Source organism: Vibrio sp. ZOR0018 (genome assembly GCF_963865925.1).
Lineage (GTDB): Bacteria > Pseudomonadota > Gammaproteobacteria > Enterobacterales > Vibrionaceae > Vibrio > Vibrio anguillarum.
The window spans coordinates 84,600-142,270 of sequence record NZ_CAWMCN010000121.1; the positions used below are offsets into that span (position 1 = coordinate 84,600).

At 45.9% G+C, this 57,671-nt stretch carries 53 protein-coding genes (2 of these 53 cut by a window edge); 18 read left to right on the top strand and 35 right to left on the bottom strand.

The genetic code is table 11. The annotated features are described in order from the left end of the window. The 4 genes from AACR75_RS13750 to crp all read left to right on the top strand — a co-directional run. On the top strand, positions 1–289 hold the 3' end of the coding sequence (locus tag AACR75_RS13750; RefSeq protein ID WP_047690538.1) for a hydrolase. It extends 719 nt beyond the left edge of the window; only the last 289 of its 1,008 coding nucleotides appear in the window; the start codon falls outside the window, past its left edge; it ends in the stop codon at positions 287–289. A 59-nt stretch (positions 290–348) separates the two neighbouring features. Beyond that, the gene (locus AACR75_RS13755) at positions 349–555 is read left to right on the top strand and encodes a YheU family protein (protein WP_010318743.1); all 207 of its coding nucleotides are present in this window, start codon (positions 349–351) and stop codon (positions 553–555) included. A gap of 82 nt (positions 556–637) precedes the next feature. Further along, entirely contained in the window at positions 638–1,507 is an 870-nt protein-coding gene (locus AACR75_RS13760) for a phosphoribulokinase (RefSeq protein WP_010318742.1), read from the top strand. A 241-nt stretch (positions 1,508–1,748) separates the two neighbouring features. After that, the gene (gene crp / locus AACR75_RS13765; protein WP_010318741.1) at positions 1,749–2,381 is read left to right on the top strand and encodes a cAMP-activated global transcriptional regulator CRP; all 633 of its coding nucleotides are present in this window, start codon (positions 1,749–1,751) and stop codon (positions 2,379–2,381) included. Between the two features lie 103 nt (positions 2,382–2,484). Here the strand turns inward: crp and AACR75_RS13770 are convergent, their stop codons facing one another. The 8 genes from AACR75_RS13770 to AACR75_RS13805 form a co-directional block, all read right to left on the bottom strand. Next, positions 2,485–3,279, bottom strand: coding sequence for a DUF1338 domain-containing protein (locus AACR75_RS13770; RefSeq protein WP_047690539.1), 795 nt, complete (start codon positions 3,277–3,279; stop codon positions 2,485–2,487). Positions 3,280–3,347: 68 nt separating this feature from the next. Next, positions 3,348–4,805 (bottom strand): succinylglutamate-semialdehyde dehydrogenase, encoded by a 1,458-nt coding sequence (gene astD / locus AACR75_RS13775; protein ID WP_047690542.1) that lies wholly within the window; start codon positions 4,803–4,805, stop codon positions 3,348–3,350. 31 nt (positions 4,806–4,836) lie between these two features. Beyond that, a complete protein-coding gene (gene astA / locus AACR75_RS13780) occupies positions 4,837–5,856 on the bottom strand; it encodes an arginine N-succinyltransferase (RefSeq protein ID WP_026028416.1) in 1,020 nt (339 codons plus the stop codon). Positions 5,857–5,922: 66 nt separating this feature from the next. Beyond that, positions 5,923–7,134 carry an aspartate aminotransferase family protein gene (locus AACR75_RS13785; protein ID WP_026027324.1) on the bottom strand — a complete coding sequence of 404 codons (1,212 nt, stop codon included), beginning with the start codon at positions 7,132–7,134 and terminating at the stop codon, positions 5,923–5,925. Positions 7,135–7,512: 378 nt separating this feature from the next. Beyond that, positions 7,513–8,091 (bottom strand): aminodeoxychorismate/anthranilate synthase component II, encoded by a 579-nt coding sequence (locus tag AACR75_RS13790; RefSeq protein ID WP_010318736.1) that lies wholly within the window; start codon positions 8,089–8,091, stop codon positions 7,513–7,515. A 310-nt stretch (positions 8,092–8,401) separates the two neighbouring features. Then, a complete protein-coding gene (locus AACR75_RS13795; RefSeq protein ID WP_047690545.1) occupies positions 8,402–10,144 on the bottom strand; it encodes an L-tyrosine/L-tryptophan isonitrile synthase family protein in 1,743 nt (580 codons plus the stop codon). 76 nt (positions 10,145–10,220) lie between these two features. Further along, positions 10,221–11,657 (bottom strand): FAD-binding protein, encoded by a 1,437-nt coding sequence (locus AACR75_RS13800; RefSeq protein WP_047690548.1) that lies wholly within the window; start codon positions 11,655–11,657, stop codon positions 10,221–10,223. Continuing rightward, the gene (locus tag AACR75_RS13805; RefSeq protein WP_047690553.1) at positions 11,654–12,490 is read right to left on the bottom strand and encodes a TauD/TfdA dioxygenase family protein; all 837 of its coding nucleotides are present in this window, start codon (positions 12,488–12,490) and stop codon (positions 11,654–11,656) included. Before AACR75_RS13805 ends, AACR75_RS13800 begins: the two co-directional genes overlap by 4 nt. Before the next feature lie 335 nt (positions 12,491–12,825). Here AACR75_RS13805 and AACR75_RS13810 point away from each other — a divergent pair, with 335 nt between their 5' ends. Further along, positions 12,826–13,716: a LysR family transcriptional regulator gene (locus AACR75_RS13810; RefSeq protein ID WP_047690555.1), complete on the top strand. Its 891-nt coding sequence runs from the start codon at positions 12,826–12,828 to the stop codon at positions 13,714–13,716. A 45-nt stretch (positions 13,717–13,761) separates the two neighbouring features. Here AACR75_RS13810 and AACR75_RS13815 read toward each other — a convergent pair whose 3' ends face one another. From AACR75_RS13815 to pilM, 14 genes are all read right to left on the bottom strand, one after another. Continuing rightward, positions 13,762–16,377, bottom strand: coding sequence for an ExeM/NucH family extracellular endonuclease (locus AACR75_RS13815; RefSeq protein WP_047690558.1), 2,616 nt, complete (start codon positions 16,375–16,377; stop codon positions 13,762–13,764). 306 nt (positions 16,378–16,683) lie between these two features. Continuing rightward, entirely contained in the window at positions 16,684–17,448 is a 765-nt protein-coding gene (locus AACR75_RS13820; protein WP_156117120.1) for a substrate-binding periplasmic protein, read from the bottom strand. Between the two features lie 155 nt (positions 17,449–17,603). Next, positions 17,604–18,620 carry a tryptophan--tRNA ligase gene (trpS, locus tag AACR75_RS13825; protein WP_013855895.1) on the bottom strand — a complete coding sequence of 339 codons (1,017 nt, stop codon included), beginning with the start codon at positions 18,618–18,620 and terminating at the stop codon, positions 17,604–17,606. Between the two features lie 154 nt (positions 18,621–18,774). Further along, the gene (locus AACR75_RS13830) at positions 18,775–19,461 is read right to left on the bottom strand and encodes a phosphoglycolate phosphatase (protein WP_026027427.1); all 687 of its coding nucleotides are present in this window, start codon (positions 19,459–19,461) and stop codon (positions 18,775–18,777) included. Positions 19,462–19,556: 95 nt separating this feature from the next. Next, positions 19,557–20,231 (bottom strand): ribulose-phosphate 3-epimerase, encoded by a 675-nt coding sequence (gene rpe / locus AACR75_RS13835; protein ID WP_013855893.1) that lies wholly within the window; start codon positions 20,229–20,231, stop codon positions 19,557–19,559. Between the two features lie 112 nt (positions 20,232–20,343). Then, positions 20,344–21,174, bottom strand: coding sequence for a Dam family site-specific DNA-(adenine-N6)-methyltransferase (locus AACR75_RS13840; RefSeq protein ID WP_013855892.1), 831 nt, complete (start codon positions 21,172–21,174; stop codon positions 20,344–20,346). 69 nt (positions 21,175–21,243) lie between these two features. Further along, entirely contained in the window at positions 21,244–22,743 is a 1,500-nt protein-coding gene (locus AACR75_RS13845; RefSeq protein WP_047690564.1) for an SPOR domain-containing protein, read from the bottom strand. A gap of 48 nt (positions 22,744–22,791) precedes the next feature. Beyond that, on the bottom strand, positions 22,792–23,880 hold the full coding sequence (gene aroB / locus AACR75_RS13850; RefSeq protein WP_026027426.1) for a 3-dehydroquinate synthase: 1,089 nt from the start codon (positions 23,878–23,880) through the stop codon (positions 22,792–22,794). A 24-nt stretch (positions 23,881–23,904) separates the two neighbouring features. Beyond that, entirely contained in the window at positions 23,905–24,426 is a 522-nt protein-coding gene (aroK, locus tag AACR75_RS13855; protein ID WP_010317691.1) for a shikimate kinase AroK, read from the bottom strand. A gap of 186 nt (positions 24,427–24,612) precedes the next feature. After that, on the bottom strand, positions 24,613–26,328 hold the full coding sequence (locus AACR75_RS13860; protein ID WP_047690566.1) for a type IV pilus secretin PilQ: 1,716 nt from the start codon (positions 26,326–26,328) through the stop codon (positions 24,613–24,615). Positions 26,329–26,351: 23 nt separating this feature from the next. After that, positions 26,352–26,873, bottom strand: a complete 522-nt coding sequence (locus AACR75_RS13865; RefSeq protein ID WP_017047272.1) for a pilus assembly protein PilP — start codon at positions 26,871–26,873, stop codon at positions 26,352–26,354. Continuing rightward, the gene (locus AACR75_RS13870) at positions 26,860–27,453 is read right to left on the bottom strand and encodes a type 4a pilus biogenesis protein PilO (RefSeq protein ID WP_013855887.1); all 594 of its coding nucleotides are present in this window, start codon (positions 27,451–27,453) and stop codon (positions 26,860–26,862) included. The genes AACR75_RS13865 and AACR75_RS13870 overlap by 14 nt, the downstream gene beginning before the upstream one ends. Further along, positions 27,446–28,048 (bottom strand): PilN domain-containing protein, encoded by a 603-nt coding sequence (locus AACR75_RS13875; protein WP_047690569.1) that lies wholly within the window; start codon positions 28,046–28,048, stop codon positions 27,446–27,448. The genes AACR75_RS13870 and AACR75_RS13875 overlap by 8 nt, the downstream gene beginning before the upstream one ends. Continuing rightward, the gene (pilM, locus tag AACR75_RS13880; protein WP_047690571.1) at positions 28,038–29,048 is read right to left on the bottom strand and encodes a type IV pilus assembly protein PilM; all 1,011 of its coding nucleotides are present in this window, start codon (positions 29,046–29,048) and stop codon (positions 28,038–28,040) included. The genes AACR75_RS13875 and pilM overlap by 11 nt, the downstream gene beginning before the upstream one ends. Positions 29,049–29,197: 149 nt before the next feature. On the opposite strand from pilM, the gene AACR75_RS13885 reads away from it, so the two are divergent. Further along, a complete protein-coding gene (locus tag AACR75_RS13885; protein ID WP_047690573.1) occupies positions 29,198–31,696 on the top strand; it encodes a penicillin-binding protein 1A in 2,499 nt (832 codons plus the stop codon). 36 nt (positions 31,697–31,732) lie between these two features. Here the strand turns inward: AACR75_RS13885 and oxyR are convergent, their stop codons facing one another. Continuing rightward, a complete protein-coding gene (gene oxyR / locus AACR75_RS13890; protein ID WP_026027425.1) occupies positions 31,733–32,623 on the bottom strand; it encodes a DNA-binding transcriptional regulator OxyR in 891 nt (296 codons plus the stop codon). Between the two features lie 146 nt (positions 32,624–32,769). Here oxyR and AACR75_RS13895 point away from each other — a divergent pair, with 146 nt between their 5' ends. The 3 genes from AACR75_RS13895 to AACR75_RS13905 all read left to right on the top strand — a co-directional run bounded on the left by AACR75_RS13895 (position 32,770) and on the right by AACR75_RS13905 (position 35,466). After that, on the top strand, positions 32,770–33,498 hold the full coding sequence (locus AACR75_RS13895; RefSeq protein ID WP_047690576.1) for a redoxin family protein: 729 nt from the start codon (positions 32,770–32,772) through the stop codon (positions 33,496–33,498). A gap of 113 nt (positions 33,499–33,611) precedes the next feature. Further along, the gene (locus AACR75_RS13900; protein ID WP_047690660.1) at positions 33,612–35,081 is read left to right on the top strand and encodes a dihydrolipoyl dehydrogenase; all 1,470 of its coding nucleotides are present in this window, start codon (positions 33,612–33,614) and stop codon (positions 35,079–35,081) included. Positions 35,082–35,211: 130 nt separating this feature from the next. After that, positions 35,212–35,466, top strand: a complete 255-nt coding sequence (locus AACR75_RS13905; RefSeq protein WP_013855880.1) for a DUF3624 domain-containing protein — start codon at positions 35,212–35,214, stop codon at positions 35,464–35,466. Positions 35,467–35,659: 193 nt separating this feature from the next. Here AACR75_RS13905 and argH read toward each other — a convergent pair whose 3' ends face one another. The 4 genes from argH to argC all read right to left on the bottom strand — a co-directional run bounded on the left by argH (position 35,660) and on the right by argC (position 40,797). Then, positions 35,660–37,534, bottom strand: a complete 1,875-nt coding sequence (gene argH / locus AACR75_RS13910; protein WP_013855879.1) for an argininosuccinate lyase — start codon at positions 37,532–37,534, stop codon at positions 35,660–35,662. A gap of 129 nt (positions 37,535–37,663) precedes the next feature. Then, on the bottom strand, positions 37,664–38,887 hold the full coding sequence (locus AACR75_RS13915) for an argininosuccinate synthase (RefSeq protein WP_047690578.1): 1,224 nt from the start codon (positions 38,885–38,887) through the stop codon (positions 37,664–37,666). Between the two features lie 93 nt (positions 38,888–38,980). After that, the gene (argB, locus tag AACR75_RS13920; protein WP_017049212.1) at positions 38,981–39,772 is read right to left on the bottom strand and encodes an acetylglutamate kinase; all 792 of its coding nucleotides are present in this window, start codon (positions 39,770–39,772) and stop codon (positions 38,981–38,983) included. Positions 39,773–39,795: 23 nt separating this feature from the next. Next, complete coding sequence (gene argC, locus AACR75_RS13925; protein WP_017049213.1) at positions 39,796–40,797, bottom strand: N-acetyl-gamma-glutamyl-phosphate reductase; 1,002 nt, start codon at positions 40,795–40,797, stop codon at positions 39,796–39,798. A gap of 155 nt (positions 40,798–40,952) precedes the next feature. On the opposite strand from argC, the gene argE reads away from it, so the two are divergent. The 3 genes from argE (at position 40,953) to AACR75_RS13940 (ending at position 45,861) form a co-directional block, all read left to right on the top strand. Further along, a complete protein-coding gene (gene argE, locus AACR75_RS13930) occupies positions 40,953–42,089 on the top strand; it encodes an acetylornithine deacetylase (RefSeq protein ID WP_047690581.1) in 1,137 nt (378 codons plus the stop codon). 232 nt (positions 42,090–42,321) lie between these two features. Continuing rightward, the gene (ppc, locus tag AACR75_RS13935; RefSeq protein WP_026027891.1) at positions 42,322–44,955 is read left to right on the top strand and encodes a phosphoenolpyruvate carboxylase; all 2,634 of its coding nucleotides are present in this window, start codon (positions 42,322–42,324) and stop codon (positions 44,953–44,955) included. A 366-nt stretch (positions 44,956–45,321) separates the two neighbouring features. Beyond that, entirely contained in the window at positions 45,322–45,861 is a 540-nt protein-coding gene (locus AACR75_RS13940) for a PadR family transcriptional regulator (protein ID WP_038149150.1), read from the top strand. 62 nt (positions 45,862–45,923) lie between these two features. Here AACR75_RS13940 and cysE read toward each other — a convergent pair whose 3' ends face one another. From cysE to epmA, 5 genes are all read right to left on the bottom strand, one after another. Further along, positions 45,924–46,745 carry a serine O-acetyltransferase gene (cysE, locus tag AACR75_RS13945; protein ID WP_047690583.1) on the bottom strand — a complete coding sequence of 274 codons (822 nt, stop codon included), beginning with the start codon at positions 46,743–46,745 and terminating at the stop codon, positions 45,924–45,926. 86 nt (positions 46,746–46,831) lie between these two features. Further along, on the bottom strand, positions 46,832–47,890 hold the full coding sequence (gene gpsA, locus AACR75_RS13950; RefSeq protein ID WP_017043209.1) for an NAD(P)H-dependent glycerol-3-phosphate dehydrogenase: 1,059 nt from the start codon (positions 47,888–47,890) through the stop codon (positions 46,832–46,834). 181 nt (positions 47,891–48,071) lie between these two features. Then, positions 48,072–48,539 (bottom strand): protein-export chaperone SecB, encoded by a 468-nt coding sequence (gene secB / locus AACR75_RS13955; RefSeq protein WP_013855870.1) that lies wholly within the window; start codon positions 48,537–48,539, stop codon positions 48,072–48,074. Positions 48,540–48,706: 167 nt separating this feature from the next. After that, the gene (locus tag AACR75_RS13960) at positions 48,707–49,141 is read right to left on the bottom strand and encodes a rhodanese-like domain-containing protein (protein WP_047690586.1); all 435 of its coding nucleotides are present in this window, start codon (positions 49,139–49,141) and stop codon (positions 48,707–48,709) included. Positions 49,142–49,297: 156 nt separating this feature from the next. Beyond that, positions 49,298–50,272 (bottom strand): elongation factor P--(R)-beta-lysine ligase, encoded by a 975-nt coding sequence (gene epmA, locus AACR75_RS13965; RefSeq protein ID WP_047690588.1) that lies wholly within the window; start codon positions 50,270–50,272, stop codon positions 49,298–49,300. Between the two features lie 244 nt (positions 50,273–50,516). On the opposite strand from epmA, the gene frdA reads away from it, so the two are divergent. Genes frdA through frdD form a run of 4 tightly spaced genes read left to right on the top strand, consistent with a single transcriptional unit; the run spans position 50,517 to position 53,865 of the window. Further along, complete coding sequence (gene frdA / locus AACR75_RS13970; protein WP_013855868.1) at positions 50,517–52,331, top strand: fumarate reductase (quinol) flavoprotein subunit; 1,815 nt, start codon at positions 50,517–50,519, stop codon at positions 52,329–52,331. Continuing rightward, positions 52,331–53,089 carry a succinate dehydrogenase/fumarate reductase iron-sulfur subunit gene (locus tag AACR75_RS13975; protein ID WP_013855867.1) on the top strand — a complete coding sequence of 253 codons (759 nt, stop codon included), beginning with the start codon at positions 52,331–52,333 and terminating at the stop codon, positions 53,087–53,089. The genes frdA and AACR75_RS13975 overlap by 1 nt, the downstream gene beginning before the upstream one ends. Positions 53,090–53,091: 2 nt before the next feature. Continuing rightward, entirely contained in the window at positions 53,092–53,475 is a 384-nt protein-coding gene (gene frdC, locus AACR75_RS13980) for a fumarate reductase subunit FrdC (RefSeq protein WP_017043204.1), read from the top strand. A 12-nt stretch (positions 53,476–53,487) separates the two neighbouring features. Next, positions 53,488–53,865: a fumarate reductase subunit FrdD gene (frdD, locus tag AACR75_RS13985; RefSeq protein ID WP_010317640.1), complete on the top strand. Its 378-nt coding sequence runs from the start codon at positions 53,488–53,490 to the stop codon at positions 53,863–53,865. Positions 53,866–53,989: 124 nt separating this feature from the next. Here the strand turns inward: frdD and efp are convergent, their stop codons facing one another. After that, the gene (gene efp / locus AACR75_RS13990; protein ID WP_017043203.1) at positions 53,990–54,556 is read right to left on the bottom strand and encodes an elongation factor P; all 567 of its coding nucleotides are present in this window, start codon (positions 54,554–54,556) and stop codon (positions 53,990–53,992) included. A 33-nt stretch (positions 54,557–54,589) separates the two neighbouring features. Between efp and epmB the strand changes: the two genes are divergently transcribed. Beyond that, positions 54,590–55,612: an EF-P beta-lysylation protein EpmB gene (gene epmB / locus AACR75_RS13995; RefSeq protein ID WP_019282863.1), complete on the top strand. Its 1,023-nt coding sequence runs from the start codon at positions 54,590–54,592 to the stop codon at positions 55,610–55,612. A 71-nt stretch (positions 55,613–55,683) separates the two neighbouring features. Beyond that, positions 55,684–56,157, top strand: coding sequence for an MgtC/SapB family protein (locus tag AACR75_RS14000; RefSeq protein WP_013855863.1), 474 nt, complete (start codon positions 55,684–55,686; stop codon positions 56,155–56,157). 50 nt (positions 56,158–56,207) lie between these two features. Here the strand turns inward: AACR75_RS14000 and AACR75_RS14005 are convergent, their stop codons facing one another. Then, the gene (locus tag AACR75_RS14005) at positions 56,208–56,765 is read right to left on the bottom strand and encodes a VC2662 family protein (RefSeq protein WP_026027420.1); all 558 of its coding nucleotides are present in this window, start codon (positions 56,763–56,765) and stop codon (positions 56,208–56,210) included. Positions 56,766–56,955: 190 nt separating this feature from the next. Further along, positions 56,956–57,671, bottom strand: the final stretch of a protein-coding gene (groL, locus tag AACR75_RS14010) for a chaperonin GroEL (protein WP_013855861.1). The gene runs 919 nt beyond the window's last position; 716 of the gene's 1,635 nt are visible here — the last part of the coding sequence; the start codon falls outside the window, past its right edge — the gene reads right to left on this strand; it ends in the stop codon at positions 56,956–56,958.

The following is a 57,671-nucleotide window of genomic DNA, read 5'->3' on the forward strand; positions in this document are numbered from 1 at the left end:
AGATGCGCAGGATTACTACCAGCAGTGCTCAGGCCTTTCAAAGCTGACACAAATTCGCGTGCCGCTACAAATCATTCAAGCGCAAGATGACCCCTTTATGACGGATGCCGTGATCCCAAAATTTGCCTTACCAGAGAACATCCATTACCGCTTATTTACCCAAGGTGGCCATGTCGGTTTTCTCAGCGGTAGCGCGCTTAAGCCTAAATTTTGGCTCGAAGAAGCACTTCCAACTTATTACGAAAACCTGCGTCACGGCAGCCCTATTGACCATCAATGCAACGCATGATTAATCACATATCGCTTTAAATCGATACCCTTTTCTCCATGACAGTTTAAGAGGTCGTCATGCTTATTCCTTGGCAGCACATTGCGCCTGAAACACTGGATAATTTGATTGAAACGTTTGTATTACGCGAAGGTACTGATTACGGAGAGCAGGAAGTACCATTGCAGCAAAAAATCGAGCAAATAAAGAAACAGCTCGCAACAGGGGAAGCGATCATCGTCTATTCTGAGTTGCATGAAAGTGTGGATATTCAATTGCGTAAATAATTTCAGCTCAAAACAATCTACTCTTTTCGTGCTATATTGCAGCCATCGATAACAAGTACGTTACATACAGACAGGGTTTGTCATGTCAGCAAAACATCCAATTATCGCTGTCACCGGCTCGTCCGGTGCCGGTACAACTACAACCTCTGAAGCCTTTCGCAAAATGTTCAATATGATGAACATTAAACCAGCATGGGTTGAAGGGGATAGCTTCCATCGCTTTACACGGCCAGAAATGGATGTGGAAATTCGTAAAGCGCGCGAACAAGGGAAGCACATTAGCTACTTTGGCCCACAAGCCAATGATTTTCCTGCATTGGAAGAATTTTTCCGCCAATATGGGAAATTAGGCACAGGCCAAGTTCGTCGTTATCTACACTCTTTTGACGAAGCTGTGCCCTACAATCAAATGCCCGGCACCTTTACACCTTGGCAAGATTTACCGGAAAACTCGGATGTGATGTTTTACGAAGGTCTGCATGGCGGTGTAGTCGATGGCGATGTAAACGTCGCGCAGCATGTCGATTTTTTGATAGGCATGGTGCCAATCGTTAACCTTGAGTGGATACAAAAGTACGTGCGTGATACTCGTGATCGAGGCCATTCACGTGAAGCGGTGATGGATTCCATCGTCCGTTCGATGGATGATTACCTCAATTACATCACCCCCCAATTCTCACGAACTCACATCAACTTCCAACGGGTACCGACGGTTGATACTTCAAACCCACTTAACGCCAAGGGCATCCCTAGTTTGGATGAAAGCTTCGTCGTGATCCGCCTGCGCGGCATAAAGAATGTTGATTTCCCCTATTTGCTCGCCATGATTGATGGCTCTTTTATGTCGCGCCACAACACCATTGTGGTACCGGGTGGCAAGATGAGTTTTGCGATGGAATTGATCGTCAGACCGATCCTGCAGCAATTGATTGAAACAGGTAAAATTGGCTAAGTGATCGGACAAGTTGACGGTTACTTTTCATACCGTGATCATGTGCACAGTTTTGCGTAAAAAATCATGCCACTGACACGATTAAAATCAAGAAATCGTTTCTGAAAAAGGATACTATCCTTAACCGAAACACAAGTTAGCTTGCAGCATTTGGAAAGTGCTCTTATCCTAGTAAGCTTATTTTAGGCTTAGCTACAATATGGAAAGCGGCAAGCGTACCCTGCAGAGGAAGTGAGATATTATGGTTCTAGGTAAACCTCAAACCGATCCAACACTAGAGTGGTTTCTTTCACACTGTCATATTCATAAATACCCATCGAAAAGCACGTTGATTCATGCGGGCGAAAAAGCAGAGACGCTGTACTACATCGTCAAAGGCTCAGTAGCGGTATTGATTAAAGACGAAGAAGGTAAAGAGATGATCCTCTCTTACCTCAACCAAGGTGACTTTATCGGTGAACTTGGTCTATTCGAAGAAGACCAAGAGCGTACTGCTTGGGTTCGTGCAAAATCTCCTTGTGAAGTTGCGGAAATCTCTTTTAAGAAATTCCGTCAGCTTATCCAAGTGAACCCAGACATCTTAATGCGTCTGTCTGCACAAATTTCTCGACGTCTACAAGTCACCAGTCAAAAAGTGGGTGATTTAGCCTTCCTAGACGTGACGGGCCGTATTGCACAAACGCTACTTAACCTGGCGAAACAACCTGATGCAATGACGCACCCAGATGGCATGCAAATCAAAATCACCCGTCAAGAGATCGGCCAAATTGTAGGCTGTTCTCGTGAAACTGTGGGACGTATTTTGAAGATGCTCGAAGAGCAGAATTTAATTTCTGCCCACGGTAAAACTATCGTGGTGTACGGAACTCGTTAATTTCAATCAAAATGATTGAGATTGAATGCATAAAGCCACCTTGGGGAACTCAGGTGGCTTTTTCTTTGGTGATATTTCGATACGAAAGTAAAAAGATGAGAGGCTATTGCATGTCTGTACTTTCAAATATCTTATCTGCAGAGGCCGCCACAAAACCACTGTAGAGTTCACCGTTGACCATTGGATAGCGTTTGGCAAATTCATAGAATCCACCGGGAATCACCTCCACTCCTTCCGTAAATTGCACTGGTACTTTATCGGCCATGGTCGACGACTGCTCAAGCAGCACATCAGGCGTACCTTTCACTTCTCCACCATTTTCATTGATGGTAAAACCCGCTTGGCGTAGATGATCATTGACCGCTTTCACTTCATTAAACGCCTGCAGTTGATTAACACTAACAGTGAAATGGTTTGCGCCATAGCCATGCGCCGCCAACCAAGCGGCGTATTCACTTTCGTTGGCAAGCTGCAAATAATCGCTGTAGCTTAGTTGCCATAGACGACCGCCATATAAAAAGTCACTGCTGTTTAATTTATTGCTATCGACTTGATGTACCAGCTTCTCCACAATGGCTTGGAGTGCAGGTGAGCACTCTTCCACTTTCAGCTCGCTTATGAATACTTTAGGCTGAGTCGGATCAGGGTGTTCATAGTGCTTCGCTACCAGCTTCTTACTTTCAAACACATAATCACCACAGGCAACGTAGCCTAAGGCAAGAAAAGGCTTAGCCAGCGTTTCAATACCTAATGGCGCAACATTGAAGGTTCGCAACGCAATATGGTCATTAATCAACGCTTCCTCTTCTTGAAGCAAGTGATGGACTTTGTCGGCAGAAGGGCAAAGGCGCTGAATGTAGTCATTCCATAATGATTGAAATAAAACGGTTGGCGTCATAACGCCTCCTTGTCTGTGCTCGGTTTAAACCATGCTAGTAGGCATGGGGTTTTAGATAAAGTTTACTGCTATAGCTCAACCCCAGGGCTGAGCGTGGCAGGCAGTTCTGTCGAACGGCCTTCCATTGATGCCATTGGGTATGCGCAGTAATCGGCCGCGTAATAGGCGCTTGGTCTTAAATTTCCCGACGCTCCCGGCCCACCAAACGGTGCATCACCACTGGCTCCGGTTAATTGTCGATTACGATTAACAATGCCAGCGCGGATATGATCGACAAAGTAGTCCCATTCGGCATCATTGGTCGACACTAAGCCTGCCGATAAACCAAAGCGAGTCTCATTTGCCAGTTGTACCGCTTGCTCTAAGCTTTGGTAACGCACGACTTGTAACAATGGTCCGAAATACTCTTCATCAGGCAATTGGCTAACTGCGGTGACATCAATAATGCCCGGAGTGACAAACGCCGCCTGCAAAGGTGTCGCGGCCAGCAAGCTGACGCCACCCAAGGCGCGTAAATTGTCCTGAGCAGCAAGAATGAACTGCGCCGCCGCTTGTGATATTTGTGGCCCCATAAAAGGTGCTGGCTCAGCAAAGGGGTGATCAATACGCAATTTTTGAGTGGTACTGACCAGCTTTTCAAGCAATCGATCGCCTTCATTTCCCTCTGGAACATAAAGACGCCGCGCACAGGTACACCGCTGGCCTGCACTTAAAAATGCGGATTGAATAATGGTATACACTGCCGCATCAAGCTCGCCATACTGCTTAGAGATAACCATTGGGTTGTTGCCGCCCATTTCTAAAGCCAGCATTTTCCCCGGCTGCCCAGCAAACTGGCGATGGAGTAAATGACCTGTATTGGCGCTGCCAGTAAAAAGAAGGCCATCAATGCCTTTGGCCTGAGCAAGCGCAATACCCGTTTCCTTCGCGCCCTGCACTAGGTTAAGCACACCCGCAGGTAGGCCGGCTTCTTGCCACAACTTCATCACAAACTCACCCGTCCACGGAGTCTGCTCTGAAGGTTTAAACACAACCGTATTACCCGCTAAAAGTGCAGGCACAATATGACCATTCGGCAGGTGGGCAGGGAAATTATACGGACCAAAAACAGCAAGAACGCCCAATGGACGATGACGTAATACCAGTTGATTACCCGCCGCTTCGCGTGTGTTTTCACCAGTGCGATCATGATAAGCTCGAATGGATATAGCGATTTTACCCGCCACCGCTGCCGCTTCAGTACGCGTTTCCCAAAGTGGCTTTCCTGTCTCTTTGGCGATGATCTGCGCAAGCTCTTCACTGCGCTGTTTCACTTTTTCAGCGAAGGCTAAGACATATTGCTCACGCTCAACAAAAGGACGTTTTTTCCACTCTATAAATGCGACTCTTGCCGCCGTTACCGCAGCTTCTACTTGCGCGGGTGTGGCGCTATCGCCCTGCCAAATCGTCTCATTGTTATAGGGACTAAGCGAAAGCATTGCCTCGCCTTGTCCAGCTAACCATTCACCTGCAATCCACTGAGTCATCTGTTAATCCTTACCTTTCAATGTACCTATTTTACTGCGCCAAAATTCGAACAAAATCACCACTATCAACCAATAGAGCTTGCGCCACTTTAGGTGAGATGATCACCGTTTCCGTTTCGCGGTTATAAGCACCTTTTGCAGCAGTAGCACGAAAGTTTTCAAACGAGCTATTGCAGATAAGATAATCTTGCGAGCTTGAATGCTCGGCCACTTCCACTTTAGCTCGCACCGAGTGACGTACGGATTCGATATTGCGCAAATCGCACTCAACCGTTGGACCTGCATCAAAAATGTCTACATAGTTACGGCAGGTGAATCCTTCGCGCTCGAGTAGCGTTAACGCTGGACGGGTATTGTCATGCACTTGACCAATCACCGCCTGTGCCTCTTTACTCAATAAGTTGACGTAAATCGGCAGTTTGGGCATCAGATCAGCAATAAACCCTTTTTTACCAATGCCGGTTAAATAATCAGCCATAGTGAAATCAATCGAGAAAAAATGCTCTTGCAGCCATTGCCAAAAGGGCGAGTTGCCTTCGGCATCAGACACACCACGCATTTCAGCAAAGATGGTTTTAGAAAAACGATGTGGGTGTTCCGCCATCATCAGAAAACGGCATTTCGACATCAAACGCCCATTCAACCCTTGACGAAAATCTGGGCGTAAAAAAAGCGTACAAATTTCGCTGCATCCAGTGTAGTTATTGCCAAAAGTAAGCAACTTGACGGTATTGTTAACCTTCAGCTTAGGCGACGAATGCACTATCGTGCTGATGTGATAAGAATAGAACGGCACGTCATGGCCAATCGATGCTTCAACGCCAGTCGTCCCTGCTACCTCACCGGTTTCAGAATCAAAACCGACCATCAGGTAACCTTCATCTCCTGGCTCTGAGACGTCGGGTTTAGCGAAGCTGTATTCAGAATGAGTAATACGGTTGGTTAAGAGCTTTTCATTCACGGGTAGTGATGTAAACCCGTGACCGGATTCAATAGCGCATGTGTGTAGCGCATCGTAGTCCGACATTGCGATAGGGCGAACAACTAGCATCAATACTTCCCTCCAGATGCTTGAAGTGGCCCAAGGCATCCTACCTTGGGCTGCTAGGCTTTTTCACTACATGAGTGATGCAATAGCTTTATCTAATCTTGCTAAGCCTTCTTCTATTTCTTGTTTGGTGATCACTAATGAAGGCGTCATACGAACCACGTTCATACCCGCAACCAACACCAGTAAACCTTGCTTGCCCGCGGCTTGTAGGATATCGCGAGCGCGACCTTGCCACTGCTCATTTAATGCCGCGCCAAGCAGTAGACCTTTACCACGGATTTCACTAAAAATGTGGTACTTCTCATTAATGTTAGCCAATCCTTCACGAAAGAGCGCTTCACGCTCTTTCACGCCAGCCAAGGTTTCTGGCTGGCTAACCACATTAACTACCGCTTCTGCTACCGCGCAAGCCAGTGGGTTGCCACCATAAGTCGAACCGTGAGTGCCCACTTTAAAATGCGCGGCTAATTCGTTTGTGGTGAGCATAGCGCCAATAGGGAAGCCGCCACCGAGTGATTTCGCGGTACTTAAAATATCCGGCGTGACGCCCAATCCTTGATAAGCATAGAACTCACCAGTGCGGCCATTACCGGTTTGCACTTCATCAAAGATCAACAGGGCGTTGTGCTTATTGCACAATTCACGCACGGCTTGGACAAACTCAGCCGAAGGCGACACAATGCCACCCTCGCCTTGCAAGGGTTCCATCATTACCGCACAAGTGCGATCAGAGATGTGTGCTTGCAACGCTTCAATATCGTTATACGGTAGGTGGGTAACATCCGCAGGTTTAGGACCAAATCCATCGGAATAAGTCGCTTGCCCCCCGACCGTCACTGTAAAGAAAGTACGGCCGTGGAAGCCTTGGTTAAAGGCGATGATTTCTGATTTCTGTTCGCCATGGACATCTGCGGCCCAGCGACGCGCCAGTTTGAGCGCCGCTTCATTAGCTTCCGCGCCGGAGTTAGCAAAAAACACCTTTTCAGCAAAACTAACTTGCGTTAATTTTTTCGCCAAGCGTAAAGCAGGCTCATTAGTCATCACGTTACTGAGATGCCACAACTTATTGGCTTGCTTGGTAATCGCATCAACCATCGCCGGATGGCAATGGCCCAAACAACTCACCGCAATACCGCCAGCAAAGTCGATGTATTCATGACCTTGTTGATCCCACACTCGAGAGCCCTGCCCTTTAACTGGAATCATTTCCATCGGGTTATAACAAGGGACCATCACCTCATCAAACAGACTGCGATCTACACTATTTTCCACTGTCATTACACATTCCCTCTTGATACCGCATGCCAAGCAGACTGCGATCTTCCTATTAAACGCTTGAGTGGAAGATATTGTTTTGCTTTTTAGCTAATGCAGCATTGTATTTACAAATTATTAACCATTTCAATAGTGATTTATTCTTTTAGATCGGCAGAAGTACCGATAATCGTCACTACTTATGATTATTTATGCATTAAGTCACCTCTTTTATGAAGCACTTTTTTATAAATAATATAAATAAGCACAACAAGGCCTTGAGGCGACAAGCCATCCCTCATTCCAACAGGATGTATGGTGCATAATATTGCAAAGATAAAAAACAGCAGAAATGATGAGGAAAATGTTAAGAAAGGTGATCGCAGTCCGGTTGAGAATGGTTCAACGGCGCAAAAAATTTGCGAGCAGTTGATGGCCCTGTTCTGTTTTAATTGATTCAGGATGAAACTGCACGGCATCAATTGGCAGTGTTTTATGTTGGTAACCCATGATTTCGTCCATCGAACCATCGGCCTGTTGAGTCCAAGCGGTGAGCTCAAAACAGTCCGCAAGAGAATCAGCTTTGACCACCAACGAGTGGTAGCGAGTAACGGTTAACGGGTTATTGAGCCCCAGAAAGAGGCCACGGTTGGTGTGTTGGATCGGTGAGGTTTTACCATGCATCACCTTTTTGGCTCGCACCACTTGCCCGCCAAACACTTGCGCAATGGCTTGATGCCCAAGGCAGACTCCTAAGATAGGTAGTTTACCCGCAAAATGTTCAATCGCGGCCAGTGAAATTCCCGCCTCATTCGGCGTGCAAGGCCCAGGGGAAATCACCAGATGCGTTGGGCTGAGCGCTTCAATGCCAGCGATATCGATTTCATCATTACGCACCACCGTCACTTGAACTCCCAGCTCACAGAAGTATTGGTACAAGTTGTAGGTAAACGAATCGTAGTTATCGATGATAAGTAGCATGTGAATTAAAGCGCTCTGGGTAAAAGTCAGCGAGAGGCGCTATTGTGCAATACTGGTTTGGAAAGGCAAGAAGTTATCGATTCTGTGCTAAATACACTATTTGCACATTCGTTCATTATGTAACCAGTTCGGTTGTGATCATTATTTTACTTGCTCTCATTTGAAAGTAACACTTCTCATCGTATGGTCGAATAAGAGAGCGGAAACAACGATAAAATAAATCTATCCCATAGTTAATGATCGATAAAAATAAAGCCAAGTAATCCGCTTACTTGGCTCTTCATGCTTATTTCCTAAAAATGTCGTTTATTTAAGCAGGGCTTTCTTGTAAATGCTCACTACTTGGTTGTTTGTTATGAGGCTGCCAAGGGGAATTTACCGAATAAGGCTGACGCACCGCTAATTCTGTTTCGGATAACACGCCATAACGAAGTACGGTGTGGTTATTCACCAGTAATATATCGCCAAGTTGTAAATCAAACACATGCTGTACTTGTGAACGTTCAAGAATAGGAGTTAAAACATTGGCTACTTGATTGATATTGTCAATTTCAGTCGACGACGATATATGCTTCGCCAATGATGGGCTCCAGCGTAAATTCATTCCCCAATCCCCCGACATAATCACAGGATAAGCAGCCATATCATCGTACTGCACAATGGTATTTTTCAGCCAACCACTTGCTTGACCATTAAGACACAACGCAGCCAGTGAGGCATCCAGTAAGTTAACCTTCAGCGGAGCAGATGAACAGTAAATCGCCCATTCATCAGGAGTCATGTCAGTATAAGAATAGCGACGCGCTATGCTCGTTGACGGTGTTTTGAGCCCGTACCAACTGGGCTCTGCTAATGTACTACTCCGAACATATTCTTCCGGAAGCAGAGCATGATTTCCGGCAAACCACGAAGACCACAATGAAGCTTGAGGCAACGGGTTAAAGCCTTTTAAACAGACAGCAGAGAACGCCTTTACTAATTGGCTCACTTGAGCCTGCGGTAGTGCGGTCAGTGAGCATCCATGGTGTGACTCTAACGTCAGGCCAAACTGCTCTGTTTGTAGAGTGGCTTTTACCTCACGCATCAACTGTGCCTCGTTAGCGTCTTCGATATTGAAACGCAGTAAACACCACAGCGTTCCTTGATGCATTACGGGAATAATCACGCCTTCACGTTGTTTGTGATTGGCCTGCGTATCAATAATAAATTCTCCGCGGCAAGCATCAAATAAAACACAAGTATGCCAAGGTGTCTTAAACGATCGCTCATCAAAAAGAAACAGCGAATATTTTTTGCCTTGCATTGGGTGTTCATGAATGCTGAGACGGATAGCGTGGCTCAAATGAGTATTGAGGAAATTATCGAGTGCACGTCCTTGCACCATCATTCCCTTAGCCATAAGGGCTAGGCGCTCACGTCGCTTCTTATAACTCAGCGGAGCAAGCGCATATTTCTGATCCTGATGCATGAATTTTTTCAAGCCCAGATAGGTATGGTGCATTGCATTATCATGCTGTTTAAGACGTGCAAAATCACGCTCATATTCCGCATCACCAAAGCGCTGCTTTAATCCATTGAAATATTGATATTCATTTAAGTCATCAAACGCAGAGAAGTGCTCAAAGTTGATAATTTTGAGACAATCACTGGCGTTCATATTTTCCACCATATTCCGTAATTCATCAGAATAAGTGTAATGATGTTCTAAATCGACATTAATATAATCAGAAAATGTATGATAATCAGAAAAAATGTAAAACATCACTCCTGGAGAATAGACAGATTGAATATCACGAATGGCATTAACAAATTTTTGTAAAACTCGATATTCACCCAAGTCAGGCTTATAACCTAATACCTTATCTAGGTTATTCGTTTTACATGGAAAGGCGGGTAGTAATAATGTAATGACTTTGTTTTCAATGACACACTGAGCTATCTGCGTTTTTAACTTCTGATACCCAGTAAAAGTGGCGTCTGTTTGTGCTAATAATTGGTCTAATAAAATAAAAGCAATATTATCCACACATTGCTGCTGTTGATGATCAAGCATAGTGTTTCCTTATTAAAGGCGAAGACCATTGACGGAATGATGCAGAACCCTCGGCCTTCACTCTCGGTTAAAAAGTTTATAGGCCGGCTAACAGTTCAGCCGCGTGCGCAAGCGACACGAAAGCCGCAATATAACCATCAGGGCGGATCAGTAAAGCCTGCCCCTGGTAGAATGAACTCTCACTCCAATACTGCCCAGGCTTCGCCTGATCGTACAGATGAAGGCAACGCACAAACGGAGGAATTTCGGATGGTAAGTCCGCATCGCCAGTCAACAGAAGCGTAAAGGAGCGGTAATCTAGCCATTGGTAAAAGCGGCAACTCTGCTGATCACGATGCATCTCAAAGTCATACACTCGAGAACCTTTTAAGCCACCATTGCCATACCCAATGCCCATACCTGTGATGTTACCAGCTCGCTGTTCAACGATTTGTACATAGTCCTCCGCATGGGTTCCTCGTTCTGAGTATTTAGTCGCTCGCACCAATGCACCAGAGCTTTCAATCACGCTGCGAGCCACTGGTTGGCGCTCAGCTTGATAACTGTCCAGCAGCGTAGTTGATGCCTGACCACGCAACACCATATTGAGCTTCCAGATCAAATTGAACGCGTCAGCAACTCCGGTATTGAGCCCTTGGCCGCCATTGACCGAATGTATATGGCAGGCATCTCCTGCCAGAAATACCCGTTGCTGGTGGTCATACCGTTCTGCAACAGACTCCTTCACAGAGAAATAAGAAAACCACTCAACCTGCTTAAACGTCAGTGAATGCGGCGACATTGCTCGGTTAATGCGCTCGATAACCTCTTGCTGAGTAAACTCTTCGGTGTCCATACGGATATAAAAACGATCCAAATCACCTTCACGTGGAATCCAGGCAACATCTGACGTCTCAGCCTGAAATACGATGATTTCTGGCACTTTCGGAAAATCTGACTCAATAACACCATCAATCACCGCCCAGATAATTTCTGGTCTCTCTATTTCAAATGGAATCGAAAAATGCTGACGTACAAAAGAGCGCCCACCGTCTGCACCAATCACGTAACGTGAACGAACTCGCTCGCCACTGCTCAGTTCCGTCACGCAGCCTTGTTCATCAACAGTGATATCGACCACTGATAAACCACGGCGCACGGCCGCGTTCTGCGCTTTGACTGCGCTATCTAACGCTTTTTCAATATGTGCTTGTCCCAACATCAAAAAGTGAGGATAGAAGCAGCCTTGCAGCGCTGTCCACCAATGAGACTGGCGTGACAAAAATTGACCATCAGCCCATACCGAACTGGTATTACAGGGTTTGCCTTGCACGTAAAGTGGCTTAAATAAGTCAACTATATCAAGTAACTGCAGAGTTCTAGCATTAAGCGCATCGGCCCGTCCGACCACCAGTGGTCCATTAGATTTATCAATAATTTGTGAGTTCAGACCGCAGCGCTGCGCTAAATAGTGGCACATAAGGCCAACAGGGCCTGCTCCAACGATCATAATATCAGTGTGGTAATCACTCATCGGTAAGACTCCAAACTTGGGTTATCAAACGGTGGATCGCTTAGCACTTGAACTCGACGGATATGACGTGGGGTATGTGATAAAAAGCTTTCTCGACCATGCAGTAAGTTAAAGTTATCCGTAATGACCACATCATCATTTTGCCACTCGTGAGCATAAAAATGACGAGGGTCATACAGTGCGTCACGTAAGCTACGGTGGAACTCAGCTATTTGCTCACTATCAATACCACTAAAGGTCACATTTGGTGGGTTTAGCAGATCGCCACGTTCAGCGAAATGTGGTTCGGCGTAACGAATGACCTCGTGTGAGAGATAGGGATGTTGAGCAATAATGGGGGAAATAGTGTGACTGCAATAGAACTCCATCTCTCGCTGATAGTGCCCCGTGACTTTTCGCCACAATGATCGCTGCTGTTCGGTTGCGTTCTGTAGCGCCTTGGTTGTATGAGTGAAGGTCGTCCGGCCGCCTTGTGCTGGCAATGGCGCCTGAACACATTGAAATATCTGATATTCAGGCACTTGAGGACGGAACATGCCATCCCAATGCAGCGGCATATAGCTACTATCAAAAATATGGTCCTTTGGCTGATCTTTTTGAATTAAATCTAACACTTTGCCAAATGGCCAAATACTGATCTCTCCCCATTGCTCGCAATATTCCGCAAATTGCTCGGCCTGTTCAAAGGCTTTAAATCCACGTATCAATACCAACTGATGCTCAATAAATAGTTTATGCAGTAGTGCTATTGGTACTTCGCTAATGGGAATTTTTAATCCATTTGCTTCTATTTTTACTCCAAAAGGATGGAGCTTCGTGACCTGATAATTCATCACCCGTTCCTTTAAATTAATTTTTAATAAAACGTTAGAAATAAAACAACATTGCATCCATCATTTTCGAAAATTCGGTTGGATAATATTAAAAATATTTACACAATATTGATATTTATAAGATTGACATTGCTAATTTAATTATTAATCCCAGTTTATTTAGGAATAGATATCTCAATAGTGCCATCATTCAGAAGAAATTTATTATTTGCCCGTATTTAAAGGAAACCAAAATGGTTTATATCTCTCTAATTAGAGCTGTCATTATTTGATGAATGACAAAGGTTGACTAGATAACAAAACAAGAACGAAAGGTTACCAATAAGGGAACAATTATGTTGAGTGAGTTAAAACGTATTGCCATTTTTAATAAAGTGGTTGAATACGGTTCGTTTACCTCGGCTGGTGAATCGTTAGGCATAGCAAAATCGAAAGTGAGCGAGCAAGTTAGCTTACTAGAATCACATCTTAACGTACGTTTACTGCATCGCTCTACCCGTAAAGTTAGCCTAACGACTGAAGGGCACGCATTTTATCAACATACCAATGGCCTCTTACCGCTGGCAGAAGACGCGCTACGGGCCGTCCAGCATTTTTCTACCGATGTGGCAGGCGTGATTAGGATCGGTACAACCATTGATGTCGGCAGCTATATTTTAAGTCCGCTGATTTCAACATTTTCTGAGAGTTACCCCAATGTGCTGTTTGATATTCAACTCGAAGATGGTTTACAAGATCCAGTAGCCACACAATTAGATGTGCTGATCAGAATGGGTGAACTGACATCTTGCTCAATGGTTGGCCGCGAATTAATGCCTTTTAAAATGGGGATATACGCCAGTAAAAAATACTTAGCTAGTGCACCTTTATTAAGGAAACTACGAGATTTAGAGCAGCACCCATGGGTTGCGCTAACTTTATTGAATCTTCCTCAAGATAAAGTCACGCTAATCAATCCAAAGGGAGTGAGATGCGACATCAAAACCCGCCCTAAACATATCTGCAATGCGCCGCTTGGTGCGATGTCAATGGTACAACAAGGCATGGGGATCGGCTTGATTGCCAATTTTCTCGCTGACGAAATCAATGATCCTAACCTCGTCAGGCTTTTTCCAGATTATTATCTATCAGATAACACCATGAACATTCTTTACCCGAGCCGTCACCACCTTGCGCCACGAGTAAGGCTATTTATTGATTATTTAATTGAAAAAATCCGAGCTTGAGCAAAACAAAAACGCCCCGTCAGTTAACGGGGCGCACTTTAAGCCTTAACGACGACGTCGCCACATACCAAAGCCGAGTAATGAGAAGAGTGCTCCTAGGCCGAATGAACCGCCGTAGATGTTCAGTTCTAACACGGCAGGATCATGATCAGATGCGCGGAAATGATCTTGATATTTGGGCAAATCACCTTTGAATTCACTGTTGTAATCAAACAGTGTCGATTCACCACCGTTGATGTGCCAATCGGTCGCATCCACCACTTTGCCTTTCAAACTTTTGCTGACCAGCAAATGATCCAGTGCGCCAACTTCATCATTAAATGAGTAACTCCAGCTCTCTGGGTGTTTTATCGCCACAGCGTTAAGGTACCCATAATTGTGAGTAATCAACGCGCCATCATCACCAAACTGAGGAGTACCTGCAAGGTAAGTATTACGTGCCGCACGAATGGTTTTGCCATACTTCTCCGGGCTGTAGTCCGTCAATACGAGCATCGGGTCTTCCATACCGTAAGAGTTCATATCACCCAAAATGACTTTATGCCCTTTTATTTTTTGTAACGCTTCACCTAAAGCAACTGCAGCTGCGACACGGAATTGTTCACATGCACCTTGAAAATCAAGATCTTTGCCGCCTTGCCCACCTTGTTCAACTGGTGCGGCATCTTCCCAACATGCCGAGCCTTTGGATTTTAGATGGTTAACCGCGACGGTAATTTTCTCATTGCCACCTTTAACTTTGAAGGTCGGTGCAAGCGTGTCACGCTGGTAATTTTTACCATCTTCAATCACTTTGCCTTTGTCATCCAACACTTCTGGTGCTTGCTGGCTTGGCATTGGAATTACACGATTCTCTGTCAACTTCACTACTTTTTCACGATAAATCACTCCTGTGGTGATCACATCCGTGCCAATAGAATCAAGTTCATCGGTCACGCCATCATTATTTGAGTCAATCGCGACAAAACGGTAATGCTTTTTCTTATCCGAGATCTGGCTGTTGATCTGATTGACCAATTGCGCAATCGCCGACCCTGCACCGAAACCGTTATTCTCAATTTCCATCAAACCGACAATATCGGCATCCAAACGTACAATCGCATTGACGATCTTCGCTTGCTGCAGTTCAAATTCTGCAAGGTTATTAGCACCACGATTATCACCATGCTGATTTGCATCACCGCCAAACGGCGAGTTGAAATAGTTAAGCACGTTGAATGTGGCAATGCGCAGATCACCTTCATCGATATCCGGTTTCTCGCTGCGAGGATCATTGCGCACGAAATTCTCTTGATTGAGCGAATTGGTCACAATCAGACGATATTCGTTGTAACCGTATGAGAGCACACCTTCTAAACCTATGATGCTGTCATCAATGCGGATGTAATCTTCCGTCGAACCATTTTGATCAATATCACTGCGACCAAACTCTGGGTAGTACGGAATTTGGCCATCGGCGGCTTTCGCATCTGATTCAATAAACAAGCGGCGCTGCGCGTTTTCGATGCTCTGCTGTTTGGCTTGCTCAGAGCCCGCAGCGAATAGCTGGTTCGGCTGCATGTTAATACGACCTTGCGCTAACACCATGTTATTGCGACGAGAAGCATAGTCATAACCAAAGGTGCGCGTCACACGCATATCCAGCTCTGGTGTGGTTTTTACCAACATGCCTTCATAACGCTCTAATGTGTGCTCAAAGTTCTCATCGGTGGGCAAAATCTCTATCGCGGTCGCTTGTGGAGCCTCTTGCTCACCTTGTTTTAGCCATTGGTTGTTTTCGACTTTAAGCTGTGTGAGGTTGTAATACTCCTGTACTTTACCTTTCACACAAACCACATCTCCCGGTTTTAAACTTGAGCTTGATTGATCGGTAAAAACAAACAAACCTTCAGAGGTATTTAAGTTGTAATCATCTTCCAACGCTTGCAGATAAAAACCCTTAGTTAACCCTGTGGTAACGGCACTCACGACACCTTTGACAAAATATTCTTGGTCGGTGATGTAAGGGTAGCCACTAATAAAAGGAGAGGTTTGCCCTTCGCCTTGGATCGCTTGAATAGAAGTAAAGGCGGGCTCAGATCCCTCTTGAGTACAGGTAAATTCAGCCGGTGGCTCAACGGCATCGAGTGCGCCTAACCCTTCAATATTATCCTTGCCTAACGCGCTCCACTGCGCAGCTTGATAAGCCGCTGAGGGCGTGAGGCTATCGCTATTACGCACTAAAGTGGTGTCCTTGCCCCAGTTAATGCCGCCCATCACTCCCAACACATCATGTACGCTACCATCACTGTTTAGCAGCGCCACCGGATCATCACCGTTAAAATTAATCACCGAGCCATCATTTTCATCACTCACCGCTTGGATAGCACTATTGGCGCTGGCATGAGAAATCACTAACACATCGTTCGCGGCAATTACTCGCCCAGTCAGGGGCAACTGTGTATCCCAGTTCCCACTGCCATTGCTTGATTTCGCTAAAATGAAATTGTCTAAACTGACGGATGCATTGCTAGTGTTAGCAATTTCGATGGCCTTATTGAAGCTGCTGCCTTCTACATACTGAGAAATAATAATCTCAGCTTGAGCTGATACAGCCAATGTGGAGCTTATCGCCGCAGCGAGTAATGTTCGGCCAAAGGGTTTAATTCGTGTCGATTCCATTGTTCACCTCTTTCCCTGCTCTGTAACCGAAGTGGTAAGCAAGGTGTTGTAAATCACGTTTATAAAGGGGATTGGTTCCATTTGCGCGTACAGTGTTGTGTTTTTAAATGAAAGATAAAAACATTCACCATTCATATCGAGATCAACATCGCATAGCTAGAGCAAATACTTGAACTAAGCGCAAACTTTCAACAAAGAAGGTAAAGGGGGTTTTCGACAGTGGTATTGCAGTAAGGTGAAAAGTCTTATTTTTCTAAAAAGAAAAGCAAACAAGGTGCTCCGTACACGACAAACACCTTAGTTCGATCATTGTGGCTGGCTAAAAGAGAGGTAACGATCAAAGACCGCCTGCGCGCGACCAGTTTGCTGCGCCTCGAGAAAATAGTCATTAAGCTGATTTAACAGCGGCATCGAATTTTCTAAGCTACGGCGAACTTGCACGTGGTACGGCTTGTTTCTAGCGAGAAAATGATGAACGATTGGCCGATCAATTTTATATAAACCCAACTGAATTCCACCATAAATGGGTTCAATTTCACTCACAAACCAATCACACCGCTCTTTTTGCAGCATATTCAGCGCTTGCTGTACGGAATTTAAATAGAGAGAGGGTTCTCTAGACAGTGCAAAATTCTCATAATTAAAGCCATTAACTCCGCATAATACGCCATCAACGGATGGGTCTTTTAAATCTTCATGGTTGTCTGGCAGCGTAAAATAACCGAGTTGAATCGTATAAAGCGGGACCGAAAAATAGCTGTACTCAGCCCTTTCTGCACGATAACTTGCATCCCATGTCAAATCGCAGCGACCGCGCTCTTGCGTCAGTTCATGTTGGACTCGCGCCCAAGGCATAAAATAAAACTGGTAATCGATGTTGTGAGATTTTAATGCGTCCAACACCAGAGTTGTGGCTGAGCCAGTCAAGGAATCGGCTTTTTCTTGATACGAGCTTCCCTGCCAATAGGTGAACGGGGGCCAAACATTCACATCACCAACACAAATACGAACTGGCTCTGCGGCGGCGGCACTACAGATGAACATCAATCCTAATAACAGCAGTCGTCTCATGTTCAAAACTCATCATCATGGTTATGATTTAAAGTGTAGACCTAAGCCTACAATACAAAGAGAAAGATCAAATTTTATTAAGCAGAAGTAAAAAATAAAGCTAGGAAAACCTAGCTTTATTTAATGCGAAAGGAGTTAGATTGTCGCAGGAAAAACTAAGGACGCTCGACAAACCCTACCGCTTTAAATGCTTTTTTCAAAGTGATCGCAGCGCGGGCCGAGGCTTTTTCTGCACCCGCTTTCATTACTGAATCAAGATACGCGCGATCTTCTCGAATGCGCGCGTATTCAGCTTGAACAGGCTCCAGCATGGCAACCAGCGCTTCGCCAACATCTTTCTTGAAAGGGCCGTACATCTCAACACCTTGATATTGCGCTTCAATCTCAGCAAAGCTTTTGCCTGTCGCCGCAGAGTACAAACTCATCAAGTTGGAGATGCCCGCTTTGTTTTCGGTATCAAAAGCGATGCGTGGTGGCGTTTCAGTATCTGTCTGAGCCTTATTAACCTTCTTGATAATCGACTTTGGATCTTCCAGCAAAGTGATGACATTCTTACGGTTATCATCTGACTTAGACATCTTTTTCGTCGCATCTTGCAGGCTCATTACTCGCGCGTTCACTTGAGGAATGTAAGGCTCTGGAATGGTGAAGATCGGCTTTTCAGGACTATAGATGTTGTTAAAACGAGTCGCGATATCTCGCGCAAGTTCTAAGTGCTGCTTTTGGTCACTGCCCACGGGTACTTGGTGCGCGCCATAAAGTAGAATATCGGCCGCCATCAACACAGGATAACCGAATAAGCCCGCATTCACATCGTTCGCATAACGTGCTGATTTGTCTTTGAACTGAGTCATGCGGCTCAATTCACCCATCTGCGTGTAGCAGTTGAGAAGCCAACCCAATTGAGCATGCTCTGGTACGTGTGACTGAACAAATAGCGTGCTCTTTTTAGGGTCAACACCAACTGCAAGACAGATTGACAATGCATCTAACGTGGCTTCATGCAGTGCTTTCGGATCTTGACGAACCGTGATCGCATGCAGGTCAACCACGCAGTATTGACAATCATAGTCATCTTGCATCTGTTGCCATTGACGTAGAGCACCCAAATAGTTACCGATACTTAGTTCACCTGACGGTTGAACACCACTCAATACAATGGGTTTGCTCATAGGGATGATTTCCTTGCTACTTAAAATGAGATAAGACTGAAAATGTCTGTGAAAAAAACCGCGCTCATTCGCTAAGTGATACTTGATTTAGCGATAACGCGGTTTATGCAGTGTACTCATTGACGAGTATTTTACTAGCGCATTGTGTGAACTTTTATGCTGAAACTCGCAACACATCAAGCAATTGGTCGATACAGTCCGCCACGTAATCAGGGTTGGAAGCTGAAATGGGCTCACCGTGATTGTAGCCATAAGTCAAACCAAATGAATAACAACCCGCATTTTTAGCCGCTAAAATATCGTTTTTCGAATCCCCAACCATCAACATTTCCTTGGCCGTTAGTTGATGTTTATCCAATAGCCAGTTAAGCGCCATTGGATCAGGTTTTTTGATCGGGAAGGTATCACCACCAATCACATCACTAAAAAAGTGCTCAATACCATGTTGTACCAATACGTCAGGTACAAACTTAGACGGTTTATTGGTCACCAAAGCTAATGTGAATCCAGCACTGTGTAGCTGCGCTAAGGTTTCTTTCACTTGGGGATATAAATGGCTCAGTTTATGGCCCGTTTGGGCATAAAATTCATCAAAACGCTCACGAGCGGTGGCTTTGATCTCATCGCTAAGATCAGGGTTGATGGTTAAACTTTGGCTAAGTGAGCGAGCGATCAGCACATCTGCACCATTGCCGACGTAATCACGCACTTGCATTTCTGATACTGATGAATAGCCTAACGATTGTACCGCTTGGTCGGCGGCTACGGCTAAATCTGGCACGCTGTCGAGCAAGGTACCATCGAGATCAAAGGCGATTAATTTAATTGAGCTTAAAGACATCTTAACTTCCGAATAATAGACAAGGGGCACAAAGCCCCTTGTTGCGTTATAAGTATGTTGCGTAGTGATTATTGAGGTGTAGTCAGTATTATGACTTAGCGCGCCACTTTGGCTAATTCTGCGCGCATCTCATCAATCACCGTTTGGTAATTAGGTTGACCAAAAATAGCCGAGCCTGCGACAAACATATCTGCGCCCGCTTGCGCAATTTCACGAATGTTATCGACTTTGACCCCACCATCAATCTCAAGGCGGATATGACGACCCGATTGCTCAATCAATTGACGCACCGCGCGCAGTTTATCCAACGTATGCGGAATAAAAGATTGACCACCAAAACCAGGGTTAACCGACATCAGTAAAATGAGGTCCACTTTATCCATAATAAATTCGAGATGCGCAAGTGGCGTAGCTGGGTTGAGCACTACACCCGCTTGGCATCCGTGCTCTTTGATCAATTGCAATGTGCGATCAACGTGATCAGAAGCTTCCACATGAAAAGTGATCATCGAAGCCCCTGCTTTGGCAAAATCAGGAATGATGCGATCAACCGGTTTAACCATCAGGTGGACATCAATCGGTGCCGTAACACCATAGTCACGCAGCGCCTTACAAATCGGAGCACCAAAGGTCAAGTTGGGAACGTAGTGGTTATCCATTACATCAAAATGGACAACGTCTGCCCCAGCGGCAAGCACTTTCTCAACATCTTCGCCAAGACGAGCAAAATCTGCTGAGAGTATAGATGGGGCAATTAGGAAATCTTTCATACCTGACCTCTTAGGCTAGTGGGCGCAAATGCGTGATGAGCAAAATTCGCCCGCAATTCTACCTAAGCTGGCCAAGATATCCTAGCGCGACACCCGATTTAACTGCGAAATGTTAACCTTCGCATTCCGCTGTATTGAACAGTGCCAACAACTCATCTACTTTGTTGCGCCCTGCTCCATTACGGCTAATGGTGCGCTTAACCTTGACCACGTTAAGTTCTGCACCATGATATAAACGGCGCGTTAACTTAGTGTCATGATTGGAAATCAGTACCGGTATTCCACGATCATTGGCGGCTTTTTCGGCGACATCGGCCAATGAGGCTTGATCATCCAATGAAAAGCCATTACCAGAATAAGAAGTAAAATTGGCGGTAGTAGAGAGTGGCGCGTATGGCGGATCGCAATAGACAACACAGCCCTTGCGAGCACGACGAAACGTCTCTTCGTATCCTTCGCAAATAAAGGTCGCTTTCTTGGCTTTCTCGGCAAAAAACTCCAATTCTGCTTGCGGGAAATAAGGCTTTTTGTAAGAACCAAAAGGCACATTGAAACCGCCTTTTTTGTTGTAGCGACATAAACCATTAAAACCAAAACGGTTCATGTATAAAAACGCCAACGAACGATACAGTACATCATCGGTTTTATTGAACTCTTTGCGAATATCGAGATACGCTTCTTTACGGTTGTTATCGGCCGTGAACCAACGCTTAGATTCGGTGATGTACAGTTCAGGTTGATCTTTGATCAGGTTGTACAAGTTGATGAGATCAGGATTGATATCGGCCAACAAATACTGTTCAAAATCAGTATTGAGGAACACAGAGCCAGCACCAACAAAGGGTTCAACCAGTTTACGCGCTGGCGGCAGGTGACGTTGAATCTCTTCGACTAGGCCATACTTACCACCAGCCCATTTAAGAAAGGCACGCTGCTTCTTCATTTACTGCTCTATCTTTCAACCACGAAATAAGGCTGCGGAATGTAACATATTTTTGCGTCAAGCTCAGCGTTATTTCGCACGATCAATCTCTCGCTGTACTTGGCTGAGTGATTTGGCCCAAGGGCCTTGCAATTGCAACGCTTTCGGTAAGGTTTCAACGGCATCACGCGCAAACTGGATGGTTGGGTAATTACCATAGGTGATGATGTACCACTCCACATCATTGCGTGCTGTCGGATAAATACGCACCTTTTCTTGCAGCGCGTAGGTGTTAAGAAAGTTTTGCGCTTCAGCAAGCGAACTGACCGCCGCTAATTGCAAAGTATAACTGCGTGGCGAGAAGGCTTTGAGTTCTTCTCTCGCAAAGGAGAAGGTGATTTTCGTTGGCGCAGCAGCAGTGGCAGTCTCACTTACGGGCACAGTTTGCGCCGTGCGGTTTTGTGCATCAGCAAGTGCATTATTAATCACTGACGTATCGGCTTTGGTCGAATTGCCTTCCAAAAGCGCATCCACAACATCAGACTCAATCACCACTCGTTGCTGATCGCTGTCAATTATGCCCACGCTCTCTGAATTCTCCATCACATCGGGTGGTAACGAACTGGAATCATCTTCAGCATCTAAATAACTCGGGTCACTTTTCGCAAGCTCCTTCCCATTATTGGTGGCGTCAGTTGCTGAATCATCGTTAAGCGTATTGACTGTTGGTGCAGCAGCATCCCCTAGCGTCGGAATCACCGTCTGCTCGAGTGTGCCTGTAATTTGCGACGCTTGCTCATCGGGTGAGGGCTGGGTAAATAGCCACCAGTAACCACCACCGATGATGAGCAGAAGCAGTAAAACCAAAGCAGCGATCTGCACAGGAGAACCGATAATCGAACGGATGATGATCCTTTTTTCCATTTTCTGCTCTCCTAATGCCATGATTTCCCCAGGCACGCGTTTCACCTTTTTGTAAGCGTTGCGTACGCGGCGCTCCATCTCATCGGGTACATAACGCATGACCAGATTTTCAAAAAAGCGATCCGCTTCTTCATTGCTTAGGGCTTCAATCTCAAGCTCTACGGGTTTATGCTCTTGTCCGTAGCTTAAACGAGTCAGCAAAGCATCAAGGCTATTGGCTTGTGCAAATAATACGACATTGATGGTCCACAATGGATTGGCTTGTGCTTCTAACACCAGCATCCATAGCTCAGACACTAAGGTTTCGGAGAGTAGATGAGCGTCATCGACAACAATCACCACATCACAACCGCCACCATCCAGCAGGCGAACTAAGCTGTCAGAAAGTGTATCGTGAGGATTAAATAACGGGCCTGAAACGATTTGGGTAAGAATGGTCGCCCGACGCTGCTGGTCATCTTGATTGGGATGACACAGCAACAGCGATTGGTTTTTATCTTCGGCCCACGCTTCTAAATAACGCTGTGCTAACCAAGATTTACCAAAACCTAATCCACCACCAACGGTAATGACATTTGAGCCAAAATTGGTCAATAATTGCAAACGCTCAAGTAGCTCGACTTGCGAATCTAATTCCAATATACGTAATTCATTCGCCAAACTCATTAGGCCGTCCTACTGACAGACAACTGTCAAATTAGTATCAATGAAGATTTACAGGGTGCGGCAGAAGTCAATCGCTTGTTCAATGACCGCTTCGGGTACACCTTTCACTACTTGTGATGTACCAATACTGGTTGGTAGCACCAAACGTAGTTCGCCTGAAAGCACTTTTTTATCACGCATCATGTGTTGCATAAAGTCAGAAAACGACATGCTTTCGGGCGTATGAATCGGTAAATTTGCTCTTTTGAGTATAGAAACAATCCGCTCGACTTGCTGATCGTTAATTAAACCTTGTAACTGCGCCGTTTTAGCGGCCATCACAGTTCCGGCAGAAACCGCTTCACCGTGTAGCCAATTACCATACCCGAGCTGCGCTTCAATCGCATGACCAAATGTATGACCTAGGTTCAACAACGCGCGAATTCCCGACTCTTTTTCATCTTGAGCGACCACATCGGCTTTAATTTGACAGCAGCGAGCGATGGCATAACTTAGCGCTTGCTCATCTAAGGCATAGAGTTTATCGAGATTCTCTTCCAACCAGACAAAGAAATCATGATCGTAAATGATGCCATATTTGATCACTTCCGCCATACCAGCGGCAAATTCTCGCGCAGGTAAAGTCGCCAAACATTCAGTATCAATAATGACGGCTTTCGGCTGATAAAATGCACCAATCATGTTTTTACCTAAAGCATGATTGACTGCGGTTTTACCGCCAACGGAGGAGTCCACTTGCGAAAGCAGCGTGGTCGGTATTTGGATAAAATCGACTCCGCGCTGATAACAGGCTGCGGCGAATCCAACTAAATCACCAATCACGCCACCACCTAAAGCGATGATCACCACATCACGGCTGTAATTACCTTCCAGCAGGTAACTCATCACCGTGTTAAATGTATCTAAAGTTTTGTACTGCTCGCCATCTGGCAGTTCAAGCAAGGAGACGTTACAAGCATGCGGTGCAAGAAGGGCGAAGATTTTATCCGCGTACAAAGGCGCGACCGTCACATTACTGATGACGACGACTTTTTGTTTGGCCGATAAGAAAGAAAGGAGGGCCGGATCATTAAATAATCCGGCGCCAATTGAGATTGGGTAGCTACGCTCATCTAAACTGACCGTAATCCGTTCCATGGTTTGCACTCCAAAATAAAGAACTTAGGAATGTTCTTCTAGCATTTTTACGATCTCGTTGGCTACCACTTTTGCACCTTGATCGTCAGTACGAACCGTAAAATCAGCGATCTCAGCGTAAAGATCGTTACGTTCATCAGCCAAGCATTCTAAGACTTCACGTGGATTGTCTGTTTGAAGCAATGGCCGTTTTTTGTCACGGTTCGTGCGTGCAAGTTGTTTTTCAATCGTCGTTTCAAGGTAGACCACAATACCACGAGCAGATAAACGATTACGGTTTTCTTTACTCTTAACAGAACCACCGCCTGTTGCGAGTACAATACCTTGTTTCTCGGTTAGGTCATTAATTACAGCTTCCTCACGTTTACGGAAGCCCTCTTCACCTTCGACGTCAAATACCCATGCGATATCTGCGCCTGTACGCTCTTCAATGACTGTATCTGAGTCTAAAAACTCCATATGCAGTTGTTGAGCAAGATGTCTACCAATTGTACTTTTGCCGGCGCCCATTGGGCCAACAAGGAAAATATTGCGTTTCTCAGCCATGTTTAGCAGTAATTTACAACGTTAATTCAATGACATCGCCACAAGATTAGCCAGTATAATACTGACCGTTAAGACGCTCGTGGCACCTATTCCTCACAGATGATTCGTGATAAGACCCGAAATTATCTAGATATGGTGCCACTAATGCAACTTTATTTTTTAACCAATCGCAATATCAGCCGTAAGTTATTGAATGACGACTTTCGGTGTCACGAAAATCAGCAGCTCACTTTTGCCTACTTGTTCATAGGAACGGCGGAACAATGCACCAAGTAATGGCAAATCACCAAGTAATGGCACCTTATCCACCGTATTGTTGACGCTATGTTGGAATATTCCACCAAGGACCACGGTTTCTCCATTATTGACCAATACTTGAGTGCCAATACGCTGAGTATTAATTGCAACCGCTTCTCCCGTCCCTGTTTTTACAATATCCCCAGGCCGGTCTTGAGTGACACTGAGATCTAACACTAAGCGATTATCCGGCGTTATCTGCGGCGTCACTTTTAAACTCAGCACCGCTTTTTTGAAGGCGACTGTCGTTGCGCCGCTGGAAGAAGACTCCAGATAAGGGATCTCCGTACCCTGCTCGATGTAAGCGGGTTTCTTGTTGGTCGTGATCAAACGAGGGCTGGAAATGATCTCCGCTTTCGACTCACGTTGCAGCGCTGAAAGCTCTAAATCCAACAACATATCCGACCCCAACTTAGCCACTTGGAAGGCTATACTTGAGGCGTTAGCGGAGGTCGCCGCTAAGTTTACGTTAAGGAAGTCATCAACGGGCAATGTGCTTTCCCCCAACTTGCCCACTTGGAATAAATTACTTTCAATACTTCCGCCTGCGGTGTTGTTGCCATTGGTCGAAGTAAAGCCCCAGCGTACGCCAAGTTCATCCAAATTACCTTCGTTGACCGTAACAATGCGCGCTTCAATCTGTACCTGTTTGACCGGGATATCGAGCGATTCAACAATTTGGCGTATCACCACAATATTCTCAGCCAATTCACGGATCAGCAGTGAGTTGGTTCGCTCGTCGATACTGATGGAACCTCGCTCAGACAACATGCTGACCGCCCCTTCACCGCCAATCATCTGCGCAATATCAGACGCCTTAGCAAAATTAATTTTGATGATTTCAGAACGTAGATCGCCCAACTCTTCAGCCAAACGTGCCTTTTCAAGCTGCTGCTTTTCACGTAAATCCAACTCTTCTTTAGGTGCAACTAAAATCACATTGCCGTCAACACGCTTATCTAATCCCTTGACTTGCAAAATGATATCGAGCACTTGCTGCCAAGGCACGCCATCAAGCCGTAGCGTCAGGTTACCAGTGACCGAATCTGAGACGACTAGGTTAAACACGTTATAATCTGCGATAAGCTGCAAAACATTTCGCACAGGAATATCTTGAAAGTTAATCGAGATAAGCTTGCCCTCTTTCTCAAGAATGCTCTTCGGCTTAGGTTTTTCTTGTTCTTTCAGTTTGCCAATCACCACCTCAAGGTATTTCCCTTTCAAGCTGTAATCATACTTAAACTCGCCATGAATGGTCGCCAGTAACTGTGTACTTGGCTCTTTGCGCAATACCTCGATACTCTCAACAACGGTTGCAAAATCTTTGACGTCCAAGACATACAGTTTCTCATTGGAGACATCCGTCTTAAGCAGTTCAATTTGTAAACCGTCAGCCACTTTCTGCACATTAACTACTGTCGAAGGTGATGCGAGTTCAACAATCAATACAGCGTCTTTGTTTTTATTGACTCGAAAATCAATGCCTTTAAGCTCGTTGGTCTGCGTCGTTTCTGCCGCCACACTTAGCCCTGCCACACTCAATAATAAGCCAAATAAGAGGCTCCGAAATACCATAGTCATTTGTGTCTGTAGTCCTTTAATCATAGTGATTTCTCTAAATTCAAATTCTATTTCAGAGCCAATTTGACGTTACGTTGATTCCAACAACCTAAGCCGTCTGGCAAGGTTTCATTGATCAGCAGGTAATTGGAATCAACTCGAGTAACTTTGCCGTGATTCAAACCTAAATATTGTCCCGCTTTCACATTGACGACCTTGCCTTGGGGCGTTTGCACTAATGCCGATACCGCGCCCCCGCTACTCATCACGCCTTTTAATCGAAGTTGATTAAGCGGATAGCGCTCTAGCTGGCCATTTTTACTGCGAGCCGGAGGTTGCCAGCAATCTGCCTTCACTACAGGCTGATTTTGTACAATCGCTTCTTTAGGCAGCACAAAAGGTTCGCGGGATTCATGTTGCGCATAATGAGCAACTTCAAATTGAATAATGGGTTTTAATTTGGAGACTTCTTTGCGTGCTTGCCCCTCGACCTGCTCCACATAAACCTTCAATGAATCTTGATTCGCCTTACAACCAACCAATACACTGGTACTAAACAGCACCATCAGCAGCAGATTATTGTTTTTCATCGTCCACCTCTTGCTTGAATTGGTAGGTATAAGCGCGCACCCTAAAATGTAACGTGCTGCTTTCCTGGCTAACCCGTTGCCAATCAACATCATCGAAATTAATAATGCGGGGCAATTTCGCGATCGCCTCTGAGAAATCACCAATGTCGTGGTAATTACCAGTTAATTCGATATTGAGCGGCAAACGATACAGAAACTCTTTATTCTGTTTTTCTCCCCAATCAATACGAGTAAAGGTTAACGCGTTATCTAGCCCTAGTTCATTGACCGATGCGAGCATGCTTGCGAGCTCTTTTTGCACGGGTAATTGGCGTAATAAAAAATCATAACGTTCAGTTAATTCATCCAGTTGAGCTTGCAACTGGGGTAAGGTGGCGGCTTTGCTAGCCTTAATCCGTAAGGTCGATTTCAGCACCTCTTCTTGCTGTTTTAAGTTCTGCAATTGCTCATTTTGAGGCATCAGGTAGAACCACGCGCCAACGCCTTGAATAATCAGCATCAACACCAAAATAACCAGCAGTTGAGGCAGCAACGGCCATTCAGCCATTTCATCCATATCAAGATCTTGAAAACTAGTCATGGACAGCTCCTGTAGGCCGAATCTTGGTTAGTGCAGCGCCCTGTGGTGTCGGCGAATGAAACATAAATGACACTTTAAACGTCTGAAACTCCTTACCAAATCGCTTATTACCGTGCACGATAGAGTGCATGTTGACATCGGAAAGTAAGGCTGATTTTTCAAAATTATCGAGCATGGTCGCAAGACGCGCAGTGCTGTCACTGATGCCCGTAATTTCAATTTCTTCACCATTCATTTTGATCTTATCGACGTAGACTCCTTCAGGCATAAGCTGTGGCATCAAGTTCATCAACTCGGTGGTTTTATTGCGTTGACTTTGCAATGACTCAACAACCGATAAGCGAGTTAATAGTGCCTTGTGTTCTTGTTCCGTCATTTTTAATGCATTGATCTGTTTATCAAGCTGCTGAATGTATTGATTCAAATAAGCCAAACGAGACTCTTGCTGCTGCGCTTGCCCAGAGAAATACAAACCGATACCCCATTGAATACCAACAGCGCTCATCACACCTAAGACGACCAAGCCCATAAAACGACGCTTATGCGCCGCTCTTTGTTCCTCTCGCCAAGGCAGTAAGTTAATACTATGCAACATGAGAAGACTCCAACCACTCGATACCACGCAGTGCAAGACCAGCTGCGGTGCTAAAACTCTGCCCAGACTGCTTACCTCGCTGGCGTTTCGCTAACTTATTGTTAAACAGAAGAAAGGGATCGAGAATCTCGCACTCAAGCTTGAGACGCCGCGAGATCTCTTGCGCCAACATCGGAGTATCTGCACCACCACCTGAGAGCCAAATGCCTGCTAAACTGCCCGCGCCATTGACGGAGGTGAAAAGCTGCAACTGACGTTGAAGTCGCTCGATCAACTCATGCACAAAGCGCTCGTTTTTATCGGCTAATTCCGCATTGGTGCCCGACATCGCGCTGTCTTGGGACAACCACTGACAACCGAGAGGGATCTCTTTATGAAAAGGGGCTTTATCAGTAAAATCAATACAGAGCGCCGTTTGGGTATGGCCCACATCCATGAGCATCCAATCGCTGCGATGTTGTGCCCTGCTCGCCAACTGCCAAATGTTTAACAAACTGTGTATTTGCACATCAACCGCGATCGGTAAAAAGCCCGCTTTTTGAGCCGCTAACGCACGGCTTTCCACGACGTCTTTACGAGTGGCGTAAACTTGATAACTTACGGTGCTACTGCGACTTACGCTTTTTTCCATCACTTTGACGAAATCGAGACTCAGTTCTTCTATCGGGAACGGTGACTGATGAGAAAATGCCTGATAAATAGCAAACTCTTTTTCACGCGCCTGCAGGTCACTATCTATCTGTAATACCTTACTTATTACCGCATTGTCCGGTACCGATATGGCGACTTTGCGACTAAATAGTGGTAAACCCTTTCTTAGTTCTTTGAGTTTCTTTACAATTTTCTGATAATCCAGCGTGTGGTTATCGGAGAATATGTCCTCAGTAATAAATAATTCTTTATAACCGACGAGTGCATATGAATCACCCGCTAGCTTTAACACCACCGCTTTAATACTATGGTGGCCAATATCTATACCCGTAACCATTGATTTACCCATACGGCTTAGCTCCAGTAACGCTGCTTAGGCTTAGCTCGATTTGCTTATTTTGAGGTTAAATAAGCCACAATTTATTTTTAGAGCTAAATTTTTAGCCTAGAGTACAAGGGTTTGCATAAGGGCAGCCTTAACTAAACAGGGATTATCCGGTGAAGTTCATAAAGCGATTGTTATTACTTTCATTGATTTGCATTATTCTTGGAGTCACTACGATATTTGGCTTCTATTTTTACGTGAAGCCAGACCTCCCCGATGTAGCGACTTTACGTGATGTACAATTGCAGACACCGATGCAGGTCTATAGTCAAGATGGCAAGCTCATCGCCCAATTTGGAGAAAAGCGCCGAGTTCCGCTGCGTATTGAAGAGATCCCGCCTGAACTTATCGAAGCGATTATCGCCACCGAAGATAGCCGCTTCTACGAACACTATGGTTTTGACCCAATTGGTATCACTCGTGCTGCGGTCGCTGTGATCGCCTCAGGTAGCGCTAAACAAGGTGCAAGTACCATTACTCAGCAGCTTGCTCGTAACTTCTACCTCTCTAATGAGAAGAAGATCATGCGAAAAATCAAAGAGATTTTTATCGCTATTCATATCGAACAATTGCTGACGAAAAAAGAAATCCTAGAGCTTTATCTCAATAAAATTTATCTCGGTTACCGATCGTATGGAATTGGAGCGGCAGCCCAAGTTTATTTTGGAAAAGAAGTCAAAGATTTAACGCTGAGTGAAATTGCCCTGATTGCAGGACTTCCCAAAGCACCTTCAACTATGAACCCTATCTATTCTCTAGATCGCGCGACTAACCGCCGTAACGTGGTGCTACAGAGAATGCTTGATGAGAAATACATAACCCCAGCGCAATATACGCAAGCCCGCTCTGAGCCCTTAATGTCGAAATACCACGGTGCTGAAATTGAACTTAATGCACCTTATGTGGCAGAAATCGCCCGTTCATGGATGGTGGAGCGCTATGGTGAAGAGTCGGCCTATACCTCTGGCATGATTGTCACCACAACGGTAGATTCCAAACAGCAGCAAGCCGCGAGTAAAGCTGCAATCAATAACCTACTCGCCTATGATGAGCGTCATGGCTATCGCGGTGCTGAAAAAGTAGTTTGGAAAGAAGGCCAAACGCCATTGAATGAACAGCAACTGGCCGAGCACTTAAATAATGAACCGACTTATGGAGATTTATTACCAGCCGTCGTTACCCACGTAAGCAGCCAATCGGCTACGGTTTGGGTTAAGAACCAAGGATTGCAGACCATTGAATGGCAAGGCATGAACTGGGCTCGCCGTTTCTTAACTGATTCTCGACAAGGACCGGTTCCGAGTACAGCGATGGAAATCATCGCCGCTGGTGAACAAATTTGGGTACGTAATCGTGCTGAATACAGTGATGACCATACCACCGACGAAGTACCACAGTGGTACTTAAGCCAAGTACCCAATGCCAACACTGCCTTTGTTGCCATGAACCCAGAAAATGGGGCGGTACTGGCGCTGGTTGGCGGCTTTAACTTTGTGCACAATAAATTTAACCGTGCGACTCAATCGGTGCGCCAGGTCGGCTCAAGTATTAAACCCTTTATCTACTCTGCCGCCATCGATAAAGGCATGACCTTAGCGACGCTCATTAATGATGCGCCGATTAACCAGTGGGACCAAAGCCAAGGTACAGCATGGCGTCCTAAAAACTCACCACCGACTTATATTGGCCCAACTCGTCTTCGCGTTGGCTTGGCTCAATCCAAAAACGTGATGGCGGTGAGAGTGCTACGCGCTGTTGGGCTGGATGAAACACGTGAGTATCTCACTCGCTTTGGTTTTGATATTGACCAAGTACCACGCTCAGAAACCATTGCCTTAGGTGCGGGAAGCTTAACGCCGGTTAAGATGGCGCAAGGCTATTCCGTGTTTGCCAATGGTGGCTATTATGTTGAACCCTATTACATCAGCAAAGTTGAAGATCCCTTTGGCAAACTTGAGTATCAAGCCACACCAAAAGTCGTTTGCCAACAGCAATGCACCCCAGACACAAATGAGTTCGATGAACAAGATGTTGCATCGCACTATGCTCCACAAGTAATTTCCGAACAAAACGCATTTCTTGTCCGAGAGATGATGTACAGCAATATTTGGGGTGGCGGAAATTGGCGTGAAGGAACAGGTTGGAATGGTACAGGCTGGCGTGCACAAAAGCTGGGGCGTCGTGATATTGGTGGTAAAACAGGAACGACCAATGACTCCAAAGATGCGTGGTACAACGGCTATGCACCGGGCATGGTCGCTATTGCTTGGGTCGGATTTGATGATCATAACCGCAACTTAGGTAGGACAACCGAAAACAGCAATGTAGATGACGATGGTGTATCCGGTGCGGAAGCGGGAGCAAAAACGGCACAACCCGCTTGGATTGATTTTATGCGTCAAGTACTGGTCGATGTGCCAGCGCAAGACAAACCCATTCCCGCCAATATTGTGCGGGTAAGAATCGATATCGATACCGGCTTGTTAACCAATAAGTTTGATTCAAGCTCGATGTTTGAATACTTCATTCAAGGCACAGAGCCAACCGAGTATGTCGCAGAGAGTGTCTCTGACAACATCTACTCTTCACCTACAGGTGAAGAGCTATTCTAAAGCTCAGTAAAAAGAGGCTAAATTTAGCCTCTTTTTTTATTTCTCATTTAGCTTTGTTTTGATTGCGTGAGCCAACTGCTCAAAACGCTGCCTCAATGGCGATCCCGGCCGATAAGCTAATACTAAGCGGCGTGAAGGCTGCGGGTTGACCGCTTTAAGGTAACAAACACCATCCTTCTCTTTGACATCTGGTAAAGAGAGTTCAGGTAACAGGGTAATTCCCCCACCCGCTGCGACCATATTACGCAGCGTCTCTAAGCTGGTCGCTTTAAAACGTTCGTCATCTTTTGCGCCTGCCGCAAAACAGAAACCTAAGGCTTGATCGCGTAAGCAATGACCGTCACCTAAAGCCAATACCGTTCGCCCTTTCAAATCCAACATACTTACTTCACTTTTTGCAGCCCATTCATGCCCACTAGGCACGGCAATACTCAATGCTTCGTCATACAGATCAATCTCTTTAAAGTGAGCCGTTTCCGCAACGGAGGCCAACACTAAACAATCGAGTTTTCCATCTTCTAACTGGCGCACAAGCTGTTGGGTTTGCGCTTCGTGTAAATAGAGCTCCAGTTCAGGAAATTGCTCTTTTAAAAAAGGCACAATACGCGGCAAAAGGTAGGGGCCTAAAGTGGGAATGAACCCAATATGGATAGGACCACTCATCGAGCCACCCTGGCCGCTAGCCATATCTCTGAAGGTTTTGATTTCACTTAAAATACGCTTGGCCTGATCGACCAATTGCAGGCCCGAATCGGTGAACAATACTCTGCGACTGCTGCGCTCTAATAATACCGTTCCCAGCTCATCCTCCAGTTTGCGGATCTGGCCACTGAGTGTTGGCTGGCTCACAAAACAAGCTTCTGCTGCTTTACGAAAATGTTTATGTTCAGCTAATGATACTAAGTACTCAAAATCACGAATGTTCATCTTCAATCTCAATAGAATCCACCTATCAAAACCATAGCATCAAACGATTGGAGCTATCAAAGGTTTTCTTCCATAATGGCTTCAACAAATGAGAGCAGCGGCTCTTAAAATCATAACCTAACTTAGAAAATCACAAGGAAAATAGAATGTTAGTATCTAAAGAAGGCCAAGCGGTACCACAAGTCACTTTCCCTACTCGTCAAGGTGATGCTTGGGTTAATCTCACAACAGATCAATTATTCAAAGGTAAAACCGTTATCGTATTTAGCTTGCCAGGTGCCTTCACCCCAACCTGTTCATCAAGCCACTTGCCGCGTTACAACGAACTGTACCCGGTGTTTAAAGAGCATGGCGTTGATGACATCCTATGTGTTTCGGTGAACGATACCTTTGTGATGAATGCTTGGAAAGCAGACCAAGAAGCAGAGAATATTACTTTCATTCCTGATGGCAATGGCGAATTTACTGACGGTATGGGTATGTTAGTTGATAAAAGCCAAATCGGTTTTGGCAAACGTTCATGGCGTTACAGCATGCTAGTCAAAGATGGCATCATCGAAAAAATGTTTATCGAAGCTGATGAACCGGGTGACCCGTTCAAAGTATCAGATGCTGACACCATGCTGAAATACATTGCACCTAACTATCAAACACAAGAATCGGTTACCGTATTTACTAAACCAGGTTGCCCATTCTGCACTAAAGCAAAACAACTCTTGATTGACCACGGTCTTCAATATGAAGAAGTGGTATTGGGTAAAGATGCAACCACAGTGAGCTTACGAGCTATCACAGGCCGTACCACCGTTCCGCAAGTTTTCGTTGGTGGTAAACACATCGGCGGCAGCGAAGAGCTAGAAGCTTACCTGGGCTAATCACGCCTGCCCTAGGAAAATCTTCCTAGGGCATCCTCCTCATTTAGACTCAATGACAGCATTATTAAATGTTGCCATCGACTATCCACATTCCAAATTTAGAGAAAGCGATGATGAAACAGTTAAACGTTGATGTAGCCATTATTGGTGGTGGGACCGCTGGACTCGGCGCTTATCGTGCAGCAAAAGCACATACGACTAGTGTCGTCATGATCGAAGGTGGCCCATACGGAACCACATGCGCTCGCGTCGGCTGCATGCCATCTAAGTTACTGATTGCGGCCGCTGAAAGCGTCCATCACATCCACAAAGCTCCTGCTTTTGGTGTTCATCCTCAAGGTGAAATTGTCATTAATGGACGTGAAGTGATGGCGCGGGTAAAACGTGAACGTGACCGCTTTGTCGGATTTGTGCTTGAAGGCGTTGAGGAGATCCCCGCTGAAGACAAAATCTCAGGCTACGCCCAATTTATCGACAACCACACCCTACAGGTCGACAACCATACACGAATCAGCGCCAAGCGGATCGTGATTGCTACCGGTTCTCGCCCAGCCTACCCCGCGGTATGGCATGAACTTGGCGATCGCTTAATCATTAATGATGACCTATTTGAGTGGGACGACTTACCCGAATCTGTTGCCGTATTTGGCCCAGGGGTGATTGGCTTAGAACTAGGTCAAGCCTTACATCGCTTAGGGGTAAAAGTGAAGCTGTTCGGCATTGGTGGACAAGTTGGCCCATTAACCGACCCTGATGTGATGGCTTACGCCGATAAAACGTTTAAAGAAGAATTCTATTTAGACGCTGACGTTAAAGTGGAAAGCATGAAACGCATTGCTTCTCCAACAGGCCAAAACGACAAAGTTGAAATCCAATTCATCAACCGTGAAGGGCAGCTCGAGACATTTGTCGTTGACTATGTGTTGGCGGCAACCGGTCGTCGCCCGAACGTAGATAAATTGGCAATTGAAAATACCGATGTAGCCCTTGATACGCGCGGCGTACCAACGGCTGATCACTATACGCTGCAAACCTCTGTAGACAGTATTTTCATTGCTGGTGATGCTAGTAATCAACTGCCACTGCTTCATGAAGCAGCCGATCAAGGTCGTATTGCAGGGGATAACGCTGGCCGCTACCCAGATATTCGCGCCGGGCTTCGTCGTTCCTCTATCTCAGCGGTTTTTTCAGACCCACAAATTGCGATGGTCGGTGAATCCTACAAACAGCTAACCACTCGTTTGGGAAATTGTGGCTGTTTTGCTATCGGTACTGTGTCGTTTGAAAATCAAGGCCGTTCACGCGTCATGCTGCGCAATAAAGGGTTATTGCATGTGTATGGCGAACAAGGAACAGGGCGATTTTTAGGCGCTGAAATGATGGGGCCGAATGCAGAGCACTTGGCTCATTTGCTGGCGTGGGCACATCAAAATCAGATGACGATTTCACAGATGTTGGATATGCCTTTTTATCACCCCGTAATTGAAGAAGGCGTGCGCACCGCGCTGCGTGATCTAAACGCTAAACTGCATTTAGGTCCTGAGATGATAAAGCATTGCATGGACTGCGGTCCGGGCTGTTAATTTTCAACATCCATTCATGCGGTCGCCCTTGTGCGGCCGTTTTTTATACGCTTTAGTTTCAGCCGCGCCTTAGACTCACACCTTCGCGCACGTTATACTGCCGTTATTTTCTCTTTCAATGAACGCGCTTATGCCTTGCAATAACTGCCAATCTTCGTGGTTTTGGAAAAAAATCGGTCGCTGCCAACGTTGTATGGATCAGCTCACTGTTTTGTCTGTTGGGTGCTGGCTTGTGTGGTGGTGGTTATGCAGGGAGAACCCTAAAACCATTGAATCGATCAGCTTGCTAATAGCGGGTTTTGCCTTTAACGGTTTGCTGTTTTTACATCTGTGGATGAAGTTTGTGGTACTCCCTTGGCGTAAGCGGCAAGGGCGCGACAAATAAAAAGCTAAAGAGCACAAAAGAAAAAGCCCCAGAACCAATAGTAGGTTTGGGGCCTTCTTAGATTCTTCTAAGAAAAAGCAGTGGTACAGTTATAGACCACGCTTTTCTTAAATTGTTCCGTGATCATTCGATCTTTTTGAGATCTTTTTCCAAGGCCTCATTAACGGCAATGATCGCGTTGGTAATCAACGCATTAAGCGACGTTGACTCGCTTGATGATCTGCTCAACCAAATTGATCTCAAGCGCCACTTCATCACAAGCGTGCTGCCGTGGGCATTGTTCACAATCTTTAAGCACTTTCTCTGGCAGTAAGCTTTTTGAGGTTGGAATAAAATCATGCTTCATGAAAAACTCTGGCGTTCGAGTCAGAACAAACACTTTCTTAATCGCCATTTGCCGCGCTTTATTCACCAAATACGAGACGATCGCTTTTCCTTGTCCTTGACCTTGCCAACCTGCTTCTACACCAAGCGAACGAATTTCAGCCAACCCAGAGTCATAGACATATAACGAGGCGCATCCCGTCACTTCACCATGGTGTTCCGCCACGGCAAACGAACCAATATCGCGCACCAACTCATTGCGTGAACGGGGCAAGTTTTCTCCCATATTCGCCCAATAAGTGACCATACTTTCTAGCGTTTCAATATCCGTCAAACGGGCAGGACGAACTTTCACCGCCGTGGTGTCACGTTTGTCTAAACGCGCTTTGGCTTGGTCAACCGCATAGGCCACTTGTTTTGGCGAAACGCCACCTAAAGCGCTGCGTTTTTCTAAGCAAGATTCGATGGTGAGGATCGCATAAACATCATCTTCAATGACCGACGAAAACTCTTTAAGCTCGGCAAGGGTCAGTTCTTCAAGCGCACACCCTTTCGCGATCGCGCCAACCACCGCTACGCCCACAATATGGTGCGCTTCACGGAAAGGGATCCCTTTGGCGACTAAATAATCAGCTAATTCGGTAGCATTGGCATAGCCTTGTTTGGCCGCTTCTAAAGTCCGTTCGGTTTTAATTTTGATGCCATCAAAGCAAAGCGCAGCCATTTCCATGCAGTCGTTCCAAGTATCCAGCGCGTCAAACAGCCCTTCTTTGTCTTCTTGCATATCTTTGTTATAAGCCAATGGTAAGGCTTTGACCGTCATCATCATGCCCGCAAGCGAGCCATAAACACGGCCAGTTTTGCCACGGATCAGCTCTAATGCATCAGGGTTTTTCTTTTGCGGCATCAAGGATGAACCCGAAGTCACGGTGTCAGCCAGTTCGATAAAACCAGACTCACCCGAGTTGTAGAAGATCATATCTTCCGCCAAACGCGATAAATGCAGCATCGAGATCGACGCCACCGACATCAATTCCATCACGTGATCTCGGTCAGATACTGAATCGAGCGAGTTACGCGTGGCACGGCGAAACCCTAAATGATGAGCAAGCTGTTCACGATCAATCGGATAGGCCGTACCTGCCAGCGCGCCGGAGCCAAGCGGACAAGTATCAAGGCGCTTAATCGCATCATTTAAACGAGAGTAATCACGCTCAAACATTTCAACATAGGCCAAACACCAATGCGCAAAGGTCACTGGTTGCGCACGTTGCAGGTGGGTATAACCGGGCAAAACCGTCGCTTGGTGCTGCTGAGCAACCGACACTAGTTTCGTTTGCAGGCGATCTAACCCCAACAGTAATTGCTGACCTTGCTGGCGGCACCACAATTTTAAATCGGTCGCGACTTGGTCATTACGAGAGCGCCCAGTGTGCAGCTTTTTGCCTAAATCACCTACTTTGCTGATCAACTGCTGCTCAACCCAAGAGTGAATATCTTCTGCATCAGAGCGTAAGATCTGCTCAGGATCTTCCATCACTTCCAGTTTGAGTTCGTTGAGCGCAAGTTCTAGTTTTTGCTGCTCCTCTTCGCCCAAAACATTCACTGACACCAACGCCTTTGACCATGCTATAGAGCCCACAATGTCTTGTTCAGCCAATCGGTAATCAAAGCGAAGTGAATCGTTGAACTCTTTGAACCTCGTGTCTGCTGCTTGGGTAAATCTACCGCCCCATAATGCCATTGCGTATCTCCTGCTCTTAGGTCGCGACTGAGCGTGACCACATCAAATTGCTCAATCATTTTTATAATAAAGATCGCTACTAGAGCGATCTTTTATTGTTATTTTTGTGTCTCTACCTTGGGTGTTAACCTAGGCTTTATTCTTTTTTGCTTCGTTCAATGCTCTGATCCGGCTTGCCAACGAATAGAGACGAATGAAGCCGCCCGCGTGGCTTTGGTCATACACAACATCTTCACCAAAGGTCGCAAACTCTTCCGAGTACAAGCTGTTTTCAGAACGTTTTTGCGTCACTATCGCTTGCCCTTTGTAAAGCTTCACAACCACTTCACCATTAACATCCTGTGCCAGCTCATCGGCTGCGGCCATGATGGATTTACGCAGCGGAGTGAACCAACGGCCATCGTATACAAGATGCGACGCTTTGACACCCAGTTCTTCACGAAATTCGAATGAGGCTTTATCGAGCACTAACTGCTCAACAGCACGCAACGCTTCCATCATGATGGTGCCTCCTGGGGTTTCATAACAACCACGAGACTTCATACCAACCAAACGGTTTTCGACGATGTCGATACGACCAACGCCGTGTTTAGAGCCTTTCTCATTAAGGTAAACGAGTGCGTTGTAAGGCGTCATCAGTTCACCATCGACGCCAACAACTTCGCCTTTCGCGACCTGCAGTGTGACAAACTCTGGTTCATTTGGCGCTTGCTCTGGATCCACAGTCCATACCCAGCAATCCTCATTAGGGGCGTTCCAAGTACTCTCAAGCACGCCACCTTCGGTCGAAATGTGCCACGCGTTCGCATCACGCGAGTAAATTTTCGTCAATGAAGCGGCGCAAGGAATGTTACGCTCAGCAAGGAAATCAAGACACTCTTCACGACTCACGATGTCCCACTCACGCCAAGGGGCAATCACATGTAAATCAGGCGCTAGGGCTGCAAACGCACCTTCAAAACGCACTTGGTCATTACCTTTCCCCGTACAGCCGTGACACAGCGCATCGGCACCCACTTTACGCGCTACTTCAACTTGCGCTTTGGCAATGATTGGGCGAGCCATTGACGTCCCAAGCAGGTATTTACCTTCGTAATAAGCACCTGTTTTTAGTGTTGGGTAGATGTATTCAGCGACCATCTCTTCTTTAAGATCGACCACATAACACTCTGACGCGCCAGACGCTTTCGCTTTCTCTTCAATGCCGACCAATTCTTCTTCACCTTGGCCGACATCGGCAACAAAGGCAACCACTTCACAATCGTAGTTTTCTTTTAACCACGGAATGATTACCGAGGTATCTAGACCGCCAGAGTATGCGACAACGACTTTATTGACTTGAACCTTGCTCATCTTACTTTCTCCATTTCCCGGCGCTGCGCTTGGCGGTCAGTGCTCTGGGTGATTAATTACTTACAGCTGTTATCAACAACTGATTAAATGCGTTTATTGAGGTAAAAATTGGGTCCCGATACTTTCGCCCGCAAACAATTTGCTGAGCTTATCTGGGTAACGCCATGTCGCCACTTCAATCGGGCGACCTAAATCATTTGCCGCTTCCAGCGCCGCTTTCACTTTGACAATCATGCCATCCGTGATCACTTTGCCTTTAATCAGCGCATTGGCCTGCTGCTCATTGAGGCTCGACAACAAATGGCCTTTGCCATCCAGCACACCGCTCACATCGGAAAGCAGAACGAGCTCTGCGTCCAATGCGCCAGCCACTGCAACGGCTGCTTGATCGGCGTTGACATTCATCATTTGGCCATCAGCAGTCAGGCCAATCGAGCTGATAATAGGCAAACCACCAGCGGCTAAAATCGCTTGCACGATTTGTGAATCACCAGGAGAAGCCTTGCCCACTGCGCCGAGTTCTGGATCCAACTCTTCGACTTTGCATAGCCCGCCATCAGCGAGCGATAAACCAACCGCATTTAAGCCATCTTTAATCGCTTGCCCTTGCAGCATTTTGTTGGCTGTCCCAGCCAGCGCGCCTGCAATCAGCGGAATTTGGTCATAAGGCGTGACACGCAAACCTTCTTTCTTCACGGTTTTTAGTTGTAATTTCGCCATCAGGTCATCGACGAGATAACCGCCCCCGTGCACGATGACAATTCGTCGCTGAGCTTGGGCTTGATACAGTGCGATTGCGCCAAACAGTTTGCTTAGCGTTTCAGAACAAGACAGCGCCGCGCCGCCTAACTTAATCACTAATGGATTTTGCTTTGTATCTATCATATTTAACCCTTACGCTTGGTGCGTTACACCAAAGCCGTTAGCTCAGAAAAACCGTAATGAATATTTAAACACTGCATCGCTTGGCTCGATGCCCCCTTTAATAAATTATCGATCGCGGACACGACGATAATATGCTCACCTTGCACTCGCCAACCGAGGTCGCAAAATGGTGTAAATTCAACATCTTTGATGCTCGGCAAGGTTGATTTGAGCCGAACCGCTGGTTTGTTAGCGTACGCCTTCTCAAAAGCATGGCTGACTTGTTGCTCTGAAATACCTGATGCAAGCTTCATTGTCACGGTGGCCAAAATACCGCGTTTGAAATTCCCTAAGTGAGGCGTAAAAATCACATCACATCCTAAATGGGCGACGATTTCAGGTTGGTGGCGATGAGTAAACACGCCGTATGGCTGTAAGCTCACTTCACAAAAACTGTTGGTTAATGTCGCTTTTCTGCCCGCGCCGGTGACACCGCTGGTGGCATTAATCACCGGCCATTGAGTTGTATCTAACAAACCCGCTTCAACCAAAGGCTTTATCGCAAGTTGCGATGCGGTTGGATAGCAACCCGCAACAGCGATCAATTGGCTCTGCTTAATTGCCTCACAATTCCATTCCGCCAGTCCATAAACCGCGTTTTCTAACCATTTAGGGTGTTGATGTTTAAAACCATAGTAATTTTGGTAAAAATCATCACCTTTGACGCGAAAAGCACCAGAAAGGTCGAAAACTTGACAATTTTGCGCAAGAAAAATAGGCGCGAGATCATGGCTCACCTCATGAGCCGTAGCTAAAAACACCACATCACATTGGCTTGCAACGCTCACCGGATCCATTAATGGTTGTACCTGCATGTCGACAATACCGGAGAGTTTGCCATGCAGCTCAGCCATTGGTTTTCCAGCATCTAGGCTATTGGCGGAAACGTATAAACCTGATAGCGTGAGTTGTGGGTGTTTTTGCACCATATACGCCAACTCAGCGCCGGTATAACCGCTAGCTCCGATAATTGTGGTTTTCAACATCTCGTGACATCCAATTTCAAGGTAAAAAAGACAATCTAAAAATGACTATAAATTTCAAAAAAGACACTTAACTCGGTTTTTTATTCACACAAAGTGATTTAATATGTGTTTTACCTTCTCGCAATTACTCTGTCAATACTAGGAGCAAAGATAATATGCAATTACCCAGTTTTCTTGAGGTTTACCAAGGTCTGATTTCGACCTCTTCCATCAGCTCCACAGATGCTCGTTGGGACGAAGGTAACCAAAGTGTGATTGATAAATTGGCAAGCTGGTTTTCCAGCTTAGGGTTTGTAGTCGACACCATTGAAGTCGCGCCGGGAAAATACAATTTAGTGGCGAAGAAAGGGTGCGGCGAAGGTGGCCTACTGCTCGCGGGGCACAGTGATACCGTTCCATTTGACGAAGGGCGTTGGAATTTTGAACCACACGCGTTAACGCAAGCCAATGATCGTTTCTATGGCTTAGGCACGGCAGACATGAAAGGCTTTTTTGCTTTTATCTACGAAGCGGTGAAAAAAGTCGATTGGAGTAAACAGAGTAAACCGCTGTATGTGTTGGCGACCTGTGATGAAGAAACCACCATGCTCGGCGCGCGTCATTTCGCTGAACATGCACCATTTCAACCGGATTACTGCATTATTGGTGAGCCGACTAGCCTTGTGCCCATCCGCGGCCATAAAGGCCACGTAGCCAACGCTATTCGAGTGACAGGAAAATCGGGCCACTCGTCTGATCCTGCTCTGGGCGTAAATGCCATCGAAATCATGCATGAAGTGCTGTTCGCGTTAATGCAACTGCGCGACAAATTGATCAAAGAGTACCATCACCCAGGCTTTGCCATTCCTCACCCTACTTTGAACCTCGGTCATATCCACGGTGGCGATAGTCCAAACCGCATTTGTGGCTGCTGCGAATTGCATTACGATGTGCGCCCGCTGCCCGGCATGAGTCTAGATGGGCTCGATAACTTGCTGCGCAATGCACTGAATGAAGTCAGTGCAAAATGGCCCGGACGCATTGAGATTACCGCGCTGCATGATGCGATTCCGGGTTATGAATGTCAGCATGATCACCCCTTTATTGGCAACATTGAAGAGATTTGCAATACCGCTTCACAAACCGTGAATTACTGTACTGAAGCACCGTTCTTACAACAATTATGCCCAACACTGGTACTCGGCCCAGGTTCGATCGATCAAGCGCATCAACCGGATGAATTCCTAGCGTTTGAATTTATTGATCCAACCATCTCGATTTTGTCCAAAGCAATGTATAAATACTGCTTCTAGCCTACCAAGCTTACTCAAGCGATAAATGCCTGACAGGGTTTCTACGGTCAGGCATTTTTGTAATAAAATTTCAGTAATTTACGCCAATTATTCACCAAATGATCACGTTCAATAACATTCAGCAATAATCGTAAAAATAGTCGGCTTTATTTGACTCTACAGGGATCTTTTCGCTAGATTGTGTACTTAGCAAGGAACAATGGATGTAATTTTTTTACAAGGCAGGATGACAATGAACGAAAAATACGCTGCGCTCAAAAGTAACGTGAGCATGCTTGGCCGTTTGCTGGGCAACACCATTCAGGACGCCCATGGTGACGTTATCTTAGAGAAAGTGGAAACCATCCGAAAACTTTCAAAATCAGCCCGTAATGGCAATCAAGCCGACCGAGACAGCTTGGTTGAAGAGATCAAAAACCTTCCCAACGAACAGCTCACCCCAGTAGCGCGGGCATTCAACCAATTTCTTAACTTAACCAACATGGCCGAGCAGTACCACACCATTTCACGTCACTGTGAAGAACATGTGTGTGAGCCTGATGCGATTAATTTACTGTTTACTAAACTGAATCAAAATAAAATCAGTAAATTGGATGCTGCTCAAGCGGTACGTGATCTCAATATCGAGTTAGTGCTAACGGCTCACCCAACCGAAATTACACGCCGCACGATGATCAACAAGCTGGTGAAAATTAACGAGTGTCTCTCCAAGCTTGAACTCAGTGACCTTTCATTTAAAGAGCGCCAAAAAACCGAACGCCGTTTAGAACAGTTGATCGCGCAAAGCTGGCATTCAGATGTGATTCGTAAGCAGCGCCCTACGCCACTGGATGAAGCAAAATGGGGCTTTGCGGTGGTGGAAAATTCTCTATGGCAAGCCGTGCCTGATTTTCTTCGTGAATTTGATGAGCACCTCACCAACTACTTAGGTGAAGGACTACCAATTGATGCACGCCCTGTGCACTTCTCTTCGTGGATGGGCGGCGACCGTGATGGTAACCCCTTTGTGACTCATAAAATCACCCGTGAAGTAATGCTGCTTTCTCGCTGGAAAGCGGCCGATCTCTACCTAGGTGATATCAATGAGCTGGTCAGCGAATTGTCGATGACCAAATGCAGTGACGCGCTACGCGATTTGGCTGGCATAGATGAACACGAACCTTATCGCGCTATTCTCAAACGCCTGCGTGAACTACTCAGCGAAACACTGGAAGTGTTGGATGCCAAGATCAATGGCCAACAACTGGCACGCAAAGCACCACTGCAAAATATCGCACAGTTGTGGGAACCGCTTTATGCCTGCTACCAATCTTTACATCAATGCGGCATGGGCGTCATTGCCGATGGCTCGCTGCTTGATACTCTGCGCCGGATTAAAGCGTTTGGTGTGCATCTTGTACGTTTGGATATTCGCCAAGAGAGCACTCGTCACTCTGATGTGATCTCCGAGCTCACCCGTTATTTAGGCATTGGTGATTATGACCAGTGGAGCGAGCAAGACAAAATTGCATTTCTCACCAATGAGTTGAGCTCAAAACGTCCTTTGTTACCTCGTGACTGGCAGCCTTCAGAAGCGGTACAAGAGGTGATCGACACCTGTAAAATCGTTGCTTCTCAGCCTCGCGAAGCCTTTGGTGCTTATGTGATTTCGATGGCTCGTACCGCATCAGATGTACTTGCCGTACATCTATTGTTGCAAGAGTGTGGCTGTCCTTATCGCATGGACGTTTGTCCACTGTTCGAAACTTTGGATGATTTAAACAACGCAGAAACGGTGATCCGCCAACTAATGGGCATTGATCTCTATCGTGGCTTTATTCAAAACCACCAGATGGTGATGATTGGTTACTCTGATTCCGCTAAAGATGCAGGTGTAATGTCCGCCGGTTGGGCGCAATACAGCGCAATGGAAGCTTTGGTTAATGTCAGTGAAGAGGCCGGAATTGAACTGACACTATTCCATGGACGTGGCGGCACCATTGGTCGCGGGGGCGCTCCAGCACATGCGGCACTGCTTTCACAACCACCCAAAAGCTTAAAAGGTGGCTTGCGTGTGACGGAGCAAGGCGAAATGATCCGCTTTAAACTTGGTCTACCAGAAGTAGCGGTCAATAGTTTTACGATGTACGCCAGCGCCATTTTAGAAGCGAACCTGCTGCCACCACCAGAGCCAAAACAAGATTGGCGCGACTTAATGGAGGTATTGTCTGAAGTCTCTTGCGAAGCGTATCGCCATATTGTTCGCGGCGAGCCGGACTTTGTCCCGTACTTCCGCCAAGCAACGCCAGAGCTAGAGCTGGGTAAATTACCGCTCGGTTCACGTCCGGCTAAACGCAACCCTAATGGTGGAGTCGAAAGCTTACGTGCAATCCCGTGGATCTTCTCTTGGAGCCAAAACCGCCTCGTGCTACCAGCCTGGCTAGGTGCGGGAGAAGCAATTCAGTTTTCTATCGATAAAGGACACCAAGCACTGCTGGAAGAGATGTGCCGTGAATGGCCATTTTTCTCAACGCGTTTGGGCATGCTAGAGATGGTTTACTCCAAGTGCAACATTGAAATCTCACGCTATTACGATGAACGCCTAGTCGATGAATCGTTACGCCCGCTCGGTGAGCGTTTGCGTTCTCAATTACAGAAAGACATCAAAGCGGTGTTAAATGTAGAAAACAATGAGAACTTGATGCAAAGCGATCCTTGGGGTCAAGAGTCAATCCGTTTGCGCAATATCTATGTTGAGCCATTAAATATGCTGCAAGCAGAGCTGTTGTACCGCACTCGCCAAACCGAAACCGCACCAGCAGAGTTAGAAGAAGCCTTAATGGTGACTATCGCGGGTATTGCAGCAGGAATGCGTAACACAGGCTAAGTAACAGCATTTTATTTCACAAACTAGCTAAAAGGCCGCCTCTGCGCGGCTTTTTATTTTAAATCACAAAAATTATTGAGCATATTATCAGTTTTTTAAGCTAAACTAACAAAGTATTCTACTTTATGCTTATTATTTAGATATACTACTGCTCCTCTGCGGTAGCATACAAACATAACAAATCGCAGGTCGATATGCGTCACGCATATAATCCTAGGTGATAAACGGCTTTTTAAGGTGACACAACCCATTCCGTCAATAGAACGGTGGGTGTTGCTAAAACTCATTCATGATTGATGCCATCAGAAGCACAACACGAGTTTGAGCAAGTTGTTTTTGAGTTTATTAACCATTTGGATTAAAGACATGTCATTACCACACGTTATCCTCACTGTTTTGAGCACTCGCGATGCCACAGGGTACGACATCACAAAAGAGTTCTCTTCGAGCATTGGCTATTTTTGGAAAGCCAGCCACCAACAAGTTTACCGCGAACTGAATAAAATGGGTCAACAAGGCCTAGTCACTTGTGTATTAGAACCGCAAGATGGCAAGCCAGATCGTAAAGTTTACTCCATCACCGATGCAGGTCGCAGCGCTTTAGGTGAATGGTTTGACCAACCTACAGCTCACCCAACCGTACGTGATGAATTTAGCGCTAAATTGATCGCTTGCTCGGTACAACCAGCAACACCTTACCGAATTCAACTGGGTGAATTAGTTGAAGAATCGAAAAAACTGGTTGCTCACTACAAAGAGATTGAGTCTGCGTACTATGCAACACCAGCTACCCTTGATAAGCTACAGCGCCTTGAGCGTCTAACACTACGCCGCAACCTACTGGTTCGCCAAGCGTGGGTTGATTGGGCTGAAGAAGTGCTTGCTGAACTCGATGCAATGGCTTAATGCCAACCATAAAAAAGGGTGATGCTCTGTGAGCATCACCCTTTTTGTTTTCCGCGACCAAATCAAATACCATCACCGGCAATGAAACTTTGAGAACGGCCATTAAATTGTTGGTCCATATCTAACGAAGGCTTATCGGTTTGCGGACGACCGACAATTTTGGCTGGCACTCCAGCGACAGTAGTGTGCGGAGGCACCGATTGCAATACCACCGAACAAGAACCAATTTTCGCCCCTTCGCCCACTTCAATATTACCGAGAATTTTGGCACCCGCGCCAATCATCACGCCTTCACGAATTTTCGGGTGGCGATCGCCGCACTCTTTACCCGTTCCGCCTAGCGTTACATCTTGTAAAATAGAGACATCATTCTCCACCACCGCGGTTTCACCGATCACAATGCCCGTAGCATGGTCAAGCATGATGCCGCGACCAATACGTGCAGCAGGATGGATGTCCACTTGGCAAGCTACCGAGATTTGGTTTTGAAAATAGGTAGCCAACGCCACTCGACCTTGCTTCCATAACCAGTTCGCGACGCGATAGCCTTGTAAGGCATGGTAGCCCTTGAGATAAAGTAGAGGCATTGAAAACATAGATACCGCGGGGTCACGATTGACAGTCGCGCAGATGTCACACGCCGCCGCTTCCATAATGCTGGGGTCTGCGGCAAATGCCTCTTCGACCACTTCACGCACCGCCATCGCTGGCATTGAGGCCGTATTCAGCTTATTGGCAAGAATGTAGCTCAAGGCCGAGCTTAAACTATCATGCTTAATAATAGTGGCATGATAAAAACTAGCCAGCATCGGTTCTTGTTCTGACTGCTCGCGCGCCTCTTTGACTATGGCTTGCCACACTTTGAGTTTTTCGCAATGTTTCATCGTTGGTTGATCACCCTTCCTCATCCAATCTCTAGAGCGTCAATGTAGATTGCTAATAGGCTTTGTGCCTAATCATGAGCAATGAATTAGCGTTCTGCTTTTTTATCACGAGCCAGCAAATCTTGTGCTGCAACACGCGCATCTTTTCCTTGATACAGCACTTGATAGATTTGATCAACTATTGGCATTTCAACCTCCATGCGCGCCGCTAATAACCACACCTCTTTGGTGTTGCGATAACCTTCAACCACTTGGCCAATTTCTTGCTGCGCCGTATCCACATCTTTTCCTTGTCCCAGCGCCAAACCAAAGCGGCGGTTACGTGATTGGTTATCGGTGCAAGTGAGTACTAAGTCACCCAATCCGGCCATCCCCATAAAGGTTTCAGGCTGAGCACCTAACGCTGCACCCAAACGGCACATTTCGGCCAGACCGCGCGTAATCAATGCAGTACGCGCATTCGCACCAAAGCCAATCCCATCGGACATGCCAGCGCCAATCGCAATCACGTTTTTAACCGCACCACCTAGCTGCATACCAATAAAATCACTATTGGCGTAAACGCGGAAAGTTTTGCTGCAGTGAATTTTGCCTTGCAGATCTTCGACAAACTGCGCGTCAGGCGAAGCAACAGAAATTGCGGTAGGCATTCCCATCGCCAACTCTTTAGCAAAAGTCGGCCCAGATAACACTGCCAATGAATAGCGCTCGCCAATGGTGTCATAGGCCACATCCATCAGTAACCGGCCCGTTTCAGGTTCAAGCCCTTTGGTTGCCCAACAAATACGGGAATCATCACGTAAGTGAGGCTTTAAACTATTCATAACAAGGCCAAATACGTGGCTCGGAACTACAACCAACAAATCGCGGCTCGCTTGTACCGCTTTTTTCAAATCGGTTTCCACAATCAGCGAATCGGGAAAATCAATACCGGGTAAAAATTCTTGGTTAGCACGATCAGCGTCAAGACGAGCCATATGCTTAGCATCGTGTCCCCAAAGGACAACATTAGCACCGTTACGTGCTAAAGAAATCGCCAGAGATGTGCCGTAAGAACCCGCACCAACTACTGTCATGGTGATCGCTTTACCGTAAATACTGTTAGGATCTGTCATTGTTTCGTCCATTGCTATTCGTGTTGTCATGTTATACCTAAATTCCTTCCGATACAGCTTTCAATACGGAGTAACAAGGAACGGAGGTATTGGCATTCGAAATAAACAAAAAATGCACAACGCACCATCATTATCTGGGATGCTTTGTGCATTTTTTATCATCAAAGTCTGACGTGGAACGCCAACGTTAATGATCTCACGTCATTAACGATTAAGCTTCTGCTTGCTCGCCTTGAGTCGCTTGTTGTTGTAGGTAGTTCATGAACAATGCATCAAAGTTCACTGGTGCAAGGTTAAGTTGTGGGAATGTCCCTTTAACAACTAAGCTAGAAATTGTTTCACGTGCATATGGGAACAGAATGTTCGGGCAGAATGCACCTAAACAATGAGCAAGTTGACCCGCTTCCATTTTTTCAGCAGTAAAAATACCACCTTGTTGCACTTCGCATAAGAACGCGATTTCTTCCGCGTTTTTCACTGTCACCGTTAGGCGTAATACGACTTCATACACACCCTCACCCAGATCACGACTTTGAGTGTCAAGATCCAACTTCACATCTGGATTCCACTCTTTTTGGAACATAACAGGTGAGTTTGGCGCTTCAAAAGAGACATCTTTTAGAAAGATACGTTGAATTGCGAAATTTTGTTGTGCTGTTTGTTGTGCGGCTTCAGCCATGATTAAATCCTTAAATACTTACAAATTCAGTGTTGCTTTTAGACTAACCGAGCTGATTTCGAATGACTAGATGAGCTCACGATTACGTGGAAAACATCACAACTCTTAGCATCAAATGCTGGCTTTTCAGCCAGCACACTCAGTTCAAGATAACCGCGATCAGTGAATTATTTATTGCCACGAACCAATGGCAAGTTCGCTTCATTCCAAGCTACAAGACCATTTTTCAGTAAATTCACATTCTCAAACCCAGCTTTAGCAAGCAGGTTGGCACTCTCTTGCGCGGTTTGACCCGTTTTACATACCACAATGATTGGGTCAGACTTGTGCTTTTCAAGGCTAGCCAAGTTACCGGATTTAATATCTGACGGTAAAATGTGAACCGCATCGGTAATATGGCCTTTTTTAAATTCATCTTTCGTGCGGATATCGACAACAACACCGTTTTCACGATTCATTAAAAGCGTCGTTTGTGAAGCGGTGATCTCTTTATAGGCTGCCGTGGTTGATTTCACGATGCTTATGATTAAGGCGACGAGAATACCTACCCATGCCAAAGATAGAATCATATTGTGTTGGAAAAATTCGATGTACTCTTGCATATTCTGTGCTCTTGCAATGTGGGCTTAAAATCAGACAAGGAGTATAACGAGGTTGTCAGCCAGACGCGAGGGCTTACATTGCATAATAAGAAACTGTTGCCGTTTTTCAGCGCGCTCATCGCACTACAAGCGCGCAATCCACATCAGCTTAAAAGCTTAAGCTATCGGAAAAGGAAAAGCCGTCACGTTATCAATATGATCTTGGCCTAACGCCAGCATAATCAAGCGATCAATACCAAGCGCTACTCCTGAACATTCAGGTAAGCCAGCCTCTAACGCTGCTATCAAGTGGTAATCAATCGGCTGTTCGACCAGCCCCATCGTTTTACGCTTTTGGTTATCCGCTTCAAAACGAGCCAGTTGCTCTTGTGGGTTGTCCAGCTCATGAAAACCATTCGCAAGTTCAATCCCTTTGAAATAGACCTCAAAGCGATCCGCAACACGATGATCTTGCGGGTTAATCTTAGCTAGTGCCGCTTGTGATGCAGGAAAATCGTAAACAAAAACGGGTACCTGTTGACCAATTTCCGCCTCAACACCGACACTAAATAGCAGTTGCAGTAAGGTATCTCTATCCTCTTCTGGCTCAGCAATGTCACTTAGACCTAATCGGCTCGCAGCCGCTTTTAACTCGTCCATTGAGCCTTCTAACGGACAAACCCCAAGTACCTGCAAAAATGCTTGTTGGTAACTCATCTTCTGCGCCGATCCACACTGCAAAATAAGTTGCAGCAATTGATCCATCTCATCCATTAAATCATGGTGAGTAAAACCAACCCGATACCACTCTAACATCGTAAATTCTGGGTTGTGATAGCGGCCATTTTCCTCGTTGCGAAACGCTTTATTGATCTGATAAATCGAACCACTCCCCGCCGCCAAAAGTCGTTTCATATGAAACTCTGGGCTCGTCATTAAATAAAGTTGACGGCCATCAGCATACCCTGGGCCAACAAATTGGGTTTGGAAGGTTTGCAAATGAATGTCGGTTACCGTGGCATGACTCATGGCTGGTGTATCGACTTCCAATACATCTCGTAGTTCAAAGAAATGGCGGATCTGCTTGAGTAACTGAGCACGCTGTTTGAGTTGTGATATTGATGCGGTTGGCATCCAGTTTTTTCTATTCATGTTCTGGCACACATAAGTTTGGATGATATGAATTTTACTGACTTAAAGCGCAATTCCAAATTCTAACGTGATTATTATCACACAAAGAAAAATAAGTATGCTCGCGCTTGCACTTCCGAAGCAAAAACCTAACAGAATCAATTTTTTCCTTACACAGCTCTTCTACACTACCCGTACCACTTAAGGCTTACGAACCTTTAACTATAACAAGCGGATTTTCCGCATCACACACCGGAGGATAACTGTGCAAATTATCACCACAGATATCGCAGTCATCGGCGCAGGCGGCGCTGGTCTTCGCACTGCAATTGCAGCCGCTGAAGCAAACCCTGATTTAGAAGTTGCTCTGATTTCTAAAGTTTATCCTATGCGATCTCATACGGTTGCAGCGGAAGGAGGCTCAGCAGCAGTTATCAAGGAAGAAGATAGCCTTGACAACCACTTCAACGATACCGTTGGTGGGGGAGATTGGCTATGTGAACAGGATGTTGTTGAATATTTTGTAGCCAACTCGACCCGCGAGATGGTGCAAATGGAACAGTGGGGTTGCCCATGGAGCCGTAAAGAAAATGGCGAAGTCAACGTACGCCGTTTTGGAGGCATGAAAGTCGAACGCACTTGGTTTGCGGCTGACAAAACAGGCTTCCACATGCTTCACACCCTCTTCCAAACTTCAATGAAGTATCCACAAATTAATCGATTTGATGAGTATTTCGTGGTGGATCTACTTGTTGAAGATGGCGAAGTTCAAGGGCTTATCGCGATTCATATGTCCGAAGGTGAGCTAGTAACCATCAAAGCAAAATCTGTGGTATTAGCCACTGGTGGCGCGGGCCGTGTGTACCACTGCAACACCAACGGCGGCATTGTAACCGGTGATGGTATGGCGATGGCTTATCGTCATGGCGTCCCTCTACGCGATATGGAGTTCGTGCAATACCACCCAACTGGCCTACCTGGCACGGGTATTTTGATGACGGAAGGCTGCCGCGGTGAAGGTGGTATCATCGTCAATAAAAATGGCTATCGTTATCTGCAAGATTACGGTATGGGCCCAGAAACTCCAGTGGGTCAGCCTAAAAACAAATACATGGAACTCGGTCCTCGCGACAAAGTTTCTCAAGCTTTCTGGCATGAACAACAGAAAGGCAACACCATCAAACATCCGCTTGGTGATGTGGTGCTGCTTGATCTTCGCCACCTTGGTGAAGAGTACTTACAAGAGCGTTTGCCGTTTATCTGCGAATTGGCGAAAGCTTACGTCAACGTTGACCCAGCAAAAGAGCCGATCCCAATTCGTCCAACCGTACACTACACCATGGGTGGTATCGAAACGGATGGACAATGTGAAACGCGCATCAAAGGTCTGTTTGCTGTCGGCGAATGTGCCTCGGTTGGCTTGCATGGTGCAAACCGTTTGGGTTCTAACTCATTAGCTGAATTTGTGGTCTTTGGCCGCGTTGCGGGTGAAAGTGCAGTGAAACGCGCAGCGGAATTCAAAGGTTGGAACGATGAATCTATCGCCAAACAAGTCAAAGCCGTAGAAGAGCGTATTGCAGCGTTAATGAACCAAGAAGGTGATGAAAACTGGGCCACCATTCGCACTGAGATGGGTCACACCATGGAAGCGGGTTGTGGTATCTACCGCCAAGAAGATTTAATGCAAGCGACGATTGATAAAATCACCGAGCTAAAAGCACGCTACAAGAACATTAGCATTAAAGATAAAGGCAAAGTGTTCAACACCGACCTTCTGTACGCTATCGAAGTCGGTTATGGCCTTGAAGTGGCTGAAGCTATGGTTCACTCAGCTATCTTGCGTAAAGAATCTCGCGGTGCGCATCAGCGTTTAGACGAAGGTTGTACTGAGCGTGATGATGTGAACTACCTCAAGCACTCTTTAGCTTTCTATCAACCTGATGCCGCTCCAAGTATCGACTACAGCGCGGTTAAGATCACGAAATCTCAGCCGAAAGCTCGTCTCTATGGTGAAGCGGCAGAACAGGCTGCCGCTGCGGAAAAAGCGGCAGAAGAGAAAAGCGCAGAGGAGCAAAAATAATGTCAGCAAATCGCATTCAAAAAGTAGACATTTTGCGCTACGACCCAGAAAAAGATGCTAAGCCACACCTGCAAGCGTTTGAAGTTCCTTTTGATGACACCATGTCAGTGCTCGACGCAATTGGCTACATCAAAGATAACCTCGATAAGGATCTCTCTTATCGCTGGTCTTGCCGTATGGCGATCTGCGGTTCGTGTGGTGTGATGGTTAATGGCGTACCTAAATTGGCTTGTAAAAGCTTCCTGCGCGATTACCCTAATGGCGTGAAAATTGAACCTTTAGCCAACTTCCCAATTGAAAAAGATTTGATCGTGGATATGACTTCGTTTATCGAGCGTCTTGAAGCCATTAAACCCTACATCATTGGCAACGATCGCAAACCTGAAGATGGCACCAACTTACAAACGCCAGAGCAAATGGCCAAATACAAACAATTTGCTGGTTGTATTAACTGCGGTCTTTGCTACGCGGCCTGCCCTCAGTTTGGTTTGAACCCTGAGTTTATTGGTCCTGCAGCATTAACCCTTGCTCACCGCTACAACTTAGATAGCCGTGACCATGGTAAAGCCGAGCGTATGAAGCTTATCAATGGTGATAACGGTGCTTGGGGTTGTACCTTTGTTGGTTACTGCTCTGAAGTGTGTCCAAAACACGTTGATCCAGCAGCAGCCGTCAACCAAGGCAAAGTTGAATCTTCAATGGACTTCGTGATTGCCATGCTAAAACCTGACGGTTCACCAAAGAAAGTGGAGGGATAAGGATGAGTAACCGTAAACCTTACGTTCGTGAAATGACACGCACTTGGTGGAAAGATCACCCATTCTACCGCTTCTACATGTTGCGTGAAGCAACGGTACTGCCACTGATATTCTTTACCTTATTCCTTACCTTTGGCTTGGGCTGCTTGGTTAAAGGCCCTGAAGCATGGGAAGGCTGGCTAAGCTTTATGGCAAACCCAATTGTGGTCGCAATCAATATCGTCGCGTTGGCGGGGAGTTTGCTGCATGCACAAACCTTCTTTAGCATGATGCCGCAAGTGATGCCAATCCGCTTGAAAGGTAAGCTAATCGACAAGAAAATCATCGTATTAACTCAGTGGGCTGCGGTTGCGTTTATCTCACTGATTGTTCTCATCGTGGTGTAGGAGCTTATAGTCATGAACAACAATTATAAGGTAAATCGCACGCCAAAACGTTCTGATGAACCTATCTGGTGGGGGCTGTTTGGTGCCGGTGGAACATGGTTTGCGATGATTACCCCGATCACCATTCTCGTGTTGGGTATTTTAGCACCATTAGGCATTATCGATGCTGAAGCAATGAGTTATGAACGCGTTTCGAGTTTTGCGACTAGCATCATCGGCGCACTGTTTATCATTGGTACATTAGCCTTACCGATGTGGCATGCCATGCACCGTGTTCACCACGGTATGCATGACCTAAAATTCCACACCGGTTTAGTGGGTAAAATCGCTTGTTATGCGTTTGCTGGGCTGATTTCCGCGCTCGCTGTCGTTTTTATCTTTATGATTTAAAAATAGAAAAGTGATGACATCAAAGAGCTGCCTCGGCAGCTCTTTTTTATTACAGCACTCACTCAGCTTTGGAGCAATAAAAAAGGCCGCTTACCGAGCGACCTTCTTACTTACTTTAAGGTGATTATTTGACTCGACCTACGTATTCGCCAGAGCGGGTATCCACTTTGATCACTTCACCGATAGAGATGAACAGTGGCACACGTACCACAGCACCTGTGACCAACGTAGCAGGTTTACCACCCGTACCTTGCGTATCACCTTTCAAGCCTGGATCAGTTTCAGCCACTTCAAGTTCAACAAAGTTTGGTGGCGTTACCGCAATTGGGTTGCCGTTCCAAAGCGTCAACATGCAAGTGTTGTTTTCCACTAGCCATTTTGCGCTTTCACCCACCGCTTTATTATCCGCCGCAATTTGCTCGAATGTTTCATTATTCATAAAGTGGTAGAATTCGCCGTCGTTATAGAGATAATCAAGATCGATATCCATTACGTCAGCCGTTTCTACTGAATCACCTGACTTAAATGTTTTTTCCAACACTTTGCCAGAAAGAAGTTTACGGATTTTGACACGGTTGAAGGCTTGGCCTTTACCTGGTTTCACATATTCATTTTCGAGAATGACACAAGGCTCATTATCAAGCATAATTTTGAGACCGCCTTTAAATTCATTCGTGCTAACAGTAGCCATTTTTTCCTCTTACCATTCTTCGAGTTAAATTCAATGCCGCATATAATAACCCGAAAACTTGATTCTGTTGAGCAAAACTGGCTTCAACAATTAACGAATGCGATCTCAAACCCTGCCGAACTTCTCCAGCAGTTAGAGATTGATCCTGCCCTTTGGCAAAACGGGTTTGCCGCACGCAAACTCTTCGCACTACGAGTGCCACAAAGTTTTGTCGATCGCATGGAAAAAGGAAACCCTTACGATCCCCTGTTGCGTCAAGTTTTGCCACTCAATGAAGAGTTTGAATGGCATGATGGGTACTCAAATGATCCGCTTGATGAGCAAAACAATGCCATTCCGGGATTGCTGCATAAATACCGCAACCGAGTGCTAATGATAGTCAAAGGTGGTTGTGCAATTAACTGCCGTTACTGCTTTCGTCGTCATTTCCCCTACCAAGAGAATAAAGGCTCAAAGCAGGTGTGGCAGCAAAGCGTCGACTATATTGCCGCGCATCCCGAACTCAATGAGGTCATTTTATCGGGCGGTGATCCGTTAATGGCGAAAGATGAAGAACTGCGTTGGCTCATCGATGCAATCAGCAGCGTGCCTCATATTAAACGATTGCGTATTCACTCGCGCTTACCCGTGGTGATCCCCGCTCGAATCACCGATGCATTGTGTGATTTACTGCGTGAAACTCGCTTACAAGTCATTTTGGTGACGCACATTAACCATGCCAATGAAATCAATCTAGAATTCAAACAGCAGATGAGTCGTCTACGCGCCATCAATGTTACCTTACTCAACCAAGGTGTATTGTTAAAAGGTGTCAATGATAGCGTTGATGCGCAAGTCGCGCTCAGCGAAACGTTATTTGATGCAGGAATTTTGCCTTACTACTTGCATGTGCTGGATAAAGTGCAAGGCGCAGCGCACTTTTTTGTTAGTGATCAAAAAGCAAAAGAAATAATGGCAGGTGTCATTGAGCGAGTCTCGGGCTATCTTGTTGCTAAGCTAACTCGAGAAATCGGTGGCAGAGCCAGTAAAACGCCACTCGATCTGCATCTTGAGTAATTACAGAACTTCAAAGAGCGGTTCGGTGTCAATCAACGAACTCTTACCTTCATACTTTTGGGAAAACCATCATGCAATCTCTCGGACAATTTCTTGATCTTAGTCCATTCAGTTGGTCTGCATTATTGTGCTGTGCTATCAATGGGTTACTGATTGGCGTTGAACGCCAAACCCGCGGTAAACCTGTGGGTATTCGCACGTCAATATTAATTATCTCAGGGACTTATCTCTTTCTAGCGATGGCCGTATCACTGTCCCCTAACACCTTAGATCAAGCTCGCGTGCTTGGACAAATTATTACTGGGGTTGGTTTTTTAGGCGCAGGCGTGATGATGACTCAAGATGGGAAAATCCATGGCGTCACCTCGGCCGCTGTTATTTGGGTACTGGCATCACTGGGATTGATGATCGGTCTTGGTTACTTACAGCAATCCATCATTATCACGGTATTAGCATTGTGTGTGTTGTATGGCGTGGATAAGGTGGAAAATAGCTTTCAAAGTTTGCGCCGTGGTGTTCATCAACGCTTTCGTCGTCGTACATAAGGTGAAAAAAAGAGCAGCTTAATGCTGCTCTTTCGATTTCAATTCATCGGCTATTTAGCAAAGTTGATGATAGGAAAACACTTAAAGAAACCGTTATCCGCACAGTTAATTAGACCAACCTGAACACCTTCAATTTTTGTGGTTTTGTTGAACAAACCCACTTGCACTTTCGATGTATCAGAGAAGTTTGCTGCACCAACATCAACCATGGTATTACCTTCAGAGTAGTTCACTAGACTGACGTTAGCACCTTGTACATTGTTGGTCAGATTCACTACACCCACGTTAGCACCCACGGTTTGCCCTGTATTCCAGTTTAACAAACCGAGTGAAGCACCGGTCATCTCTTGATTGACTTTCGATGCCCCTAAAAGACCTAAATTTACACCCGTCGTAGAGTCAGTTTCAGATAATCCAACAACGGCGAGATCTAAGCCTTTAACTTCATTCACTTTACCGTAAAGAGCCGCAACACGAACACCTGATACCGCATTTTCATCCGGCGCATTGAAGTTATTGATGGAAGAAAACATAACTGGAGTGCCAGCCATCGCAACAGAAGAAGATAACGCAGCCACTACGGCTAGTGCTGAAAGTACTTTTTTCATAAAGATCTCCATTGACCAATGAAACCGTTAATATTGGGTTTGTTCACGCTATTTCACTCACATCATCACCAAATTGTGATCAGTGAAGAGACGAAGTCTAGAAGAGTCGGATCACTCAAACGTCAGGATTGAGCTAATTATGCGAAAAAAAACCGGAGGCAAGCTCCGGTTTCTTATTGAGAGAGGATGATTACATCATCCCTCCCATACCGCCCATGCCGCCCATATCAGGCATTGCCGCTTCTTTCTTCGGTAGCTCAGTCACCATAGCTTCTGTGGTGATCATAAGGCCCGCGACTGAAGCTGCGAACTGTAGCGCACTACGAGTCACTTTGGTTGGATCCAAAATACCCATGTCGATCATATCGCCATATTCACCCGTCGCAGCGTTGTAACCATAGTTACCTTCACCAGCGCGAACATTGTTAGCCACAACAGAATCCTCTTCGCCCGCGTTTTTCACGATTTGACGAATTGGTGCTTCCATCGCACGTAGTGCAACACGAATACCTACGTTTTGCTCTTCGTTGTCACCTTCAAGGCCCGCAACTTTAGCAGCCGCACGGATCAGTGCAACACCACCACCCGCAACCACGCCTTCTTCAACGGCTGCGCGAGTTGCATGCAGTGCATCTTCTACGCGATCTTTCTTCTCTTTCATTTCAACTTCAGTGGTTGCACCGACTTTGATCACTGCAACGCCACCTGCCAGTTTGGCCACGCGCTCTTGTAGTTTTTCTTTGTCGTAATCTGAAGTTGCGTCTTCAATTTGTTGACGAATTTGTGCAACGCGACCTTTAATGGCTTGCTCTTCACCTGCACCATCAATGATGGTGGTGTTTTCTTTAGTGATAGAGATGCGCTTCGCTTGGCCTAGATCTTCCAAGGTCACTTTTTCAAGCTCAA

Coding starts and splice junctions, on each gene's coding strand:
- AACR75_RS13755 (WP_010318743.1), top strand. CDS start 349: ATGCTTATTCCTTGGCAGCACATTGCGCCTGAAACACTGGATAATTTG.
- AACR75_RS13760 (WP_010318742.1), top strand. CDS start 638: ATGTCAGCAAAACATCCAATTATCGCTGTCACCGGCTCGTCCGGTGCC.
- crp (WP_010318741.1), top strand. CDS start 1,749: ATGGTTCTAGGTAAACCTCAAACCGATCCAACACTAGAGTGGTTTCTT.
- AACR75_RS13770 (WP_047690539.1), bottom strand. CDS start 3,279: ATGACGCCAACCGTTTTATTTCAATCATTATGGAATGACTACATTCAG.
- astD (WP_047690542.1), bottom strand. CDS start 4,805: ATGACTCAGTGGATTGCAGGTGAATGGTTAGCTGGACAAGGCGAGGCA.
- astA (WP_026028416.1), bottom strand. CDS start 5,856: ATGCTAGTTGTTCGCCCTATCGCAATGTCGGACTACGATGCGCTACAC.
- AACR75_RS13785 (WP_026027324.1), bottom strand. CDS start 7,134: ATGACAGTGGAAAATAGTGTAGATCGCAGTCTGTTTGATGAGGTGATG.
- AACR75_RS13790 (WP_010318736.1), bottom strand. CDS start 8,091: ATGCTACTTATCATCGATAACTACGATTCGTTTACCTACAACTTGTAC.
- AACR75_RS13795 (WP_047690545.1), bottom strand. CDS start 10,144: ATGCTTGATCATCAACAGCAGCAATGTGTGGATAATATTGCTTTTATT.
- AACR75_RS13800 (WP_047690548.1), bottom strand. CDS start 11,657: ATGAGTGATTACCACACTGATATTATGATCGTTGGAGCAGGCCCTGTT.
- AACR75_RS13805 (WP_047690553.1), bottom strand. CDS start 12,490: ATGAATTATCAGGTCACGAAGCTCCATCCTTTTGGAGTAAAAATAGAA.
- AACR75_RS13810 (WP_047690555.1), top strand. CDS start 12,826: ATGTTGAGTGAGTTAAAACGTATTGCCATTTTTAATAAAGTGGTTGAA.
- AACR75_RS13815 (WP_047690558.1), bottom strand. CDS start 16,377: ATGGAATCGACACGAATTAAACCCTTTGGCCGAACATTACTCGCTGCG.
- AACR75_RS13820 (WP_156117120.1), bottom strand. CDS start 17,448: ATGAGACGACTGCTGTTATTAGGATTGATGTTCATCTGTAGTGCCGCC.
- trpS (WP_013855895.1), bottom strand. CDS start 18,620: ATGAGCAAACCCATTGTATTGAGTGGTGTTCAACCGTCAGGTGAACTA.
- AACR75_RS13830 (WP_026027427.1), bottom strand. CDS start 19,461: ATGTCTTTAAGCTCAATTAAATTAATCGCCTTTGATCTCGATGGTACC.
- rpe (WP_013855893.1), bottom strand. CDS start 20,231: ATGAAAGATTTCCTAATTGCCCCATCTATACTCTCAGCAGATTTTGCT.
- AACR75_RS13840 (WP_013855892.1), bottom strand. CDS start 21,174: ATGAAGAAGCAGCGTGCCTTTCTTAAATGGGCTGGTGGTAAGTATGGC.
- AACR75_RS13845 (WP_047690564.1), bottom strand. CDS start 22,743: ATGAGTTTGGCGAATGAATTACGTATATTGGAATTAGATTCGCAAGTC.
- aroB (WP_026027426.1), bottom strand. CDS start 23,880: ATGGAACGGATTACGGTCAGTTTAGATGAGCGTAGCTACCCAATCTCA.
- aroK (WP_010317691.1), bottom strand. CDS start 24,426: ATGGCTGAGAAACGCAATATTTTCCTTGTTGGCCCAATGGGCGCCGGC.
- AACR75_RS13860 (WP_047690566.1), bottom strand. CDS start 26,328: ATGATTAAAGGACTACAGACACAAATGACTATGGTATTTCGGAGCCTC.
- AACR75_RS13865 (WP_017047272.1), bottom strand. CDS start 26,873: ATGAAAAACAATAATCTGCTGCTGATGGTGCTGTTTAGTACCAGTGTA.
- AACR75_RS13870 (WP_013855887.1), bottom strand. CDS start 27,453: ATGACTAGTTTTCAAGATCTTGATATGGATGAAATGGCTGAATGGCCG.
- AACR75_RS13875 (WP_047690569.1), bottom strand. CDS start 28,048: ATGTTGCATAGTATTAACTTACTGCCTTGGCGAGAGGAACAAAGAGCG.
- pilM (WP_047690571.1), bottom strand. CDS start 29,048: ATGGGTAAATCAATGGTTACGGGTATAGATATTGGCCACCATAGTATT.
- oxyR (WP_026027425.1), bottom strand. CDS start 32,623: ATGAACATTCGTGATTTTGAGTACTTAGTATCATTAGCTGAACATAAA.
- AACR75_RS13895 (WP_047690576.1), top strand. CDS start 32,770: ATGTTAGTATCTAAAGAAGGCCAAGCGGTACCACAAGTCACTTTCCCT.
- AACR75_RS13900 (WP_047690660.1), top strand. CDS start 33,612: ATGAAACAGTTAAACGTTGATGTAGCCATTATTGGTGGTGGGACCGCT.
- AACR75_RS13905 (WP_013855880.1), top strand. CDS start 35,212: ATGCCTTGCAATAACTGCCAATCTTCGTGGTTTTGGAAAAAAATCGGT.
- argH (WP_013855879.1), bottom strand. CDS start 37,534: ATGGCATTATGGGGCGGTAGATTTACCCAAGCAGCAGACACGAGGTTC.
- AACR75_RS13915 (WP_047690578.1), bottom strand. CDS start 38,887: ATGAGCAAGGTTCAAGTCAATAAAGTCGTTGTCGCATACTCTGGCGGT.
- argB (WP_017049212.1), bottom strand. CDS start 39,772: ATGATAGATACAAAGCAAAATCCATTAGTGATTAAGTTAGGCGGCGCG.
- argC (WP_017049213.1), bottom strand. CDS start 40,797: ATGTTGAAAACCACAATTATCGGAGCTAGCGGTTATACCGGCGCTGAG.
- argE (WP_047690581.1), top strand. CDS start 40,953: ATGCAATTACCCAGTTTTCTTGAGGTTTACCAAGGTCTGATTTCGACC.
- ppc (WP_026027891.1), top strand. CDS start 42,322: ATGAACGAAAAATACGCTGCGCTCAAAAGTAACGTGAGCATGCTTGGC.
- AACR75_RS13940 (WP_038149150.1), top strand. CDS start 45,322: ATGTCATTACCACACGTTATCCTCACTGTTTTGAGCACTCGCGATGCC.
- cysE (WP_047690583.1), bottom strand. CDS start 46,745: ATGAAACATTGCGAAAAACTCAAAGTGTGGCAAGCCATAGTCAAAGAG.
- gpsA (WP_017043209.1), bottom strand. CDS start 47,890: ATGACAACACGAATAGCAATGGACGAAACAATGACAGATCCTAACAGT.
- secB (WP_013855870.1), bottom strand. CDS start 48,539: ATGGCTGAAGCCGCACAACAAACAGCACAACAAAATTTCGCAATTCAA.
- AACR75_RS13960 (WP_047690586.1), bottom strand. CDS start 49,141: ATGCAAGAGTACATCGAATTTTTCCAACACAATATGATTCTATCTTTG.
- epmA (WP_047690588.1), bottom strand. CDS start 50,272: ATGAATAGAAAAAACTGGATGCCAACCGCATCAATATCACAACTCAAA.
- AACR75_RS13975 (WP_013855867.1), top strand. CDS start 52,331: ATGTCAGCAAATCGCATTCAAAAAGTAGACATTTTGCGCTACGACCCA.
- frdC (WP_017043204.1), top strand. CDS start 53,092: ATGAGTAACCGTAAACCTTACGTTCGTGAAATGACACGCACTTGGTGG.
- frdD (WP_010317640.1), top strand. CDS start 53,488: ATGAACAACAATTATAAGGTAAATCGCACGCCAAAACGTTCTGATGAA.
- efp (WP_017043203.1), bottom strand. CDS start 54,556: ATGGCTACTGTTAGCACGAATGAATTTAAAGGCGGTCTCAAAATTATG.
- epmB (WP_019282863.1), top strand. CDS start 54,590: ATGCCGCATATAATAACCCGAAAACTTGATTCTGTTGAGCAAAACTGG.
- AACR75_RS14000 (WP_013855863.1), top strand. CDS start 55,684: ATGCAATCTCTCGGACAATTTCTTGATCTTAGTCCATTCAGTTGGTCT.
- AACR75_RS14005 (WP_026027420.1), bottom strand. CDS start 56,765: ATGAAAAAAGTACTTTCAGCACTAGCCGTAGTGGCTGCGTTATCTTCT.